We start from the raw sequence: 57402 nt of genomic DNA on the forward strand, positions 1-57402 counted from the left end.
TGTGTACGTAGCTTGTTGCAACCCGGCACGGGAGAGATGGCGGCGACAGCGGAGGAGGTAAAAATGCGACTTGTCGAGCAGGATCAACGGCGCGAGTTTCTCGCGATCTTGCAGCAAAATGGTTTGCCGGAAGACGATTTTGAAATCCGGGAAATCGACACGACGGATCCGAAAGGCGACGAAATTTACGGCATCCAGGGCGCTGTCTCTATCACGAGGCGTTCGACCGGCATTTCGAAGGAATACCCCATTGGATACGATACGGAATGGGTTTCGCTGTTCAAGAAGAATCTCGAGATGGGCGAATTCGGCTGATCAAAGCGCCTGACGGGTCGGCCGGAAGCGGATTTCGTTGATACCGGCTTCCGGCATCGAGCCCTACGCCGCCTCCTCCACTCGGGCTTCAGCCAGCAAACGCTTGAGCTCGGGCACACACGAGCCGCAGTTGCCGCCTGCCTTCAGGCACGCGGTGATCTCGCCGGTGGATTGCAGCCCCTGGGTGCGGATGGCGTCGCAAATGGTGTTGCGACCCACGCCAAAGCACGAGCACACGGTTGGCCCCACGTCCGCGCCCGCCGTGATCGGCTGGCCGAGGAGCACGGACGCGCGGTCGATGTCTTCGAGGCGATCCTGTCCAAACAGGCCAGCCAGCCAGTTGCGCGACGGCAGCTCCGGCCGCGGCGACAGGTAGATACACGCCTCGATCCGGTCGTCGACCACATGCACGGCGCGATAGACGCGCGCGGTGGCATCTTGGTATTCGAGCCAGTCGGCGTGCGGGTCGTCCACGCCGAGCAGCTTGCGCGCCCAGTCGTGCACCGCGCCAAGCTGCTGGCGCCCGGCCAGTTCGTAGCGCACGAACTGCTTGCCCTGGATGCGCGTCCACCATGTCGCCTCGTCGGTGTTGAGCGCGTGGCGCGACAGCACGAAGCCGTGCCAGGCCACGCCGAACGGTTCGACCATCACCGGCGTGTGCTTGAACTCCGGCTCGCCTGAGACCGGATCGACCACCGGGTTGACCACCGCGCCCACGCGCGCATCCGACGCAAACTGGCCGTTCCAGTGGATCGGCACGAACACGCTGCCGCGCGCAATGCCGCCGCTCATGCGCACGCGTGCCACCATGCTGCCCCAGCGCGACGACACGCGCGCCAAGCCGCCCTCGCGCACGCCGGCCAATAGCGCATCCTGCGGGTGCAGGTCGACGAAAGGTTCGGGCACATGGTCAGCCAGCTTCGGCGCACGGCCGGTGCGCGTCATGGTGTGCCACTGGTCGCGCACGCGGCCGGTGTTGAGAACGAGCGGGTACTCGCCATCCGTCGCATGCACAGGCGCGCGGGCTGGCGTCGGTATGAAGCGCGCGCGTTCGCCGGCGTGGGCGAAGCGGCCGTCGCCGAAGAGCCGCGCCTCGGGCGCGCCGCTCACCCTGATCGGCCATTGCACCGGCGCCATGCCGTCGTAGGCGTTTTGGTCCATACCGATCAGACCGCCCAGGTGGAACGCGCGGCGCACGCCCTGCGCGTCGTTGGCGAAGACGGAAAGCCGCGCGTGTTCGTCGAATATCTCACGCGGGCGCTTGAAGCCGAAGCCGTCGTAGCCCATGCGGCGGGCCACGTCGGCGATGATGTCCCAGTCGGCGCGCGCCTCGCCGGGTGCAGGCAGGAAGGCGCGCTGGCGCGAAATGCGGCGCTCGGAGTTGGTGACGGTGCCGTCCTTCTCGCCCCAGCCAAGCGCGGGCAGCACGACGTCGGCCAGCAGCGTGGTATCGGTCGCCTCGACGATGTCGGAGGCCACCACCAGCTCGCACTTGGCCAGCGCCCGGCGCACCTGGTCGGCATCGGGCAGGCTGACCACCGGGTTGGTGCCCATGATCCACACGGCCTTGACACGCCCGGCCTCGATGGCGTGGAACAGGTCCACTGCCTTCAGGCCCGCCTTCTCGGCCATGCGCGGGGCGTTCCAGAAGGTCTGCACCAGCTCACGGTGCTGCGGCTCGTGCAGTTCCAGGTGTGCGGCCAGCATATTGGCCAGGCCACCCACCTCGCGCCCGCCCATCGCATTGGGCTGGCCGGTGATGGAAAACGGCCCGGTGCCGGCGCGGCCGATGCGGCCCGTGAGCAGGTGGCAGTTGATGATGCTGTTGACCTTGTCGGTGCCTGCTGAAGACTGGTTGACGCCCTGCGAGAACGCGGTGATGGTGCGATCGGTATCGGCAAACCAGTGGTAGAACGTGAGCAGGTCATCCAACTTGACCTTGCAGGCGCGCGCCACGGCTTGCACGTCGTCGCCGTCTGCAACGGCGGCGCGCAGGACGTCGTCCAGGCCCTCGGTATGCAGGTCGACAAAGTCGCGGTCGACCACCCCGCGCCGCGCGAGGAACGACAGCAGCCCGTTGAACAGCCACACATCGGTACCGGGCTTGACGGACAGGTGCAGGTCGGCCAACTCGCAGGTGGCGGTGTGGCGCGGGTCGATCACCACCACCTTGACCTCTGGCCGGACTTCCTTCGCACGCATGATGCGCTGGAACAGGATCGGATGGCACCACGCGGTATTGGAACCCACCAGCACGATCAGGTCGGCCGCCTCCAGGTCCTCGTAGCAGACCGGCACCAGGTCTTCACCGAACGCGCGCTTGTGCCCCGCCACCGCCGACGACATGCACAGCCGTGAATTGGTGTCGATGTTGGCGCTGCCGATAAAACCCTTCATCAGTTTGTTGGCGACGTAGTAATCCTCGGTCAGCAATTGGCCCGACACGTAGAACGCCACGGCGTCCGGGCCGTGGGTGTCGATGACGCGGCGAAAGCCCTGCGCGACGGCATCGAGCGCCGCGTCCCACGACACGCGGCGCAGCGGTTCCGGGGCGGCGCCTACATCGCGCCTGCGCTCACGCGTGGCCGGGTACAGCAAGCGGCCATCCAGGTTGACGGTTTCGCCCAACGCCGAGCCCTTGACGCACAGCCGCCCCGCATTGGCCGGATGCGCCGGGTCGCCCGCGATGTCGGCACTGCCATCGGGGTGCGGGGTCGCCAGCACGCCGCAGCCGACGCCACAGTATGGACATGTGGTGCGCACGGCTTCGGTGAGCGGGTGGATGGGGATCGTCGTCATCATCATGGGTTTGGGCGTCGTGCGTGGTAGAGCGCGCTCAGGCGGCCTCGGCCTCGGCCTCGCACAGGGCGCGGCCGAACAGCAGGCGCTGGCGGATCGGAGTGATGGAGGTCTCGCGCTGAATCAGGTCGAAATACCACGGGCCGTCAGCCACATCGCCGTAAAGCACCGCGCCGACGACGCGGTCGTCCTTGAGCACCAGGCGCTTGTAGACGCCGCGGCGGGGGTCACGCAGCACAATGTCTTCGGTGCCCTCGCCGCCGATGAAATCTCCCGCCGAGTACAGATCCACGCCCGTCACCTTCAGCTTGGTCGCCGTGGCCTGCTGGACGTAGCGGCGATGGCCGGCGCCGGCCAGGTGTGCGGCACACACGCGGGCCTGGTCCCAGATGGGTGCGACCAGACCGAAGGTGGCGTTGCGGTGCTGCACACACTCACCGACGGCATAGACGCGCGGATCGTAGGTTTGCAGCGTGTCGTCGACGACGATGGCGCGCTCACAATGCAGGCCGGCCGAACGCGCCAGCTCGATGTTCGGGCGCACGCCAGCGGTCATGACGACCAGGTCCGCCGGAATCTCGGAACCATCCTTGAAGCGCACGGCGCTCACGCGATCGGTGCCAAGAAGCTCGGCGGTGTGCGCGCCGAGGAGGAACCGCAGCCCCTTCGCCTCCAGCGCCCGCTGCAGCAGCGCGGCGGCGGGCTTGTCGAGCTGGCGTTCCATCAGGCTGTCGGGCAGATGCACCACCGTCACGTCCATATTCTGGCGCATCAGACCGTTGGCAGCTTCCAGCCCCAGCAGGCCGCCGCCGATCACCACGGCGTGCCGGTGGTTGCGCGCGGCTTCCTGCATCGTCTCCACGTCCTGGATGTCACGGAAGGCGATCACGCCCGGCAGCATGTGCCCCGGCACCGGCAGGATGAACGGGCGCGAGCCGGTGGCGACCAACAGGCGGTCGTAGCTCACCTCCACGCCGTCGCGCGAGCGCACCGTACGGCGCGAGCGGTCAATCGCGACCACCGGGTCGCCCGCGTGTAGCGTGATGCCGTTCTCGTCGTACCACTCGCGCGTGTTGAGCATGATCTCGTCCACGCGCTTCTCTCCGGCCAGCACTGGCGAGAGCAGGATGCGGTTGTAGTTGCCGTGCGGCTCCTCTCCGAACACAGTGATGTCGTACAGGTCGGGCGCCAGTTTGAGCAACTCCTCGACCGTGCGCATGCCGGCCATGCCGTTGCCGATGACGACGAGCCTGGAGCGTGCGGCGGAGGTCATTGCAGTGCCACCCAGACCGTCCCGTCTTCGACCTTGGCCGCATAGGCCGGAACTGAATTGGCCGGCGCTTCCAGGCAGTCGCCCGTCTCCAGGTCGAAATGCTGCTTGTAGATCGGCGAGGCAACCACGATGCGATCCCCCAGGTTGCCGACCAGACCGCGCGAGAGCACAGCGGCACCGGAGTTGGGATCGTAGTTGCCGATGGCGTACACACGCTGCGGCGCGCGGCCGGACACGCGGAACACGGCCACCTGCGCATCGCCCACCAGCGCACACACGCCGGTGTTGGGCAAGATGTCGTCAAGGGAGCAAACGGGGGTCCAGCGGGATGCTTGCATGATGGCCTCCTTTCTCAAGCAGCTTCTGCGACAACGGGAATGCGCACCGGGCGCGTGTTGCGGCGTTCGTCCGGCGTGACCGGGCGAATCTGGCCGCGCTCTTCGGCAAACACGACATTGGCATCGGCCGCGTCGCTGTTGACGAAATGGCGAAAGCGCTTGCGCACCTCGGGGTCGGTCACGGCGGTCTTCCATTCGTCCTGGTAGGTGTCGACCAAGTGCTGGATCTCGGCTTCCAGCTCGGCGGCAATGCCCAGCTTGTCGCCCACGATCACGTCCTTCAGGTAGTCCAGGCCGCCTTCCAGGTTGTCGCGCCACGTGCTGGTGCGCTGCAGGCGGTCGGCGGTGCGAACGTAGAACATCAGGAAGCGATCCACCAGCTTGATGAGCGTGGCCTCGTCCAGGTCGGCGGCCAGCAGTTCGGCGTGACGGGGCTTCATGCCGCCATTGCCGCACACGTACAGGTTCCAGCCCTTCTCGGTGGCGATGATGCCGACGTCCTTGCCCTGTGCCTCGGCGCATTCGCGCGTGCAGCCGGACACGCCGAACTTCAGCTTGTGCGGCGAGCGCAGGCCCTTGTAACGGTTCTCCAGCTTGATGGCGAAGCCGACCGAATCGCCCACGCCGAAGCGGCACCACGTCGAGCCCACGCACGACTTCACCGTGCGCAGCGACTTGCCATAGGCATGGCCTGACTCGAAGCCGGCCGCGATCAGCGCTTCCCAGATCTGCGGCAGCTGCTCGAGCCGCGCACCGAACAAGTCCACGCGCTGGCCGCCCGTGATCTTGGTGTACAGGCCGTACTGCTTGGCCACCTGGCCGACAGCGATCAGGCCTTCCGGCGTTACCTCGCCGCCCGGCATGCGCGGCACGACCGAATACGTGCCGTCGCGCTGGATGTTGGCGAGGAAGTAATCGTTGGAATCCTGCAGGCCGGCGTGCTCCTTCTTGAGCACGAAGTCGTTCCAGCACGAAGCGAGGATGCTCGCCACGGCCGGCTTGCAAATGTCGCAGCCCATGCCGTGGCCGTGGGCTTCCAACAGCGCTTCAAAGGTCTGGAAGCGGCCCACGCGCACCAAGTGATACAACTCCTGGCGCGAATACGGAAAGTGCTCGCAGATGTGATTGTTGACGGCCAGGCCCTGCTTCTTCATCTCGGCCTTCATCACCTGCGTCATCAGCGGCACGCAGCCGCCGCAGGAGGTGCCGGCCCGGGTGGCATCCTTGAGCGCGCCTACGGTGGTGGCGCCGGCGCACACCGCCTGGCACAGCGCGCCCTTGGAGACGTCGTTGCACGAGCAGATCTGCGCCGCGTCGGGCAGCGCATCCACCCCCAGCGCCGGGCGCGCGTTGCCGTCGGCTTGCGGCAGGATCAGGAATTCGGGCGCCTCAGGCAGCTCAATGCGGTTGAGCATCATCTGCAGCAGCGTGCCATATTCCGACGCATCGCCCACCAGCACGCCGCCCAGCAGGTACTTGCCGTCTTCCGAGACCACCAGCTTCTTGTAGATCTGCTTGCGCTCGTCGGTGAACTGCACGCTGCGGCTACCGGGCGTGGCGGCTTGCGCGTCGCCCAGGCTGGCGACGTCCACGCCCATCAGCTTGAGCTTGGTGCTCATGTCGGCGCCGTTGAAGGCGGCATCTTCTTCCGCCGCCAGGATCTGCTTGGCAGTGATGCGCGCCATTTCATAACCGGGTGCGACCAGGCCGAAGACCTTGCCGCCCCACAGCGCGCACTCACCAATGGCGTAGACATTCGGGTCGGAGGTGCGGCACTCGGAGTCGATCACGATGCCGCCACGCTCGCCCACCGCCAGGCCGCATTGGCGCGCCAGCTCGTCGCGCGGGCGGATGCCGGCGGAAAAGACGATCATGTCGGCATCCAGGTGCGTACCATCGGCAAACTGCATGCGGTGGCTACCGGATTCGCCGTCAACGATCTCGACGGTATTCTTTTGCGTGTGCACGGTGACGCCCAGGTCTTCGATCTTGCGGCGCAGCATGCGGCCGCCGCCATCGTCGACCTGCATGGCCATCAGGCGGCCGGAAAACTCGACGACGTGGGTCTGCAGGTTCATGTCGCGCAGGGCTTTGGCGCATTCCAGGCCCAGCAGGCCGCCGCCGACGACCACGCCGGTCTTGGCGCGCTGGCCGCATTCGAGCATGGCTTCGAGGTCTTCGATGGTGCGGTAGACGAAGCAGTCCGCGCGGTCGTTGCCCGGGATCGCAGGCACGAACGGCGACGAGCCGGTGGCCACGACCAACTTGTCGTAGGGAAGCACCTCGCCGGTGGAGGCAGTCACCCGCTTGGCGGCCAGGTCGACGGAGACGGCGCGGGCGTTGAGTTTGAGCACCACATCGGTGCGCTCGAAGAAGCCCGGGGCGACCAGCGACAGGTCTTCCGCGGTCTTGCCGCTAAAGAATTCCGACAGGTGCACACGGTCGTAGGCGGGACGCGGCTCCTCGCACAGCACGGTCACTTGCAGGTGGTGGCCAGGGGCGCGCAGCAGGCTTTCCAGGAACTTGTGGCCCACCATGCCGTGGCCGATGACGACGATCTTCATGGTCATGGCAGCATACTCCTTAGACGTTGGCGGCGTTGGCCGCCAGGGTGTTGTCATACAGCGCTTGCTCGCGCGCCTTGTGTTCCGCCGAGAAGCGCACCGCGACCGCGCAGAGGGCCGACACCCCCACCAGCACGCCCAGCACCGACAGCGTCTGCTGCGCGTCGCCCAGCCCCTTCATCAGGAAGCCGGCGGCCACCGCGCCCACGTTGCCGCCCGCGCCAATGATGCCGGCCACGCCGCCCAGCGCGCGGCGGTCGATGAAGGGCACCAGGGCATAGGTGGAACCGCAGGCCATGTGGGTGAACAGGCCGAAGCCGAGCATCGCCAGCACGGCCTGCGTCACGCTTCCGGCGTGCGCGAAGGCCAGCAGTCCCAGGCCCTCGCCCAGCATCAGCACGCATAGCAACTGCGTGCGGGCATCCAGGCCGCGACGGCGCGCCACGCGGTCGGACACAATGCCGCCCAGCGCGCGGGCGAACAGCGCCAGCAGGCCAAAGCTCGCTGCGGCCATGCCTGCAGCCGACAGTGACAGGCCGAAGTGATCGACGTAATAAGTGGCCGCGATGTTGTGGATGAAGATCTCCACGCCAAAGCATGCGCCGTAGGTTACGAACAGCAGCCACACGCGGTAATTGGCGGCGGCGGCCGCAAAGCTGCCCCAGCCGCCCTTCTTCGCGCTTTCGACGGTCTTGCCGGCGGCGCGCAGCGCGTCGTAGTTGCCCTCCGGGCAGTCCTGCGCATAGCGCCAGTAGAGCGCCGCGACGACCAGCATGGCCACGCCCGGCACCACCAGGGCGACGCGCCAGCCCAGGCCCTGTGTCACGCCGAGCATGACGATGGCGCTCAGCAGGAGCGGCATGGTGGCCTGCGCCACGCCACCGCCTGCGTTGCCCCACCCCGCGGCCGCGGCGTTGGCGGTGCCTACCACGTTGGGCGCGAACATGACCGACGTGTGGTACTGCGTGATGACGAAGCTCGCGCCGATTGCGCCGATGGCCAGGCGAAAGAACAGGAAAGCCTCGTAGCTTTGCGCCAGCGCGACACCCAGCACCGGGATGGCGCCCAGCACCAGCAGGCTGGTATAGGCCTTGCGCGGGCCGAAACGGTCACAAAGCGGGCCGACGATCAGCCGCACCAGGATGGTCACCGCCACGGCGGCGATGTTGATGTTGGCGATCTGATCAGGCGTCAGGTGGAACTCGCCCTTGAGCACCGGCATCAGCGGCGCGCAGGCGAACCACGCATAAAAGCAAACGAAGAACGCCAGCCACGTGAGGTGGAAAGCGCGCATCTGCGGCGTGCGCAGACTGAACAGGTCGATTCGGGTGGCTTTGCCGCTCATGTCGAATCCGCTTCAAGAAAAAGAAAAAGCGCCCGAAAACCGGGCACTAGGCCGGGTTCTGGGACGCCGTTGTCCAAATGCCCCGAGCAACGGGGCCGTTATTACTATGAGTGCGAGGTCGTCGTTGGCCTGCGAGTAGGATTAAGCAACATGCGTGCCAGAAGCGTCCGGCCGTTGATCTGACTGGGTTGGCGGCTTTCCGAGCACAAAGGGTGAGGTACGGATGGACTGCACGTTGCACGCGTTAGGTGCGGACGTGTCCGATGATGGTGCGGCACAGCATCACGGCGGACTGCCTATGCGGTGACAAGTCGAAACGGTACTTTTCTCGGGTCGTCGAACTCGCGACGAGGCCGATGGCATGCGCCAAGCCTCAAGCCGGCTACACCCGCGTCTTGACCGGCAAGCGCGCGAGCGCGGCGCGCAGCGCCTCGTGCAGGCGGTCGTTCGCCGCGTCGTCGCCCGTCATCTCCGGCACAACGGTAACGACGCCATCGTTCGCGATATACACATGCGGCCGTGGTGCGTGGGCGCTGCCCATGCCCGTCAACACTTCGTCCAGCAACGCCGCGACAACGGCGACCGTGGCCATCGCGCGTAGCTCAGGTTTGTAGAGCTTGCCCACATTGGTGACCGGCATGCTCGGGATGATCGTCACCCGCTTCGGGCGCGCCGCCGCATCGGCGACGCGCGCCGACATGAAATCCAGAAGTTCCTGTTCGGTCGCGGACGCCCCGGGCACCAGCGTGGCGAAGACCACCGGCAACTCCCCCGCGTACGCATCGGGCGCACCCACCGCGGCACACATCTGCACTGCGGGATGCGCGCCGAGTGCATCCTCGATGAGCTTGGGATCGATGTTGTGCCCGCTCCGGATAATCAAGTCCTTCGAACGCCCGGTGAGATGGAGCCGCCCTTGGGCATCCATCCAGCCGAGATCGCCCGTGGCGAGCCAACCGTCGGCTGTGAACGCATTCGCGGTGTCCTGCGGTTCGACGAAGCCGGGGAATACGTTGGGCGACTTGAAGAGCACCATGCCCGGCTCGCCCGCCGGCATATCCTGATCGCTCGCACCGCCCTGCTCGTTCAGTGCCACGATGCGCACCTGGGCATAGGGCAACGGAAAGCCGACGCACCCCACGGGCGCCAGAACGCCGCAGGGCGTGATGCTGGAAATGCCGGCCATCTCCGTCATGCCGAAACTTTCGTGCACATGCAGGCCGAACAGACGTTCAAAACGTTCCGCCAGCTCGGCCGTCAGCGGCGCGGCGCCAGTGCGGCAGTACTTCACCGACGAGATGTCGGCATCGCCCACGGGCACGTTCGCCAGCGCGGCGAGCATGGTGGGCACGGCGGCAAGCGTGGTGGCGCGGTACTTCTCCACCAAACGCCAATAGTTTCGCAACACATCGCGATTGCGCATCAGCGCAGTCGTGGGGATCACGATTTCCGCGCCGGCCGACAATGCCGTCAGCGAGCCCGGCAAGACGCCCGCCACATGAAATAGCGGAAAACCGTTAATGGTTACGTCCGACGCAGCCGTGCCCTGCATGACGACGCTGGCCCATGCCGTAAACAACTGATTGCGATGACTATGCATGGCCAGCTTCGGGGCCCCCGTCGTGCCGCCCGTGTGGAAGTAGGCGGCGATATCCGTCGGCGCGATACGCCGGCCGCTCACCAGATGGCCGGCCGGCTGTCTTGCGCGCAGCAGGTTGAAGCTCTCGATCCCGTCCCCTGCCACAAGTCCGGCCGTCACATCCGGCGCTTCGTCGTGCGGCGCCACGCGCAAAATGGCGGTGAGCGTCGGCACCAGGGGCCGAAGCCGCAAGGCCTGGCTCCAGATGCCACTCTCATCGTCCGAGCCGTAGGCAATCAGGACCTTGGCGCGACTCGCGTTCATCATCGAAACGAGCTTCGCGTCCGCGAGCAACGGATTGAGCGGCTGCACGATGCCGGCGGCTTCACCGCCCCAAAGCGCCAGATGGTATTCGAGGCAGCCCGGCAAAAGCACCGCTACCGCGTCATCGGCCCCCACCCCCAACGCATGCAGCAGATTGGCGGTCTGGTGGATGCCTTCGAGCAATTGTGCGTATGACCAGCGGATCGGCGTGTCGGCGGGGTCGCCGGTGCGCAGGAAGGTGAGCGCCGTTTTGTCGCCAAAGGCGCGCGCGGCGTTGACGAAGATGTCATAAGTGCTGCGCGCTCGGAGCGTTGCCTCGAGCGGCGCAGCCTCCAGTTTGCGGACATCCGCGATACTACGAACAGGAAAGGGGGCGGAAAACGGTGCACCCTCCCCGCTGGCCGGGACTTTGGGCGGGGCGGTCAAGTTCTCCTCCTCACTTTTTCAACAAGGGGCAGGCGCTTTCCGACAAGGGCCTGAAGGCCTTGTCGCCGGGAATCACCGCCTTGACGGTGTAGTAATCCCACGGGTACTTGGACTCCGAAGGCTTCTTCACCTGCACGAGGTACATGTCGTGCACCATGCGGCCGTCTTCGCGGATCCTGCCGTTCTTGGCGAAAAAGTCGTTGATCGGCATTTCCTTCATTTTCTTCATCACTGCTGCTGTGTCGTCAGTCCCTGCGGCCTTGACCGCCTGCAGGTAGTGCATCGTCGACGAATAATTGCCAGCGTCGACCTGCGTCGGCATCCGTTTCGCCTTCTCCAGGAAGCGCTTCGACCACTTGCGCGTTTCGTCGTTCAAGTCCCAATAAAAAGCCGTGGAAAACTGAAGTCCCTGAGCGGTTTGCAGGCCCAGCGCGTGAATATCCGGCAGGAACACCAGCAAACCTGCGAGCTGCTGCCGGCCGGACCGGGTGATGCCGAATGCGTTGGCTGCCTTCACCGCGTTGACGAAGTCGCCCCCGGCGTTGGCCAGGCCGATCACCTTGGCCCCCGAGGTCTGGGCCTGCAGCAGGTAACTGGAAAAATCGGAGGTATTCAGGGGCGCCCGCGCAACGCCTAGCACCTTGCCGCCCTCGCTCTTGATCGCTTCGGACGTGTCCTTGACCAGTGCCTGCCCGAACGCATAGTCAGCCGCCACGAAAAACCAGCTGTCGCCCCCCTGCTGCTTCATGGCCTGGGCGGTCGCGCGGCCCAGCGCGTAGGTATCGTAGACGTAATGCACGCTGACGCTGGTGCACTTGGCGTTGGTGACGTCCGAACTGGCCGGTCCCGTGGCAATGACGATCTTGTTTTTCTGCTTGGCCAGGTCAATTACGGCAAACGCCACGCTCGACGAGGCGAGGTCCGTGACCATGTTGACGTGCTGAAGGTCGAACCATTCACGCGCCTTGTTGGCGGCGATGTCGGCCTTGTTCTGGTGGTCCGTATAGACGACTTCCACCTTGATGCCCGGATTGTCCTTGACGAAGTCCGCTGCCGCCATCCTCACGGCCTCGACCGCGCCCATGCCGCCGATGGACGAATAGAGACTGGACATGTCGACCAGCACCCCGATCTTGATGCCGCCGTTCGCGAGCTGGACCTGCTGGGCGGGTACCGGTCCCGCGACGAGCGCGAAAAGCGTGGTGCACATCGCCAGCGCAAGCGATTTGAGCTTCATCTGCCTTGTCTCCATTTTGGTGATGCTGGTATTTGAAGCGACTATGCGACGACACAAAAAATCTGACAATACCCTTAATATGAGAAAGTCTGTTCAATCTCATTCAACAAACCCTCATGGACCTGAATTTGATCGGCCTGTTCGTCGAGATCGTGGATGCGGGCAGCCTCAGCGCCGCGGCGCGCAAGCTCGGCATGACGCGCTCGAACATCAGTCATCGGCTCAAGCTGCTCGAGCGCGAGACTGACGCGCAACTGCTGCGCCGCTCAACGCGCAGCCTCGATCTGACACAAGCGGGTCACACGCTATACGATTACGGCAGGCGCATGCTCGACGACCTCGGCACGGCCAAGGCATCGATCGACAGCCTCGGCCAGACGCTGCGCGGCCACGTGCGCATCAGCGTGCCGACAGGCTTCGGCCGGATGTTCGTCGGCGCCATGCTGCTTGACTTCATGCGCAGCCATCCAGGCATCACACTGACTGTCACGTTCAACAACCGCATCCATGACCTGATCTCGGCACGGGTCGACGTTGCGCTCAAGATCACCGCCTCGCCGCCGCAGGAGTATGTCGCACGAAACGTCTGCCCGATCGAATGGCGACTATTTGCATCGCAAGACTACGTGGCGCGGCACGGTCCGATCGAAACACCGGCCGACCTCGAGCGGCAGATCCTCGTCGGCTCGCCCTATCCCGGCGCTCGTGTCACGTTCAAGCTGGCGTCGCGCCACGACGCGTCCGCCATCCACCTGGTCACGATGCAACCCGCCCTGCAATCCGAAGACTTCCCTTTTCTCGCCGATGCAGCTGCGCGCGGCATGGGCGTCGGCCTGCTTCCCGGCTATGTCGCACATGCCCCCACGCACGCGGCGCTGCAACCAATCCTGCCCGACTACCGCGTGGCGGGCCTTGGCGGCGCGCTTTACATTCTTACGCTGCCAAACCGCTATCCGTCACCGTCGACACAGGCCCTGATCGACTATCTGCGCGACGCGATCGGGAAACTCGCCGAGGCTTGGCGGTAACGGGCACGGCGCCCCGCGCGCGCATCTGATGCTAGCAATCCCGAACCAGCCGTCCTACACTTCGATAGTTGGTCTGATCCGAGTACATCCATGAGCCTCGACGAGCACGACCACTCCGAACTGTCGCCGATCCAACTGCGGGTGCGCGCGCTCGAGACAATTTTGACCGAGAAGGGCTACGTCGATCCTGCTGTGCTCGACCTTATCGTCGAGCGATACCAGACCAGGATCGGCCCTCACATCGGCGCTGGAGTGATCGCCAGGGCGTGGGTCGATCCTGTGTTCAAGACCGCGCTGCTGGCAGACGCGACAAAGGCGATCGCTGCGCTCGGCGTTGTCAGTCACGTGGGCGATCATCTGATCGCGGTGGAGAACACGCCCGGGCATCACAACATGGTCGTCTGCACGCTGTGCTCGTGCTACCCGTGGGACGTGCTCGGGCTGCCGCCGGTCTGGTACAAGTCGGCCGCTTATCGCTCGCGTGCCGTGTCGGATCCGCGCGGCGTGCTGGCCGACTTCGGTGTCGTCCTGCCAGAAGACACGCAGATCCGAGTCTGGGACTCGACCGCGGAGACCCGCTTCCTCGTGGTGCCACCCCGCCCCGCCGGCACCGAAGGCTGGCCCGAGGAGCGCCTGGCGCGGCTGGTCACCCGTGACTGCATGATCGGCACCGGCCTGCCCCGGCGCCCCGAGGCGGTATCGCCATGAACGGCGTTCACGACATGGGGGGCATGCACGGCTTCGGCACGGTCCAGCCCGAGGCTGACGAACCCCCGTTTCACGCACAGTGGGAGGCGCGCGTGCTGGCAATGCAGCGGGCCATGCGTTTCACGCACGCCTGGAACATCGACATGTCTCGCGACGCGCAGGAGCGGCTGCCTGCCGCAGTCTACCTGTCGGCGTCCTATTACGAAAGATGGGCATTGGGAATGGAGTGCAACGCCGTCGAGCAAGGGCTGGTCGGCGCTGATGAAATCGCCGCAGGGCAACCCCTGCATCCGGGCAAGCCCGTCGAACGGGTGATGACGACGAACGACATCGAACACGCATTCACCCGCGGTTCTGTCGCTCGCCCGCCCGAGCAGCCTGCCAGGTTCAAGCCGGGCGAGCGAGTGCGCACCAAGAACATGAACCCGCCCACGCACACGCGCTTGCCGCGGTACGCTCGCGGCCGTGAAGGAACGATCGAGGCGATCCGAGGTTGCCATGTGTTTCCGGACTCCGTCGTGACGGGCGCGGGAGAAGACCCGCAGTGGCTCTACACAGTCGTCTTCGAAGGCCACGAGCTCTGGGGAGCGGACACCGACGCCACGCTCACCGTCTCGATCGAGGCATTCGAGCCCTACCTCGAACCGGCGTGAAATGAAGGTCGATCCAGCCGCAGCGCGTGATGCCGCCGATGCCGTACCAGGCATTCCCCGTGACCAGGAAGGCCCGGTGTTCCGCGAGCCATGGGAGGCACAGGCTTTTGCTCTGGCGCTGGTCTTGCACCAGCAGGGCCTCTACACTTGGCGCGAATGGGCAGCAACGCTGGCAGAGGAGATCAGGCGCGCGCAGCTTGCGGGGGATCCGTATACGGGCGAGACCTACTACCTGCACTGGCTTGCCACGCTCGAGCGCCTGGTGGCAAGCAAAGGCGTCGCGAGCGCAGAGACGCAGACGCGCTACCGCGAAGCTTGGCACCACGCTGCGCATCGCACGCCTCACGGCACGCCTATCGAACTGTCGCATCGCGATTTCACAGGAAACGAGGATTCGTGAACCCCGGAGCGGTTCGTGTTGTCAAGGTGCTTTGTGCATCCTATGGTTGTTATTTGGGTCGTTCCACGGGTTGCTGCATGGCGGTGCGAACATGAACACCGCGACCGTCATGGACAAAAAGAACATGCCAAGCATTGCAGATGGGCCACGTCGGACCCTCCTGAAGGCCGGATCGGCAGCCGTCCTCCTTGCAGCAATCGGTGCGGAGGTTTGCCCGAGCAGTGCGACCGCAGCGGCAAAAATGACCGCGCATGAAAAGGATCTCTACGAGGCGGCGAAGAAGGAGGGTGGGACGCTCACCTGGTACACGACGCATTTTGACGATACGACTGCCCAAGCGCTTGGCCACGGCTTCGAAGCGAATTTCCCCGGTGTCAAGGTCAGTGTAGTGCGCACGACTGCGCAAGTCGCGTTTCAGCGCGTCACCCAGGAACTCAAGGCGGGCGCAGTCCAGGTCGACGTATTCAGCTCGACCGATGTCGGACACTACGTATTCCTGAAGGATAGGAATCTGCTCGAGCAGTTCATGCCAGAAAATTCCAACAAAGTGTCCGAACTCTATCAGCACTATGATCCGGATGGATATTACTTTGTCACCTCGGCCGGCCTGATCGGAATGGTCTACAACACGGCGAAGGTCAAGGAGGTGGATGCACCCAAGAACTGGACCGATCTCACCGACGTGAAATGGAAGGACAAGATCGCGCTTGGGCACCCCGGCTTCAGTGGCTTCGTCGGCGCGTGGGCCGTGTTGATGCGCAAGCTCTACGGCTGGCAGTTTTTCGAATCATTGGCGAAGAGTAATCCGCAGATTGGCCGCTCGATCAACGATCCCCTCACCATGCTCAACGCGGGCGAGCGGGTGGTCGCCGGCACTGCCTTGTTCGGAACCGCGGGCGAGAGCGCACAGAGGGGCAATCCCCTGGCGATGATTTACCCGACCGACGGTACCGTGCTGGTGCTGTCGCCCTCCGGCATCATGAAGGGGGCCAAGCACCCGAACGCGGCGCGGTTGTTCGTGGAATATTTGTTGAGTGTCGATGCGTCCAAAGTCCTGGCCGACCATTTCGGCGAGCCCATCCGGCCTGAAGTATCACCCTCGAGTGGCGTGAAATCAGCCAAGGAACTTAAGACGATCCGGCCGAGCGTCAATGAAATCGTCAAGGGCATCCCGGAAGTGATCAAACAATGGCGCGAGACCTTCGGGGTGTGAAATACTCTCCGGGCCACGCGATCGTGAGCCGGCTGCAGCGGCTTGAGCCAACCATGTTTCTGTGGCTCGCCATGATCGCCGTGCTCATCTTCCTGGTGGCAAGCCCGATGGTCCGGCTGGTTGTGTCGAGCTTCCAGGAGGCCGACACCGGTCGGCTCACACTCGCCAATTACGTGGATGCCTATGGCAGCCTGCGCCATCTTCAGGCGTTATTCAATTCGTTCGAGCTCGGCATTGGCGTCGCGCTGCTCTCCGGCGTGTTCGGCGTTCCCATCGCCTGGGCAATATCGCGCACAGACATGCCGGCGAAATCGTTGGTGCGCCTGATGGTGTTCGGCGCGTTCATCACGCCACCGTATCTTGGCGCGATCAGCTCGATCCTGCTGGCCGGCCCTAATTCCGGCTGGCTCAACAAAGCCTGGATGGCGCTTTCGGGCGCAGACCATGGCATTGTCAACGTCTATTCCATGACGGGACTTATCGTCGTGGTCGCCGCCGCCTCGTTTCCCTATGTTTTCGTGTTCACCAACTCGGCCCTCGATCTGGTGTCTTCCGAGATGGAGGACGCGGCCAACATTCTTGGCGCCGGGACCCTGCGAACCACCTTTGGCGTGACGCTGCCGCTCGTGCTGCCGGCGATCGTCGGCAGTCTCATTGTCAGTTTTCTGGAAGCGATTGCGCTGTTCGGTGCCCCGGCAATGATCGGGCTACCGGCTCGCTTTCAAGTGGTTTCGACCCAGCTCTGGCAATTCTTCGAATATCCGGTGCGCGTCGAGGAGGCAGCTGCCTATTCGATCCCACTACTTCTGATCACCATCCTGATGTTTTGGCTGAAGCGATCGCTGGTCGGCCGGAAGGGCTATACCGCCGTTACCGGCACGGGCGGAGAACGCCGCCAAATCCACCTGGGCGCCTGGGCGCCTGGCGCTGGCTGATGCTTGGCTACGCGCTGTTCGTCTGTGCACTGTCGGTGCTGCTGCCGACGCTCGTACTGATGCAGGCTGCCTTCGCAAAAGCCTGGGGCCGGGGTTTCTCGTTCGATAACCTCACACTGCATAATTTTCAGTACGTGCTGTTCGAACAGACCCAGGCGCAGCAGGCGATTCTCAACACGTTTCTGTACGCCGGTGCCAGCGCCGTCGCAGCGATCGGGCTCTCGCTCGCGATTGCTTATGTGGTGAGCCGCAAGCTGGTACCCGGGACGAATGTGCTCGCCTTCTTGTGTATGGCGCCGTTCGTTATTCCGGGCATCGTGCTGGCAATCGGTTTCTATGCGGCCTATGCGCCGCCGCCCCTGGCGCTCTACGGCAGCGGGCTGATGATGATTCTCGCCTTCACCACCAGATTTCTACCGATCGCCTATATGTCTTGCGCCACCGGAATGCAAAGCATTAGTCCGGAAATGGAGGAGGCCGTTCGGATTCTCGGCGGCGGTCGCCTGTTGGCGATCCGAAAGATACTGGCCCCGCTGATGAAGAAGAACCTCGCTGGCGTCTGGATCCTGGTGTTTATTCCGGCGGCGCGGGAACTTTCGTCGGCGATCTTCCTGGTCGGGCCCAATACGCGGGTAATCTCGGTGATGTTGTTCGACCTGTCGGAAGAAGGGAATTTCGAGGTCCTTGCGGCGCTTGGCGCCATCCTGCTGGTCGTCAGCGTCATTATTGCCGGCGTCGGGTCCCGCATCATCGGCCGCGATTTCATGGTGCGGAGAAACGCGTGAACAAGCTCGAACTGCGCGGTGTCGAGAAGCGTTTCGGCGACTCCATCGCCGTCGGTGGCGTGGATCTCGCGTTCGAGGAAGGAGAGTTCGTGTCGTTGCTGGGCCCCTCGGGCTGCGGCAAGACGACGACGCTACGGATGATCGCCGGATTCATCGATCCAACCGCCGGGACCATCGAAATGGACGGCAAGGTGCTGTCCACGCCCTCGGGCTCGGTGCCGCCGGAGCGGCGGCACATGTCGATGATCTTCCAGAGCTACGCGGTGTGGCCGAACATGACGGTGGAGCAGAATGTCGCGTTTGGGCTGAAGCTGCGCCGGCTTCCGGCCGACGAGTTGCGCAAGCGCGTCGCCGAGATGCTCGATGTGGTTCAGATGCGGCATTTGGCGCAGCGCTACCCGGCGGAATTGAGCGGCGGGCAGCAGCAGCGAGTCGCACTGGCGCGCGCCATTGTCATCAAACCGGCGGTGCTGTTGCTCGACGAGCCGCTTTCCAATCTCGACGCCAGCCTGCGCGAGGAAATGCGCTTCGAAATCCGCCGGCTGCACGGAGAGTTCCAGATCACAACCATCTATGTCACGCACGATCAGTCCGAGGCGATGGTGACGTCGGACCGGATAGCGGTAATGAACCAGGGGCACATCGAGCAGGTCGATGATCCTCACACGCTCTACACCAAGCCGAGGACGCGGTTCGTCGCCGGCTTCATCGGTCGCACCAATTTCATTGACGGCACGTGCAACGGAACCGAGATCGTGTTCGATCATTTCAGCATACCGAAGAGCGCGCTGGAAAACGGGGGCGCACTCAATGGAAAAATCACCTTTTCGGTCCGGCCGCAGAGCATGCGGCTTTCCCGCTCGCCGTCAGAGCGCACCGGCGGAGCGCCGCAGGTGGAAGTCAAGGTGATCGAGCGGGCCTATCTCGGCGAATATTGGGACTACATCGTGATACCGACCCATGGCTCGGCCAAGCTGCGCGTTACCGCGCCACCACTCGAGGTTTACGGGGTCGGCGAATCCGTCTCACTCGAATTTGACCCCGGCCACATGGCGCCAGTCATATGACCTGCCGCATGTTCGGCATTCGACTTCTGGCCAACCACGAACCGCGGCTGAGCGCCGGTGCCAACTGGCCGTTGTCGAATTCAACTTGACAGTCCGTCAACGGCCGGTGGGATTGTCAAATTGAAGCGGCGCTCCGACAATCGGTTCTCATAAGGTCCGGAAGGCCCCAATATATTCCGTCGGGGCCGGACTCACGGAGACGCACGCAATGCCCCAAGAAACCGATGCCGTGGCCGCGGCGGCCAACCCCGAAGTCGAAGCGATCATCGATGCCGAGCGCGAGCGCGCCGGCATCAGCCGCGAAGCGCAGGACCGCTTCTCAGCCGAAAGTCAGCGCAAGACCGAAGCGGCGCAACTCGCCGGGCGCTTCGCTGACGAAATCGTTTCGGTCACCACCACGATGGCCGTGACCGACAAGGAAACCGGCGTTGTCAGCCAGCACGAGGCCACCGTCGACGCTGACACCTGCAATCGGCTCGGCACGACATACGAAGCGCTCGCGAAACTTGCCCCCGTCAAGGGACCGGAAAAATTCGTCACGATGTGCATCGCCGGCGGCATGGGTGCCGCAGGGCTCTTCGAAATCTATTGAGAAGCCACGCCATGGATCTGAACTTTACCCTTGAAGAAGAGGCCTTCCGCGCCGACGTTCAACGCTTCCTGCAGGAGAAACTCCCGCAGCGGCTCTCGGACACGGTGCACAATGGCCAGCAGCTCACACGTGCCGACATGGTGGAATGGCACGCGATCCTGAACCAACAGGGCTGGCTCGCCAATCATTGGCCTGAGCAATACGGCGGCCCGGGCTGGAATGCTGTGCAGAAGTTCATCTTCGAGAACGAATGCGCGCTGGCGGGCGCGCCGCGCATCGTACCGTTTGGCGTGAACATGCTGGGGCCGGTGCTCATCAAATACGGCAGCGAAGCGCAAAAGCGCTATTGGTTGCCGCGTATTCTCGACGGTTCGGACTGGTGGTGCCAGGGCTATTCTGAACCCGGCGCGGGGTCCGATCTCGCGGCCGTCAAGACCACGGCGGTGCGCGGCACCGACGCCGACGGTGCACACTACGTCGTCAACGGCCAGAAGACGTGGACGACGCTTGGGCAGTACGCCAACATGATCTTCTGTCTCGTACGCACGGCAACCGACGTGCGCAAGCAGGAAGGCATCAGTTTTCTGCTGGCGGACATGAACACGCCGGGGGTGGAAGTCCGCCCGATCATCACGCTCGACGGCGAACACGAGATCAACGAAGTGTTCTTCACCGACGTGCGCGTGCCGGCGGAAAACCTTGTGGGCGAAGAGAACAAGGGCTGGACCTACGCAAAATATCTGCTCACGTACGAGCGCACGAATATTGCGGGCGTCGGCTTCTCGGTCGCGGCGATGGAGCGGCTGCGCAAGGTCGCAGCGAAGGTCACGCGCCGCGGCCGGCCGCTTGCCGACGACCCCCTGTTCGCGGCTCGCCTGGCGCGCGTGGAGATCGACCTCGAGAACATGAAGACGACCAACCTGCGCGTGATCGCAGCGGTGGCCGGCGGCGGCGTGCCGGGTGCGGAAAGCTCGATGCTCAAGATTCGCGGCACCGAGATCCGCCAGGAAATCTCATCGCTGATGCGCCGGGCAATGGGGCCGTATGCGCAACCATTCATCGAAGAAGCGCTTCACGGCGGTTACGACGGACAACCGATCGGCCCCGAAGAAGCCGCCACGGCCGCCGCGCAATACTTCAACAACCGTAAGCTGTCGATCTTCGGCGGCTCCAACGAAATCCAGAAAAACATCATCTCGAAGATGATCCTGGGACTGTAAGGGGACGCTTTCCATGAATTTCCAGCATACCGAAGACCGCCGCATGCTGGCGGATACGCTGAACCGGTTCGTCAGCGAGCAGTACAGCTTCGAGACGCGCGACAAAATCGCGCGCACTTCGACGGGTTTCAGCCGCGAAATGTGGGGCCGCTTTGCGGAACTGGGCATCATCGGTGCGCTTCTCAGCGAAGCCGATGGCGGCTTTGGCGGCGAAGGCTTTGATATCGCCGTCGTGTTCGAGAGTCTCGGACGCGGCCTCGTGGTCGAGCCGTTCCTCGGCGCATTGGTCGTCGGGCAAGCGATCACCAAGGCAGGCACCGATAGGCAAAAGACGTTGTTGTCCAAGTTGATAGAAGGCGGTGCGTTTGCGGCACTTGCGCACGACGAACCCGGCTCGCATTACGAACTGTCGAAGGTATCGGCGCGTGCCCTGCCCCACGCCGACGGCTGGGTGCTCAAGGGTGCCAAGGCCGTCGTGCAGCAGGGCGAAGAAGCCGACGTCTTCCTTGTCTCGGCGCGCACGAGCGGCGATGACGACGCCCAGGACGGCATCTCGCTATTTCTCGTGCCGCGCGATGCCACTGGCCTTGCTGTGCGCGGTTATCGCAAGATCGACGGTGGACGGGCCGCCGAAGTCGTCTTCGACGAGGTGCACCTCGGCGACGACGCATTGCTCGGCGGGAAAGATGCGGGATACGCGACACTCGAACATAGCATCGGCTTCGGCGTGCTGGCGTTGTGCGCCGAGGCGCTCGGTGCGATGGACGTCGCCAAGGAACACACGCTCGAGTATCTGCGCACGCGCAAGCAGTTTGGCGTCGCGATCGGCAGCTTCCAGGCGCTGCAGCACCGCATGGCCGACGTGTTACTGGAAATCGAGCAGGCGCGCTCGGCGGTCATCAATGCTGCCGCCGCGCTCGGCGCGGACCGCATCGCGCGTGAGCGAGCCCTGTCGGCAGCGAAGTACAGCATCGGCCGAATTGGTACGCGCGTCGCCGAGGAGTGCATCCAGTTGCACGGCGGCATCGGCATGACGTGGGAGTTGCCGCTTGCACATTACGCGAAACGGCTGGTCATGATCGACCATCAACTGGGCGACGAAGACCACCATCTCGAACGCTATATCTCGCTTGGCCGGAGTTGACGTCATGTCGAACCGGACTACCTCGCTGCCGCTCGACGGCGTTCGCGTGCTCGATCTCTCGCGCGTACTTGCCGGACCGTGGTGCGGCATGGTGCTGGGTGACCTCGGGGCTGAAGTCATCAAGGTCGAGCACCCGAAGCGCGGCGATGATACCCGCGATTGGGGCTTGCGCGTCGGCGCCACCGAGACGGCGTATTTCAACAGCGTCAACCGCAACAAACGCTCGGTAAGCCTCGATTTGCAAACCGCTGAAGGCCAGCAGATCGCACGCGTGCTGGCACAGAAGAGCGACGTCGTGATCCAGAATTTCAAGTTCGGCGGCGCGCAGAAGCTGGGCCTCGGATACGAGCAGTTGACACAGGACCACGCGGCGCTGATCTACTGCTCGATTTCCGGATATGACAGTACTGGACCGGAAGCCGCGCGGCCTGGCTACGATCTGGTCGTCCAGGGGGAGGCGGGACTGATGGCCCTTAACGGCGAAGCCGATCAGCCGCCCTTGAAGTTCGGCGTGGCTGCTGTCGACCTCTTCACCGGGATGTACTCGGCCCAGGCCGTGCTCGCAGCACTTTTCGAGCGCCAGAAGACCGGCAAGGGCCGCCACATCGAAATGGCGCTATTCGATTGCGGCCTGATGATCACCGCGTACTACGGGCTGGAAGCGCTGATCATGGGCGAGGACCCGCCGCGCTATGGCAACGCACATCCTTCGATCGTGCCCTACGGCGTATTCGACGCGGCCGACGGGCCGCTCGTCATCACGGTCGGCAATAACCGTCAGTTCGAGCGCTTCTGTCACGAAGTGATCGAACGTCCGGATCTTGCCGACGACGAGCGGTTCAAGACGAATCTCGGCCGCGCAGCGAACCGCGAGGTTCTCGTGCCGGAACTCAACCGCGAGATCGGCATGAGAAAGCGTCAGGTATTGCTGGAGCAGCTGGCCCAGGCCGGCATTCCCTGTGGCGAAGTCCTCGGTCTTCACGAGGCGCTCACCTCGAAGCGGGCCACGGACGCCGGGCTCGTAACCACGCAGCCGCATCCGGTGGCCGGCAGCACGCATGTTCTTGCGCCGCCGTATCGCATCGACGGCGAACGTTTGCCGGTACGAAGCGCGCCGCCGCAACTCGGGGAAGGCACGAAGGACGTGCTTCAGTCGCTGCTCGGCCTGTCGAACGAACGGCTCTCCCAATTGAAGGCTAACGGCGTGGTTTGACCACTGTTCCAGTGTCTGTCCGGCGCGCCTGAACCCCCACCCCCTGAAAAACCCTGAGTTGAATAGGCGTCAACTTGTATTATAAGATGATGACACGATGATGTCATAAGACGTATGGAGACAAGCAATGAGTCAACACAAGACCCTGGGTGTTGTCGGCCTGGGTTCGATGGGCTTCGGCGCGGCAATTAGCGCCGTGCGCCGCGACGTGGAAACATGGGGGTTCGATCTCAACCCGCTCGCCTGCGAACGCTTTGCCGCCGAAGGCGGGCGGGTCGCGCAAAGCCTTTCCGAGCTGGCACACCATAGCGACGTTGTCTTGCTGCTCGTGGTCAACGCATCCCAGACCGAGCGCGTGCTGTTCGACCCTGACGGCATTGCCGCACATTTGAAACCGGGTTCGGTCGTCGTCACCGCTGCCACCGTAGACCCCGCCCTGCCCCCCCAATGGGAGGCACGGCTTGCCGAGCGGCAAATCCATCTCATCGACGGCCCCGTGTCCGGCGGCGCCGCCAAGGCCGCCGACGGGGCGATGACGGTGATGGCGTCAGGCCGCCCCGAGGCCTTCGCTGCTGCCGAGCCGCTGCTGGCCGCCTACGCCGGCAAGGTCTACCGTCTTGGCGACAGGGCCGGCATCGGCTCGACGGTGAAGATGGTCAATCAGCATCTGGCGGGCGTGCATATCGCGGCAGCATGCGAGGCCATGGCATTGGGCATCCGCGCCGGCGCCGCCCCCGACCAACTGTATGAGGTCATTTGCAACTCGGCCGGCATGAGCTGGATGTTTCAGAACCGCGTGCCCCACATCCTCGAGGGCGATTACACCGCGCTGTCGGCCGTCAACATCTTCGTGAAGGATCTTGGCATCGTGCTCGACGCGGCGCGCCAGCTCGCCTTTCCGTTGCCGCTCGCATCGGCGGCGCACCAGCTCTACCTCGGCACTGCGGCGGCCGGATATGGCTTTGAGGACGACAGCGCGGTGATCAAGTTGTATGCCGCCCTGACCGGGATCGCGCTGCCTCAGGCACGGGAGGCAGCGTGAGACTCGGCGTTATCGCGGACGATTTCACCGGCGCTACCGATGTCGCCAGCATGTTGGTTCGCGCCGGCATGCGCGCGGTGCAGGTCATCGGCGTCCCCGACGGCCCTGTTCCCGACGCAGACGCGGTGGTCGTGGCGCTCAAATCGCGCACAGTGCCGGCAAGCGAAGCCGTGCGAGATTCGCTCGCCGCACTCGCATGGCTACGCGCAGGCGGCGCACGCCAGTGCTATTTCAAATACTGCTCGACCTTCGATTCGACGGCGGCCGGTAACATCGGCCCCGTGGCTGAAGCGCTGATGCAGGCGCTCGATACCGACTTCACCATCGCCTGCCCTGCCTTTCCCGAGAACGGGCGTACGGTTTTTCGCGGCCACCTGTTCGTTGGCGACCAACTGCTGTCCGATTCCGGCATGCGCCACCATCCACTCACGCCAATGACCGACAGCAACCTGCCGAACGTATTGCAGACGCAGATGCAAAGCCGCGTCGGGCTGGTGCGGTACGACACCGTCGCGCGCGGTGAAGCGGCCCTGCGCCAGCGTTTCGATGCGCTGCGCGCCGAGGGTGTGCGCTGCGCCGTGGTCGATGCGATCTCCAACGAGGACCTGCACGCCATTGCCGCCGCATGTGCCGACATGCCCTTGCTGACCGCAGGCTCGGGTGTGGCGCTCGGACTGCCTGACGTCTACGCGGCCCGAGGCTGGCTGAGCCCCGACGCTCGCGCCGCCGATCTCGGGCGCGTCGGAGGACGGGGTGCGGTGCTGTCCGGCTCTTGCTCGCAAGCGACCAACGCGCAAGTCCGGCATTGGATCGACACCGGCCGCCCCGCCCTGCGCATCGATCCTCGCGACCTCGCCGCAGGGCGCGCGACAGCCCGACAGGCACTGGGCTGGGCGCTGGCGCAACCCGAGCCGGTCCTTGTCTATGCCACATCGAGTCCGGATGACGTCCGCGCGGTGCAGGCCGAACTTGGCGTGGAACGCGCCGGGCACCTGGTCGAGCAATGCCTCGCGGACATTGCGCGAGGTCTCGTGGCCGAGGATGTGCGTCGTCTTGTGATCGCGGGCGGCGAAACGTCCGGCGCAGTGGTCCGGGCGCTCGGCGTTACGCAATTGCGTATCGGCGCCGCGATCGATCCGGGCGTGCCATGGACGCGCGTCGAGGGCCGGCCGCTGCTGCTTGCGCTCAAATCGGGCAACTTCGGCGCCGTCGATTTCTTCACCAAGGCATTACAACAGGTGGAATAAGCCATGAACCATGATCAAGCGTCGTTGCGCAGTGAAATTTGCCGTGTCGGCCGCTCGTTGTTCGAGCGCGGTTACGTGCACGCCACCGCCGGGAACATCAGTGTGCAACTTGACGCCGCACAAGGCGGCGGCTTCCTGATCACGCCCACCGACGCCTGCCTGGGATTCCTGGCGCCCGAACGCATCGCCTGGGTCGACGCCGACGGCCACCAGCGAAGCGGCGATCGCGCAAGCAAGACGCTCGCGTTACACCGGCGAATCTACGAGGCCGAGCCCGAAGCGCGTTGCGTGATTCATACCCACTCCACGCACCTGGTCGCGCTCACGTTGCAAGGGGTGGCAACGCCCGACGCCATTCTGCCGCCGATCACGCCCTACTTCGTGATGAAGGTCGGCCGCGTGCCTTTGATTCCTTATCACCGCCCCGGTGATCCGCAAGCGGCTGAAGCGGTGGCCGAGGCCATCGACGCGGCGCGTCGGCGTGGCGTCCCGATCCGCGCCGTGATGCTCGACCGGCTCGGCCCCAATGTGTGGCACGACACCCCCGGCAGCGCCATGGCAACACTGGAGGAGCTCGAGGAAACGGCTCGCCTCTGGATGACCGTCAATCCGCGTCCGGCGCCGCTGGACGATGCGCGGATAGAAGAACTGCGGCGCGTCTTCGGCGCGCACTGGTAAACACCGGGACGAGCGCATGCCGCCGCCTCGAATCAACGCAAGGCAGCACCCACAACAAGAACATATCCATCAACCTGGAGGAGATTTATCCATGAGCACCAGCCTTGCCGCCCCGCAAGCGGGCGCAACTGCATCGAGCCGCGAGGATGCCGTATTTCGCAAAGTGTCGTGGCGCATCGTGCCGCTGATCGTCCTGTGTTACGTCGTGTCGTATCTGGACCGCGTAAACGTCGGCTTTGCGAAGCTGCAAATGTCGCAACAGCTCGGGTTCAGCGAAACCATATTCGGCTTGGGCGCCGGCATCTTCTTCTTCGGCTACTTTCTGTTCGAGGTGCCGAGCAATCTTGCACTGAATCGCTTCGGCGCCAAGGTGTGGATCGCGCGGATCATGATCACCTGGGGTCTGATCTCGGCCTGCTTCGTTTTCGTTTCGACGCCCACCTCTTTCTACGTGATGCGCTTCCTCCTCGGCCTCGCCGAAGCGGGCTTCTACCCCGGCATCATCATGTATCTGACGCATTGGTATCCATCGCACCGCCGCGCCAAGATCGTGGCCATGTTCATGTCGGCGATCCCCGTGTCGGGCATATTCGGCAATCCGTTGTCCGGCCTGATCATGGACGCCTTCGGTGGCGCGGGCGGATGGGCCGGCTGGCAGTGGATGTTCCTGTTCGAGGCGCTTCCGGCGGTTGTGGTGGGTCTTGTGGTGTTCTGGTATCTCGACAACTCGGTTGCCGATGCAAAATGGCTCGACGACGACGAGAAGCGGATTGTCGCGAACGCCATAGCGGAAGACCGCAAGCACAAGAATGAAGGCGCCCCCGCCATGAGCGCTTTCAGCGACAAGCGCGTGTGGTTCATGAGCCTGATCTATTTTTGTTTCGTCATGGGCCAGTACGGCCTGACGTTCTGGATGCCGACCTTCATCAAGTCGACGGGCATCAAGGGGAATTTGATGATCGGCGTGCTCAGCGCGATTCCGTTCCTCGCCGCCGTGGTCGCAATGAACCTGTTCGGACGCAGCGCCGACGCGCGCCGCGAGCGCCGCTGGCACCTTGTGATTCCCGCCTTGATGGGTACGGTCGGCTTCGCCGTCGCTGCGGCGTATTCGCAAAGCACGGCGGTGTCGCTGGTGTCTCTTTCACTCGCCGCCGCAGGCGTGTTGACCTGCGCCCCGCTATTCTGGTCGCTTCCGACTGCATTCCTCGGCGGGGCCGCTGCCGCAGCGGGTATCGCCGTGATCAATTCCGTGGGCAACCTCGCCGGCTTCGTCAGTCCATTCGTGATCGGCGCGCTCAAGGACGCCACGGGCAGCGCGGCCGCCGGCATGTATGTGCTTGCCGCCAGCCTCGTCGTCGGCGTGATCTGCGTGCTGAAAACGCCCGCGGCGCTGGTTAACCGCTAGACCTGGAGCCAAGTACGACATGCCAAGATTTGCCGCCAACCTGACCATGATGTACTCGGAACACGCGTTTCTCGACCGCTTTGCGGCCGCGGCACGCGACGGCTTCCGAGCGGTCGAATACCTTTTTCCGTACGAGTATCCGGCCGCCGAAATTGCCCGCCGCCTGCGCGAAAGCGGGCTGACCCAGGCGCTGTTCAATCTGCCGCCCGGCGACTGGGCGGCCGGCGAGCGCGGTATTGCCGCGTTGCCGGGGCGCGAAACGGAATTTGAAGATTCGCTCGCGCTGGCCCTGCACTACGCGACGGCGACAGACTGCCACCGCCTGCACGCCATGGCGGGCCTTGTGCCGGTCGACGCCGACCGCACGGCCGCGCATGAGACCTACGTGTCGAATCTTCGGTTCGCGGCGCGGCGGTGTGCGCAGCGCGCCATTACGCTGCTGATCGAGCCGATCAACACGCGCGACATGCCCGGTTATTTTCTGAATACGCAGCAGCAAGCGCACGACATCGTTCTCGCGGTCGGAGAACCCAATCTGAAGGTGCAGATGGACGCGTATCACTGCCAGATCATGGAAGGCGACATCACAATGCGCCTGCGCAAGCACTTCGCGGGCGTCGGTCACGTGCAGATCGCCGGTGTGCCGGATCGCCATGAGCCGGATGACAACGAGCTCAACTATGCCTTTTTGTTCGCCCAGCTCGATGCACTCGGCTACGATGGCTACGTCGGCTGCGAATACCGGCCCCGTGCCGGCACATCGGATGGCTTGGCCTGGTTTCAGCCCTGGAAGGAGGCACAACGATGAAACTGCTGATTACCGGTGGCGCCGGCTTTCTCGGCGCACGGCTCGCGCGCCGGCTGTTGGCGAGCGGCGTGCTTGATGGCCGCGCGATTGATCGCCTGGTGCTGGCCGATCTGGCGGCGCCCGCCGACGATCTGCGTTCCGACCCGCGTGTCGAGGTCCGTGTCGGTACTGTGCTCGCGTTGGCGAAGGCGCTTGGGGAGGAACGCTTCGACGGCGTGTTCCACCTTGCCTCGGCCGTGTCATCCGAATGCGAGGCGAATTTCGAACTCGGCATGCAGTCGAACCTGGACAGCACGCGCGCGCTCCTCGACGCCTTGCGCGCTGCCGGCAACGTGCCCAAACTGGTATTTTCGAGTTCGGTCGCCGTGTTCGGCAGCGACCCGGCACTGCCCCTGCCGGCTGTCGTGCGCGACGACACGCTGCCGACCCCGCAATCATCGTACGGCGTGCAGAAGTTCATCTGTGAACAACTGGTGGCCGACTATACGCGCAAGGGGTTCATCGACGGCCGCACTGCGCGACTGATGACCGTGTCGGTACGCCCGGGCCGGCCCAACGGTGCGGCGTCGAGTTTCCTCTCAGGCATCATCCGGGAGCCGTTGGCGGGGCTCGAAGCGGTTTGCCCGGTATCACCCGAGACCGAAGTGGCGCTCGCATCACCGGCCAACACCGTTGCAGGACTCATTGCCGTGTTCGAGGCCGGACGCGATGCGTTCGGCGGGCGCACCGCGCTCAGCCTGCCGGCACTGACTGTGCGTGTACAGGACATGCTCGATGCCTTGGAAAAGGTGGGAGGCAGCGCGGCGCGCGCGCGTGTGCGCTTCGTCCCCGACCCGGCCATTGCCCGCATCGTCGGCGGCTGGCCGGCGCGTTTCGAATCGCGGCGCACAGCCGCCCTGGGGCTGACGGCCGACGCCAATTTCGAAAGCATTGTCGAACAATATCTGCGCGAATCCCGCTGACCTCGGCGCATCGCCACGGCGGGCGCTCGCGCGCCATGGCGATGGTATCAAAGCGTGCGCAGTGTTTGCGCCAGCCGGGCCCCTTCCATATCCCAAAACGCCTGGTCGGCGGCCCGAATACGCCGTATCGCGTTGTCCATGTGATTGGCGGCCGCCTTGCGCGCGCCCGTGGGATCGCCTTTTTCGATGGCCTTGACGATCGCGTCGTGCTCACGCAGGACTTCCTGGAAGAAATCCTCGCGACGCGCCTCGTTTGCGCGCGTGACCTGAACCGCGCTGCGCAGGTATTGGGACAGGTAGTCAAGGGTCGCGATCAGGAACGGATTGCCGGTTGCCGCCGCAATACTTCGATGGAAATTCACATCCTCCTCCACGCCGTCCAATCCTTTTCGCGCCGCGTCGGCTAGCGCGGTCACCGCATTGCGAATCGTCCGCAGGTCCTCGTCGCTGCGGTTGGCCGCAGCCTGCCGTGCCGCCTCCGCTTCGAGCACACGGCGGACCTCGGCCATCTGTACGACGGCTTTGCGCGAAGCGACGTGACCGGCGTCAAACGCCAGCGGCCTGATGCCGGGCTCTTGGACCACCACCCCGAAACCCTGCCTCGAGACAACGAGTCCCAACGATTTCAATTGAGAGACGGCCTCACGGATCACCGTGCGACTCACCTTGAACTGCTCGACCAACTGGGCTTCGGACGGCAATTTTTCACCGGCGGGGAACGCGCCGTCACGGATGTGCTGCGCCAGCGTATCGGCCACCTGCTCGGATAATCGCGCGCCGGCATGCACCGGTTTCAATTCGACTGCCATAGAAATCTTGTCCGCTTGTATGAGGAGATGACAAGACGATAGCACTGTCCTGGATTGCCGTGGCGGCAGTGTATGCGGTTATCCGCTTTTGTCGGACTTGCCGGCTGCCGCGGCGAAACGGGCCAGGAACCGGTCAATCATGAACGGCTCGGCCTGTCGGTCCTCGGCATTCTCCTTGCGCCGAATCGCATTGCGCACCAACAGCGAACCGAGATAGCGCACCGGCTCCGGCGGGAAATATCCGCGCGGGCCCGTCGCGAGCCCGGAACGCGTCCATGCATTGTCCTCGCCCAACGCCAGCGATGACAGGAGTTGGCCGCCCATGTAGCTGGGCGCGACGCCGTTGCCCGAATAACCGAAACCATACGAGATCGCCCGGTTGCCATTCAGGTAGCCAAAGAACGGGAAGCCGGTGACGGACCGATCCGACGGCCCATTCCAGCTGGCGATGACCGGCACGTCGCCCAGAGACGGAAAAAACGCCCGCAGGCTTTGCGTCAGCATGGCCTCGTAGGGCGAGCGCTGATTGAACACCGGTGCGATGCGGCCGCGATAGGAGAAGGTATTGCCGCCCTTGCCCAGCATCAGGCGCCCATCACAGGTCGTTCGGTAGTAATACACGAACGTGCGCGAGTCCAGCACGGAGGTCCCGTGATTCATTCCGATGGCCGCCAGGCGCTCAGGACAACGATCGGTCATGATCATGTCGCTCGACACGATCGCCACCGAGCGCTCGAACTGCGAGAACAGGCTCGGCATCCATGCATTGAGCGCCAGCACGACATGGCCGGCTTCAACCCGGCCTGCCGGCGTGACCACGGCCGGTCGGGCCGCATCGATCAACGACAGCATCGGCGTACGCTCATGGATCTCGATGCCCTCACGTAGCGCAACGCGGCGCAGTCCGCGTACGAGCTTGCCCGGATGCACGGTGCCCGCCATGGGCGAGAAAAAGCCCGAAAGGTTTCGTGCGGACCCGGACCGGGCGGCGACCTCGGCTACGCAAAGCCGCGTCCAGGTATTGAGGTTCCGGCGCTGCAGCGCTTGAATCACCGGTTCCAGCTGGCCTTCCTGCGCCGGGTTGGTGGCCGTATAAAGCGTACCGTCAAGCCGGAGGTCGGCATCGATACTGTGCTGGCGGCAAAAATCGGCAATGCTTTGGACCGCCGCCTCTGACGCGCGAACCAGACGTACCGCTTCGGTCTCGCCAAACAACCGCGCCAACGTGAAGAATTTGGTGGACCAGGTCAACATGCACCCGCCGTTGCGGCCGCTCGCGCCCGCCCCGCAGAGATCGGCTTCAAGTACGGTGATCTTCAGTGACGGTCGCTTGCGCTTGAGTTGCAGGGCCGTCCACAACCCGGTGAAACCGCCTCCTACAATGCAAATGTCGGCCTGCTTGACGCCGCACAATGCGGGGGCGAGGTCCGTGTCACCGATGAGGGCTTGTTCCAGCCAGAAGGGACGCATGGTTGCTCCGGGAGTTGACAGAAAAGGTCACACCCAGAATACAACAATTTGCATCACAATGCCAATAAATGCCTCATCAAGGTCGCAAGCCAATGGGGCGCGACTTTCAGCAGTCCCGCAGCGCCGACCAGGCAAATCGTCGTTTTCCGTGTCTCGCTCTGCCCATCACCAAACTGCCCGCCCAACTAAATATGTGCGACGTCATCCTTGAATCCGTGCTGACCGCCCAATGCGCTCAATCGGGAGACTGTGCGAGGCACAAGTACGTGACAGATGCGTCCCCACCCCACGCCCTTGACCTACACTAATACCTGAGCCGCCTCACTCCCAGTGAACCCGACGCTGCCCGGCGATCCCGGCAGCGAGCGCTCCGCCCGACTCATCGACGTTGCCGGCGGAGGTTTTGGCAAGAAGGAGCTGGTCATGGTCACCACTGTTGCAAGTTATGCAACCGAATACACGCAGGTGCTCGACCCCCAGGGCGAGCCGGTCGCGCCTTTGCCGGAATTCGCGCAGGCGCCCGAGACGCTCAAAGCTTTGTACCGCGCCATGGTGCTCACGCGTCAGTTCGACGCCAAGGCCATTGCCCTGCAGCGTACCGGCAAAATCGGCACCTTCGCCTCGTCACTCGGTCAGGAGGCGGTCGGCGTCGGCGTCGCCAGCGCCATGCGCCCCGAAGACGTTCTGTTGCCCTCTTACCGCGAACACGGTGCGCAGTTCGTGCGCGGCGTCACGATGACCGAGAGCCTCCTGTATTGGGGCGGCGACGAACGCGGCAGCAATTTTGCGGCGGCGCGTCACGATTTCCCCAACTGCGTGCCGATCGGCACCCAGGTCTGCCATGCGACGGGCGCGGCCCGCGCCTTTCAACTTCGCGGCGAGGCACGCGTGGCCGTGTGCATCATGGGCGACGGCGCCACCTCGAAAGGCGATTTCTATGAAGGCATCAACATGGCGGGTGTCTGGCAAGTGCCATTGGTCGTCGTCGTCAACAACAACCAGTGGGCGATCTCGCTGCCCCGCCATCGCCAGACTGCCGCACAGACCCTCGCGCAGAAGGCCCTCTCGGCAGGCATCCCGGGCCTGCAAGTCGACGGCAACGACGTGATCGCCGTACGCCAGGCGGCCGACGAAGCGCTCGACAAGGCGCGCAACGGCCACGGCCCGGCGCTGATTGAAGCCATCACCTACCGGCTCGGCGACCACACCACCGCCGACGATGCCTCGCGCTATCGCGACAACGACGCCGTCAAGGCGCAATGGGTCCTGGAGCCCGTCGTGCGCCTGCGCAATTATCTCGTCAAGCGAGGGCTGTGGGACGCCGCCCAGGAAGAAGCATGGCTCAAGCATTGCACGCAGGCCGTCGCGCAAGCCGTCGACGACTACCTCGCCGCGCCGGCGCCGGAGACTGCCGCGATGTTCGAGCATCTCTACGCCGCGCTGCCCGACACGTTGCGCGCGCAACTGGCAAGCGCACAGCATTTCGCCCCTCGCTCGTGAGTTCATCATGGCCGAAATCAACCTTGTGGAAGCGGTCAACCAGGCGCTTGCCCATGCACTGGAGCACGATCCCGATGTGGTCCTGCTCGGTGAAGACATCGGTGTCGACGGCGGCGTGTTTCGCGCCACCGTAGGCCTGCAGGCTCGCTTCGGCGACCAGCGCGTCATGGATTCCCCGCTGGCGGAAACCGGCATTGCGGGTGTTGCCGTCGGCATGGCGGCGATGGGGCTCAAACCCGTCGCCGAAATCCAGTTCGCGGGCTTCGTCTATCCGACGATCGACCACATCCTCAATCATGCAGCGCGATTGCGGCACCGTACCCGCGGCCGAATGTCCTGCCCCATGGTGTTGCGCACGCCCTGCGGTGCAGGCATCCACGCGCCGGAGCATCACTCGGAAAGCCCGGAAGCACTGTTCGCGCACATCCCGGGGTTGCGGGTGGTTGTGCCGTCTACGCCTGCGCGCGCCTACGGCCTGCTGCTGGCTGCAATTCGTGACCCCGACCCGGTGATCTTTCTCGAGCCGACGCGCCTGTACCGGCTGTTCCGCCAGGAAGTCGCCGACGACGGCGAGGCCCTGCCGCTCGACGTGTGTTTTACACAGCGCAGCGGCAACGACGTGACACTGGTGAGCTGGGGTGCCATGTTGCAGGAATCGCTGGCGGCGGCCGACGCGCTGGCCGCCGAAGGCATTGAGGCTGAAGTGATCGACGTCGCCACGCTCAAGCCGCTCGACATGCAGACGATTCTCGACTCGGTCGCCAGGACGGGCCGTTGTGTGATCGTCCACGAAGCGCCGCGCACGGCCGGGTTCGGCGCGGAGATCGCAGCCAACCTCGCCGAAGCCGGACTGTACTCATTGCAGGCGCCCGTGCAGCGGGTAACGGGATATGACGTGGTGGTGCCGCTGTCGCGCCTCGAGCATGAGTACATGCCGAGCGTCGAACGCATCGTTGCTGCCGTACGCAAAACGCTGGAATCCGTGTGAACCCGCCTGGGTCGACCCGAGCCGAAGGAGCCGCGATGAAAATCTTCAAGCTGCCCGACCTGGGCGAAGGACTGCAGGAAGCCGAAATCGTCACATGGCATGTCAAGGAAGACGACACCGTCGTGGTCGACCAGCCACTGCTTTCCGTCGAGACCGCCAAGGCCATTGTCGAAATTCCGTCGCCGTACGCGGGCCGCATTGCCAAGCGGTATGGCAAGGTCGGGGAGCTCGTGCACCTGGGCGCGCCGCTGGTCGGATTCGAAGGCGCAGGCGAGGATGCCGACGCGGGCACGCTGGTCGGTGCGATGAAAGTCGGCACGCAGGTCGTGGCCGAGACGCCGGCGTCCCTTGGGCATGGCGGCGCGGGGGTCAAGGCGGTGCCGGCCGTCCGTGCGCTTGCGCGCCAGCTCGATGTCGACCTGTCGATGGTCACGCCTTCGGGGCCCGACGGCGTGATCACGGCCGCCGACGTTCGGCGTGTCGCCAAGACCTTGGCCGACGTCGGCCCGGCCGAGACGCTGCGCGGTGTGCGGCGAGCGATGGCCCAGAACATGGCGCGGGCGCAGAGCGAGGTGGCCGCGGCCACCGTCATCGACGACGCCGATATCCACGCGTGGCCGCCCGGCACCGATATCACGATCCGGCTCGTGCGCGCCCTGGTGGCGGGATGCCGCGCGGAACCGGCGCTCAACGCCTGGTACGAAGGCCACACGGGGCGGCGCCATGTGCTCGACCACATCGACGTGGGCATCGCCGTCGACCTGCCCGAGGGGTTGTTCGTGCCCGTGCTGCGCAACGTCGGCAATCGCGACGCGGCCGACTTGCGGCGCGGCCTCGATTTGATGCGGGCCGACATCCGGGCCCGCAAGATCGCGCCGGAGGAACTGCGCGGCAACACCATCACGCTATCGAATTTCGGCATGATCGCCGGCAAGTACGCCGCCCCGATCGTGGTGCCGCCCACGGTGGCGATCCTTGGCGCTGGCAGGATCCACGAACAGGTCGTGGCCGTGGACGGGGCCCCTGCCGTACACCGCGTGCTGCCGTTGTCGCTGACCTTCGACCACCGGGTGGTCACGGGCGGCGAAGCGGCGCGATTTCTCGCGGCCGTGATCGCCGACCTGGTGCTGCCAACCTGAGCGCCGTTACGGGCGGGTGTCCGCATCCGGCTTGGACCGGTGCCGCGTTGCGTGGGCTTCGTGGCGCCTGTCGTTCCGGGACAGTATCGGCGTTTGCCGGCGGCGGCGCCCCGTGACGATGTGCCAGAACAGCAGCGGTGGCGTGCCGAATCCGGCGATCCAATGCCCCCATTCCGTTACGCTGCGAACGGCATCGCCGCCGAAGTAGTACAAGCCGTATCCGGTCACCGCAAGCATACCGAAGACCAAGGCCGTGACCCCTCCGGCCAGGCGGTTCCGGCGGTTATGCCAACCGTGCAGCATGTGACCATGGAGCATCGTCCCCGCAAAATAGAGGATTCCCATGGCGGCGGCCCCATGGAGTTTCATCGCCCACGGCTCAAGCGGGCTGGGCATCGCGTCGTCCACACGCGTCATATGCACGTAAAGCCAAAGCGTGCCGGTCGCGAATAACGCGGCGATGATCAAATACAAGGCGTAACGCCTGACAGCACCGAGTCGCAATGACGGCCTGAGGTGCCTGGATGAATGGGGAGGAGATTGCATAACGCGTCAAGGGCCGGCGAAGCGGTAGAAGACCACGCGCGCGCGGTGGCGGTCAAGCAGCGGGTGGCTTGTCGCCCGCACAGCAAGCACAAATTTCGTCAGTGCGTCGGCCATCATGCAACTTGGCGCGATGATACTCGCGCCCTCCCCCAGCGGCAACGGCAAGCGCGTTACCCCGTCAATCAGTGCCGATACGGCGCTCGTGCCCTTCGCATTGAGGCCGCTCGTCGCGGAACTGGCCAGGGCCGCGTTGAGGAGCGAGGTTGCCGATCCGATGCGTCCCGGGTCAGCCGGGTCTCGCAAATGAATCGTTGCCGGTGTCTCACCGTGGTGGCGCAGATCGCCGCCCGCGTTGACCAGCGCATCGGCCACGCCGTATTGGGCGAGAACCGCCGTCGCCCGATCGACGGCGTAGCCCTTGGCGATGCCGCCCAGATCGATCAGGCAGTCCATGCTTTTGACCACCAGATCGCCTTCCAATGACCACGGGTCTGCCGGGGTGTCGCCGGAAAGCGGAACGACATTTTGCGCGGCGGCGGGCAGCAAGCCCGATTGCACCAATTCGCGCGCCACGGTGCAGTCGAAAACGCCCTGCGATTCGACGGATAAACACCGTGCCGCGCGCAACACTTCCGCCGTGCGCGAATCGACCCGGGTCGGGGCACCCACCGCCGCACGATTGATGCGACTGACATCGCTTTCGCTATCATGAAAACTCATGAGCCGATGTACGGTCGCCAATTCCGCGAAGGCGCTCGCGAGTGCCCTTTGGGCATGCTGCGCATCTTCAGCCCTCACGGCGATATCGACGAGCGTGCCCAGCAGCGGCTTGGCGCGGCGGACGATCGACATGCCGGCGACTTCCTGCACCGTCGGCGCCTCAGTGTTTGACAAGCACAAGCTGAACGAAACTCGCAATACGCCTTATCCCGTCAGTCAGGTGAGTACACGAGAGCGTCGCACCGCTGATGTTGTCGATATCGTTGCCGATACGTAAAGGCGCGCTGGCTGTCTTGCCAAAAAACTGCCTGCGCCATGCCTTCGTGCGCACCTCGCCACCATGTTCTTCGCGATACGAGAGAATTTCGACATCCTTGATCGCACCGTCGGTCCCGAATGCGACCGCATAGTTGATCAACTGGAATTTGCCGATGACCGCGTCGGTCACCACGTAACCCAATACGGTCTCGCCCTGCATTGCCGCGAATACTTTCCATGAGACGCTATTGATCACGCCGCCGGCATGCGCGGCGATTTCTTTCATCTTGTCAGGCGTCAACACGACGGGCTGCGGGACGAATGCTGTGGCCTCCGGAAACATCAGCTTTTGCGCATCTGGCGCCGACATGTAGTCGGTCGCAAAAACGGCTGTCGGAACGAGCGCTGCCGCCGATGCGGCACCAGCCACGATCGCCACCGAAACAGGGAGCGGGTAATAGCGCATGGAATTCCTTAGAATTGCAAGCCCAGGCCGAGATCGATCCGCGAAAAATCACGATTGACCTTGAAGCGCTGGTAGTCGATCTTGAAAACCACCTTCGGGTTCAAATAGAAGTTGGCGCCGATCGTGACAACCGTGTCGCGCGGGCTCGGGAACCCGTCCGGCGTCGTGGAGGCACCCGCCGCAATGCCTTCGTAGCTGGCCGCCATGTTGTACCGCTCGTAACGCAGGAATGGTGCGACGCGATATTCGCCGCTTTGCCACAGGTTATACGCCGCCTGCGCATACCAGCCATAGAATGACGCCGGCAGCGGGTTGGTCGCCCCAGGGTTCAACGCGTTGGCTTCCGCCGTGTGCGTGAACGAACCGTGCGCGTACAGCGCCGAAAAATCCCACTTGCCCGGCTGGTAACGCACGTGCGTTTCCCACAGATTGACGCGTTCATTATTCGGGACGTCGGGGATGCTGCGGACAACGCCACCCGTGAAATACGACCCGCCGACCGTCAACCCGGGCAGTCCGCGATAGTTCAGCGCCACGAACTGCGACAACTTCTGCGCATTCGCGCCAGCCAATTCCTGGTGGGTCGCCTGCATTGGCGCCACGCTATTGTTGATGAGTTCCAGTGCCGACTGATATTGCGGCGACGTGGGAGAGAAATTCCATTTCGACAGATCGAGTCCGGTGGTCAGGCCGACATTCCAACCCAGGCCGAAATCGGTATCACCGTAGAGTTGCACCCCACCTTCGCGCCAAGTGCTCGGAATAATCAACGTCTCGACGAAATTTCGCTGCACGCCGTAGAAGTTGGTCGGCTCATGATTTTCGTTCAGCAACCCCGCCGGGATCAGGAACAAGCCCGCTTTCGCGCTGATCTTGTCATTGAATTTGTGGTCGACATAGAACTGCTCGACCTCGAACTCGCCCACGTCGCTAGCCGACGTGATGGCATGTTCGATTTCGAATTCAGAGTTGAAGCGCGTCTTGTCGTCGAATTGGTAGCCGATGCCGAAAACGGCACGTGCAAGATCCGCGCGGGTCAAGTCCGAGCGGCGCGTCGGGCGCGCGTAATAGATTTCGCCATAACCCCACAGCGACACGTTCTCCCACGGGCTGATCTTCGCTTGCGCCTGTTGCGCGGCTTGCGTTGCCGCCGCGACTTCGGTTTGCAGCTGTTGCTGTGTCACGACGGTTTGCTGCGTCTGTTGCGCCGTTTGCTGCTGTTGCGTGGCGAGCGTTGCATTCTGCTGCTTCATGTCCTGAAGCTGCTGCCTCAGTTCAGCGAGCTGTTGCGACAAGTCGTCGACTTTCGCTTCCAGCTTCTTGACTGTGGCTGGCGAGGATTTTCCCGATGCGGCGCTGGCCGCGAGCGAAGCGCCCGCGTTGCCGAGCGCCGCGAGAACCAGCAGCGCGCGAGCCGCCAGATTGAACGACGTGTACTTCATTTGTCCCCTGCTCATGATCACTCGTCTCACGACGAAAATAGAATGGATGTCGAAAATGCCACCCATTCCTGACGGCAGGAGATGTTACTGAGAATTATTTTTATTATCAATATTTTTTTAACTCAGGGGAACTTTTTGAAGGATCTTACTCGACGACCTCGAGAACGCCTTCCATACCGCGCTCCCGGTGGCTCTTGAAGAAAAGCAGCCGGTTGGGGCAGTAGAACGGGTACTTGCCGGCAGCCTTCGGCGTGAATGCGAACGTGGTGGGCTCCTGGCCCAGGGATTCGTCGATCGACACGTCCGAGCCCGGAATCTTGAGCACGAAGCGATGGGGGATGATGCCTCGCTCCACGCTCACCGTCAGGGCAACGGGGGTGTTGACCTTGACGACGACGTGTTCGGGGCGAAAGTAATAGTCGCCGCCGACGATCGTGATGTGTTGCACGCCGTCGGCGGCGACGGCGGCGACACTTGGCGCCGCGTCAGGCGCAGCGCCACCCGGCCCTGCCCCCTTCGCGACCGCGGCAACGGACGCCAAACACACTGCGGTCACGCAAATCCATCTGACGTTCATGATGCCCCCTGAAATCACGGTTTGGGAACGGCGCTTGCCAGCCCGCCTGCCTGCCATAGCCGACTTCAACAGCGGCCGGTTCGGGCAAATGGCCGACTGACTCCCGCCTGTCCGGGCGTGTTGGCAATGAAGGCAAGCATCCAGTGTATCCCTCAGCCGCCTATTTCCAGTCACTCGGTTGTAGAATGATGCAGGCATTGCGGATGGAAGTGTGAGTCCCCGTCGCGGGGACCCCATCAACACCTGAAGTCAGATTCGGTCAAGAAAGATGGCAAAAACCGAAAGACACTGGATCTCCCGCCTGGGCAGCGGCATGTGGCAGCGGCTGTCGGCGTCATCGTTGGTGGTCGCCGCGTGCGGCGCGATGATTGCGGTCGTCATGGTCGGCCTGTGCGCAGTGGTGTTGTATCAGGGCCGGCAAGACGCGCAGGACCACACGCGCGACACATTACGCGATATCGCGCTGATCGCTCAACGGGACATCGAGCGCAATTTCGAACTGTATGCGCTGTCGCTACAGGCTGTCGTCGATGGCGTCAAACAACCCGAGGTGATGGCGCTCCCCCCCCGCCTTCGCCGCGAAGTGCTGTTCGACCGCGCCACGACCGCGAAATATCTGGGCTCGTTGCTCGTGCTGGATGCCCAGGGCAACATCGTCATGGACTCGGCAAGCGACACACCCCGGCAAGGCAATTTCGCCGACCGCCCCTACTTCACCGTGCAGCGCGACCACCCGGATACCGGTTTATACATGAGCGATCCTTTCCAGTCGCGGTTGAGGGATGGGGCGATGAGCATTGCACTCACGCGACGCCTTTCCCATTCGGACGGATCGTTCGCCGGCGTGGTGCTGCTGGCCGTGAATCTCGAGTACTTTCGCGACTTGTTCGCCGGCTTGGCCCTCGGGCCCCATGGATCTCTGTCGTTGATCGGCCGGAATGGCGTCATGATCATGCGGCAGCCGTACGACCCCAAGATCGTCGGCCGCAATATCCGAGGCGCGAGGACATTCGAGCGTTTTATTTCGGAACCGGAGGGAAGCTTCAGCGAAACGGCCTCGATCGACGGCGTTCGCCGGCTCTACTGGTTTCAGAACTTTCCAAACGCGCCGCTGATCATCATGACGGCGGCGGCCGAGCAGGATTTCTATGCAAACTGGCGCCGGCGCGCAGTGACCATCGGCTCGCTCATGGTGGCTTTCGGGGTGGCCTTCATCGCCCTTTCCATGTTGCTGAGCGTGCAGCTGCGCCGTCGAATGCGGGCGGAATCGGAACTACAACTGCTGGCGCGGACCGACGGCCTGACCGGGCTGAATAACCGGCGCAGTCTCGGCGAGATCCTGGACCAGGAGTGGCGTCGCGCCAAGCGTACGAGGAGCGTGATGTCATTGCTGTTCGTCGATATCGACCGGTTCAAGGCCTACAACGACACCTATGGGCATCAGGCCGGCGACGATGCCCTGGCAGCCGTGGCACGGTGCATCACCGGAAACATTCGTCGTCCGGTCGATACCGCGGCGCGCTACGGTGGCGAGGAGTTTGTGGTCGTCCTGCCCAATACCACCCCGGACGGCGCGACCGAGATCGCCGAGCGGATCCGCACCGCCATCTGCGAGTGCGCCATCGAGCATGCGGGCAGTGAATACGGACGCGTCACCGCCAGTATCGGCGTCGTGAGCCGGGAACCCTGCGCCAATGACGATCTGACTGCCGTGATCAAGGCCGCCGACGAAGCGCTCTATAAGGCGAAAATGACCGGACGCAATAAAGTGTCCCATTTCGGGGTGTCGTGAGACCGCCGGTATGAGGGTAAGCACGGCCGAAATAGTATTTGCGGCAGGCGCAAAAATGTCATTGACTGAAGAAGATGGCAGTACCCGAAACCGCTCACATACAGCGAGAGTTACCACCTTGGACGGTTCCTGTAGTCGATCTTTGATCAATCGCATTGCCTGAACGGCAAGCCGGCCCGCTCGTTTTCCTCAGCCGCCGTCTTGCCCCCAAGGCAGACGGTGCGCGTCGCAAGTTATCCCGCACCGAATGGAAGCGCAATCGCGCGCACGTCGTCTGGCGCCGCACGGTTGCGCACAGGTTGGCGTACGTGCGCCGGTTCGCGCAAAGGAGGTGTCATGTCTGGCAGTGACCCCGTTCCCTTATGCCCGGTTTTGCTTTCATGCATTCCCGGGGTGCCGGCCATGCTTCCAACGTGACGTAAGGACACGGGCGTTGGATCTTCCGGCATCCCACAAGCCACGAAGATCCGACAATGACAACTTCGACAGAAATCTTTCAGCCCCGTGAAGCGGTCCTTGACGACGCGCATGTGGGCGACATCCATGGCGCCTTTGGCACCATCGCACGCCACGACGTCGGCCCGCGTAACGGCTGGCTCGCGCGCTTGCGTACGCTGCTTGCCATCCTCGGCCCCGGGCTGATCGTGATGGTCGGCGACAACGACGCGGGGGCTTTCGCCACATACACCCAGGCAGGCCAGAACTACGGCACCACGCTCTTGTGGACGTTGCTGTTGCTGGTGCCTGTCCTCTATGTCAACCAGGAAATGGTGCTCCGGCTCGGCGCGGTCACCGGCGTTGGCCACGCGCGTCTGATTTTCGAGCGCTTCGGCAGGTTCTGGGGCGCTTTCAGCGTGATCGACCTGTTTGTCCTCAATGCGCTGACCATCGTGACCGAGTTCGTCGGCATCACCTTCGCCGTCGGGTTCCTCGGCGTCTCGCCCCTGTGGGGTGTCGCCATTGCCGCGTTGCTGACCATGGCGGCGGTCAGCACGGGGAGCTTCCGGCGGTTCGAGCGTTTTGCGATGGTGCTGGTATTCGCCAGCCTGCTCCTGGTGCCAGTGTTGGTGGCCGTGCATCCGCCCATGAGCCAGGTGGCGCACGATTTCTTCATCCCCGGGTGGCCGTCCGGCGGCAAGCTCAGCGAGGTGATGCTGCTGGTGATCGGCATCGTCGGGACAACGGTTGCGCCCTGGCAGTTGTTCTTCCAGCAAAGCTATGTGGTGGACAAGCGCATCACGCCCCGCTTCATCCGCTATGAAAAGGCCGACCTGTGGATCGGCATCGGGCTCGTGATGATCGGGGCCGTGGCGATGATGGCGTTCGCCGCCGCGCTATTCCATGGCAAACCTGAATTCGGGAACTTCACCGATGCGGCAGGCGTGCTGGCCGGCCTTGAAAAACACGTTGGCCGGGCGTCGTCCGTGATCTTTGCCATCGCGATGATCGATGCGTGCATCATCGGCGCGGCGTCGGTATCGCTGTCGACCGCTTACGCCATCGGCGACGTTTTCGCCATCCGTCACTCGCTGCACCGGGGTGTGGGCGATGCCAAGGGCTTCTACCTCGTGTACTTCGGTCTCGTGTCCGGTTCGGCTGCGCTGGTCCTGGCGCCGGGCGCGCCGCTGGGCCTGCTGACCGAGGCCGTGCAATCCCTCGCCGGCGTCCTGCTGCCGAGCGCCACCGTGTTCCTGTTGTTGCTGTGCAACGACCGGACGGTGCTGGGTCCATGGGTCAACTCGACGCGCCTGAACCTGTTTACCGGTGCAGTGATCTGGGTACTCGTGATGCTTTCCATCATCTTGACCGCGTCAGTCATCTACCCCGATATCGCCGGCAAAACGATTCTCGGCATTCTCGGCGGCGGAACGGTACTCGCTGCCTGCGCGGCCGCGCTGACCGCAGTGCTGCGAAAGCGCAGCGATGCTGGCGCCCGCGCCTACCGTCCACAGTACAGCCGTGCCTTGCGCGCCCAATGGCGCATGCCGCCGCTCGATCGGCTGCCGCCGCCGCGTCTGACGTTGACGACGCGCATCTGGATGGGCGTATTGCGGGCCTATTTGCTCATCGCGGCCGGACTCGTCGTCGTGAAGATCGGGCAGATGATTTTTGCCCACTGAACGCGCGCGACGCAGGCGCCTCCGCGTCCCGGCCATGACACCGCATATTCATATTGCGTGCGGCGTCATGGCAACGGAACCGTCGCACAATTCGCTTGACCGTAGCGTCGCGGCGCGAGTAACATTCGCGCCAGTCAAAATTGAATTGGGGAGTTCCCAAATTGGATTGCAGTAGTTGCCCGTTACCGTTTCCCCGGTAAATCCGGCCTGACGTCCGCCCCATTCTGTGGCCACCGTCTCGCCGGAGTGCGAGAGGGTGCGCCGTCAAGTTGTTCGCGCATCACCTTTCCCTAGTTTGACCCGTCTGCCCGGCAGGCGCACGCGTGTGCGCATGCCAGGCGTCATACGCATGCGGCGCATCATTGGCCGCACGCCGGTTGCCGCGCGCCGGTTTTTCGCGGGCGCGCCGGGCAGGCTTTGTCTGCCCGCATCTTGCCACCCACGGGCTATGCCGCATTTGCGCCGGCATGGACTGATTGAACGGAGACGATCGTGACTGACAGTGACAGTTGTTGTTTATGCCCCGACCTGATCAATTCGCCTTTACCTCCCGTCAGGCGTCGCCGCCCCGAATTTATTGTCGTCCCGCCGCTACGCGCCTAGGACGAACGATCGGCGGTGCCCGCGGGAACCCTCGCTGGAGTACTGCCATGAAATATTATCTGCTGCTTTCCGACCTTCCCCAGTCGGTCCATCAAGACCTCTTCCCGGTCAACGCCTATGAATCGGTGCGTCCGCGCGGCTGGACCGAGCGCATTTACGGCTTGATCCGGACGCTGCGGCGTTTCGCCTGACGCTTGTGCCGAGGCGCACGTTACCGCTTGCTTCATAGCGCATTTCTCGACTGAATCCGTCGCGCGTTCCGTTACGCGCGCCGTCACCGATGACCCGCTGACCGAACCCCATTCGGCCAACCCTCGTACGCCCCGGGGACGTGCGGCCTGAGCGCGGCATTCCGCGCCGGCAGCAGGACAACGGGTTATCGGGGACGGTGGATTCATACGCGCAACATGTGCTGCAACCACACTGATAAGTATTCCAATCCAGAGTTGTCACCATGTCCGTATTCCGCTTACCACGCCGCAACAAACGTCTGGCCGTTGCCAGCGTCACGCTCGCCGTCGCGCTGGCCTGCGCCGTGCCGGCGCTTCGCCTCGTTTCCACGGCGAGCCACGCTTCCGCGCAGCGCGATGACGACAAGCCCGTCATCCTGATCCGGGACGGCGACAAGATCGTCGTGCCGCCACAATCGGCGTTGCGCGAGCGCCTGGCCGTACAAGCCGTCGGCACGCGCGACCTGCCCCACAGCCTGCCCCTGCCCGCCGCCGTCGAAGCCGATCCGGCGCGCACGTTCAACATCCTGCCACCGGTGACCGGCCGCGTGGTCGAATTGAAGGTGCGTCTCGGCGACCGGGTCGTCAAGGGACAGCCCCTCGCCGTGATCGACTCGGGCGATCTGGCCCAGGCGTTCTCCGACGACGACAAGGCCCGCGACGTGCTGCACCGTGCCGACAACACCCTCAAGCGCGTGCGCGCGCTGCGCGAAGCCGGCGCCGGGGCATTGAAGGACCTCGAGCAGGCCGAGAGCGACTTTGCCCAGGCCCAGGCGGAATACGCCCGCACCGAAACGCGGCTGCGCGGCATCGGCGCCGACATGCAGACGCACGGCCGCCGGCTGGTCCTGACCGCGCCGAACACCGGCAGCGTAACGGCGCTCTCGACCGCGCAAGGCGCCTACGTGAACGACCTGACCGCATCGCTGATGACCGTCGCCAACCTTGACGCCGTATGGGTGACGGCCAATGTGCCCGAGAGCAATCTCGCCCAGATTGCGAAAGACCAGCCCGTGGACGTCACCTTTCAGGCCTTCCACGGCCAGACATTCCACGGCACCGTGTCGTTCGTCAGCGACGTGCTCGATCCCGACACACGGCGCGCGAAGGTGCGGATCAGCTTCGCAAATGCCGACGGCAAGTTGAAGCCGAACATGTTTGCCACCGCGACGTTCTCGGTGCCGCAACAACGCTCGGTGTTCGTGCCGAATTCGGCGCTGCTGATGAACAACGACAGCACCGTGGTCTGGGTCGAGACTGCACCGTGGATCTTCGTCAAACGTGCAGTGCAGCCGGGCTTCGGCGAAGACGACGGCGCCCGCATCACCGCCGGTCTGGCCGCAGGCGATCGTATCGTCGTCAAGGGCGGGGTGCTTCTCAATGATTAATCGTCTCATCACCCTTTGCCTGCAAAAGCGCGTGGTCGTCTGGATCGTCGCGCTGCTGGTGACCGCGTTCGGCTACTACACGTGGACCCAGATGGCAGTAGAGGCCTACCCCGACATTGGCGACGTGACCGCGCAGGTTTCCACGCAGGCGCCCGGCCTCGCGGCCGAGGAAATCGAGCAGCAAATCACCGTGCCGCTCGAACGCGCGCTGGCCGGTACGCCCGGTGTGGCGTCGATTCGCTCGTCGTCCACCTTCGGCCTGTCGCTGATCACGCTCGTGTTCCGCGACGGCGTCGAGGATTACTGGGCGCGTCAGCGCATCATGGAGCGTGTCGGCCAGGTCACCACGTTGCCGTCGGGCATCACGCCGGGCCTCGATCCCGTCACCGGGCCGGCCGGCGAGATCTATCGCTACACGCTCGAATCGGACACTAAGAACCTGATGGAGCTGTCGGAGCTGCAACGATGGGTCGTGATCCCCGCGCTGCAGCAAGTGGCCGGCGTGGTCAACGTCGACAATTTCGGCGGTTTCACCATGCAGTACCAGCTCGAACTGGACCCGCCCCAGTTGCAGCGCTATGGCGTGGGGTTGAACGACGTTACCACGGCGATCAACAACAACAGCGCGAACGCCGGCGGCAGCCGCATCTCGCGCGGTGAGCAGGGCTACGTGATTCGCGGCATCGGCATGGTCCACACGCTCGGCGACCTCGGCAACATCGTGGTGACGCAGCGTAACGGCGTGCCGGTGCTGGTGCGCGATCTCGGACGTCTGACGTACAGCCATCAGGAACGCGAAGGTATTCTCGGCAAGGACCGCAATCCCGACACGATCGAAGGCATCGTCCAGATGCTCAAGTATCAGAATCCGTCGGAAACCCTCAAGGGCGTTCACGCCAAGGTCGAGGAACTGCGCAAACAACTCGCGCCCCAGGGCGTACGCATCGTGCCGTACATCGATCGCGACGATCTGGTGCAAAGCACGGTACATCAGGTTTCGCATACGGTGATCGAAGGCGTGGGCCTGGTCTGCCTCGTGCTGATCCTGTTTCTCGGAAGCCCGCGCAGCGCACTGATCGCGGCGGCGACGATCCCGCTGGCACTGGTGGCCGTGTTCATCATGATGCATTTCACGCACATGCCTGCGAACCTGTTTTCGCTCGGGGCGATTGACTTCGGCATCATCGTCGACGGCGCCATCGTCGTGACGGAAACGATCCTGCGCCGACGCGAGGTCGATCCGACCGCCACCCTGACCGAATCCGACGTGCTCGGCGCGACCACCCAGGTGGCGCGGCCGATCCTGTTCGCCACATTGATCATCATTACCGCGTACCTGCCGCTGTTCGCTTTCGAGCGGGCCGAGGCCAAGCTGTTCTCGCCGATGGCGTACACCGTCGCCTATGCGCTGCTTGGTGCGCTGCTGTGCACGTTTACGCTGGTGCCGGGGCTCGCCTACGTCGCCCTCAGGAAGCCGCGCAAGATCTTCCACAACAAGCCGCTGGAGCGTCTGCAGGCAGGCTTCAGGCGCTCGCTCGAACGCCTGCTCGCCGCGCCGAAGGTATCGTACGCGGTCGGCGTTGCCGCGCTGGCGGCAGTCGTCGCGCTCGGGTTCTCGACCGGCCGGGAATTCCTGCCAGACCTCGACGAAGGCTCGCTGTGGCTGCAGGTGCAACTGCCGTCCGGGCTGTCTCTCGACAAGGCGAGCGAGATGGCCGGCGAAGTCCGCAGCGCAGTACTAGCGTTTCCGGAAGTCTCGTATGCCGTCACTCAGCTTGGCCGCAGTGACAGCCAGGCCGATCCGTGGACACCGTCGCACATCGAGGCACCGGTCGGCCTGAAACCGTACAACACCTGGCCGAAGGGCGAAAGCAAGGCGGATTTCGTGCGCAAGCTCAATGCGCGGCTGCAACAGATTCCCGGCATCTCGGTAGGCATCAGCCAGCCGATCATCGACGGCATCAACGACGCCGTGGGCGGCGCGCACAGTCCGCTTGTGATTCGCGTGGTCGGCAACGATTTCAATGAACTGCGCCGCATCGGCAGCGATATCGTGAAGACACTCAATACCGTGCCCGGCACTGCCGACGCATCGATATTCCAGGAGCCGCCGATTCCGCAGATCGTGGTCGATATCGACCGGGCGGCCGCCGCGCGCTATGGCATCAATGTGTCGGACATCACCAACCTGATCCAGACCGGGATTGGCGGCGCATCGGTCAGCCAGGTTTACGTGGCGGACCGGACGTACAGCGTGACGGTGCGTTTCCCGCCGCGCACGCGTAACAGCCCGGAGGCGCTCGGCAGCCTGTTCATCACCGCCTCGGGCGGCGCGCAGATTCCAGTGTCGTCGCTGGCGAAGATCCGCTACAGGAGTGGCGAGGCGACCATCTCGCATGAGATGGGCAAGCGCGTGTTGATCGTGCGGATCGACTACCGTGATCGCGATCTGTCGGCCTACCTGGCCGAGGCGCAAGCCAAGATCGACAAATCGGTCAAGTACGACCACGGCAAGTATGCGTTGTCATGGGGCGGGCAGTTCGAGAACCAGCAACGGGCGCAAACACGCCTGACGCTGATCATGGGGCTGGTACTCGCGTTGATGCTGGTGTTCCTGTTCGCCGAGTTCGGCCGGCTGCGGCAGGCCGTGCTGATTCTTGGCGTGGTGCCGCTGGCCACGCTGGGCGGGCTGTTTGCGCTGCGCGTGACGGGCGAAACACTCAACGTCGCCAGCGCCGTCGGCTTCATTGCGCTGTTCGGCGTGGCGGTGCAGAACGGCATCATCATGGTCGCCAACATTAACCGTGTGCGCGAGCAAGGCGTGCCGCTGCGCGAGGCGGTGATATCGGGCGCCGAAGAGCGCTTCCGTCCGGTATTGATGACGGCCACGGTCGCGACCGTCGGCATGCTGCCCGCCGCCATGGCCAGCGGCGTGGGCACTGACGTGCAACGCGCCCTGGCCACGGTGGTGGTGGGCGGCCTGGTCGTCGCAACGCTGCTCACCCTGTTCATCCTGCCGACCTATTACTACACGCTCGAGCGTTACGTCGAACGCCGTCAGGCTCGCCAGGGCCAAAACCTGCAACCGCTGGAGGCATGATCATGAATCGAGCCTCCATCGCCTGCGTCACAAGAAAATCCGGTGCGACCATGCTGCAGTTCAATGCTTCGCTAGCCGCGCGCTTGCGTCCGCTCGCCGCCGCCGCGGCAGCCACCTGTTTCGTCACGGGCTGCGCGGTCGGCCCGAACTTCGCCACACCCACCGCGCCGGCGGCCGCCGGCTATACCACTGAGCCGTTGCCCGCCAAAACGGTGTCAGCCGAGGTCACGGGCGGCGCGGCGCAACAATTTGTGCGCGACATGGATATTCCCGGCCAGTGGTGGACGCTGTTCCGCTCCGAAGCGCTCAATGCGCTGGTCGAGGAAGCGTTCACGCAGAATCCGGATGTCGACGCCGCGCGCGCCGCGCTGCGCGCGGCCCATGAAGCCGTGCGTGTCCAGCAGGGTGCGTATTTTCCGAGCATCGAGGCGTCGTACAGTCCGAGCCGGCAGCAAATTGCGTCGCCGCTGGCCAGCCCGGCGGCGTCCGGCGACGATCTGTTCAACCTCCATACTGCGCAGGTTACCGTGTCCTATACGCTTGACCTGTTCGGCGGTAACCGCCGGCAGGTCGAGTCGCTGGTCGCGCAAGCGGATGCGCAGCGCTTCCAGTTGGAGGCGACTTACCTGACGCTCAGCACCAATGTCGTGGCCGCCGCCATCCAGGAAGCCGCCTTGCGAGGACAACTGGCGGCAACGGAGGAGATCATCGGCATCCAGCAGAAGACGCTGGGCCTGCTGCACAAGCAATATGAACTGGGTCAGGTGGCCATGGCCGATGTCGCCGCTCAGGAAGCTGCGCTGGCGCAAGCGCGAGCCACGTTGCCGCCACTGCAAAAGCAGCTCGCGCAACAACGGGATCTGCTGGCTCGCCTGACGGGGCGATTCCCAAGCGAAAAACTGTTGGCGGAATTCGATCTGGCGTCGCTCCAGTTGCCCGAAGCGTTGCCGGTCAGTCTGCCCTCGAAACTTGTCGAGCAACGGCCGGACGTTCGTGCAGCCCAGGCACAATGGCACGCGGCCAGCGCGGCGGTCGGCGTAGCGGTGGCCGCGCGTCTTCCCAACATCACGCTGAGCGCCAGCTACGGCTCAAGTGCCGAGATCGCCCGCGAGCTCTTCAGCACGAGCACGGCGTTCTGGAGCCTGGCCGCCAATATCACGCAGCCGATCTTTGCCGGCGGCGCCTTGCTGCACCGGCAGCGTGGCGCGGAAGCGGCGTACGACCAGGCGGCAGCGCAATATCGCGGCACGGTACTGAGCGCGTTCCAGAATGTCGCCGACACGTTGCACGCGCTGAAGTCCGACGCGGATTCGCTGAGCGCGGCGCTTGCCGCCGAACGCGCTGCAGAAAAAAGCCTGAAAATTGCACAGCGGCAACTGGAACTGGGCGATATCAGCTATTTGACGCAGCTCAACGCGCAGCAAGCGTACCAGCAGGCGCGGATCGGCCTGGTACAGGCACAGGCAAATCGGTATGCCGATACCACTGCGTTGTTTCAGGCGATGGGCGGCGGGTGGTGGCATCGCGGCCACGCGGACCCGAACGCCGCTCGGAAGCCGGCAACCAGCTGACCCCCGCAGCTTGGACGCTGTCACTCCACCAGGCTAGCCGCCCACTCTCATGCCGGTGGGATCAGGCACCGGCGCGCAATTTCCGCGCCCTTCGGCCCCTTCCCTATGGACAAGTCGGCTAACACCGGTTACATGTCATATGATGACAACGACGCCGCTGCGGTGCGGCGGCGTCGACTTTCGGAATATCGTGGTGTTAGCTTTCTGGATTACGTTGACCAATTTTGGCGGTGCGGCTGTCACGGTACCGGCGGCTGCCGCCGTCACAGTATGGCTGGCGATCGGACGGGTATGGCGAATGGCGCTGATCTGGGCGCTGCTGTTCGTTGGCGGAGCGTTGCTGGTGGTGACCACCAAGGTGCTGTTCCTTGGCTGGGGCATCGGCATTCGCGCCCTTGACTTTACCGGCATCAGCGGCCACGCCATGCAGGCCGCGGCGCTGTTTCCCACCATGGCTTATCTGGTGCTGCAGGACCGCTCGCAGCGTATCCGTCTTGGCGGCGTGGCGCTGGCCCTGTTGTTCAGCGCCGGCGTTGCGGCGTCGCGCGTTGCCCTGGCGGCGCATTCGGTTTCCGAGGCGGTCGCCGGTTGCGTGGTCGGCTTCGCCGTTAGCGCGGCCTTTATCTATCTGACGCGCAAGCTCGACACGCCGAAGCTCCGCATGCTGCCGGTAGCGTTAAGTCTGTTTGCGCTGGTCGCATTCCTGCATGGCGAAAGCGTGCCGACGCAGCGCTGGATCACCGACGTGGCACTGCACTTGTCCGGCCGCGAGCAGTCATTCCGGCGGGCGCAATGGAAAATGGACGGGGCACAGCGGTTGGACAAGCACGTGGTTCTGAAAACGATGCAGATACTCCCGGATAAAAAAACCCCGGCGCCTCGATAGCTTGAATCTCCTGTTCTTCCTGCCGCTTGAACGCGTAGGCCTCGGCCGGGTCAACGTCGTCGACCATCGCGTGCGCAGTCATTTGAAATTTCAGTTCCGCGCGCATCCTCAATGTCATGTGCCGCATGTCTTGTTCAGCGCATTCGAGGGTATACAATCCATGGCGGAGAAGCCCGGTTTTAGCCAACGCCGGCGCAGTCACCGATAACGCGAGCCATGTTCCGAGCGTTGTGACCGCGCCGGCGCCATTGAAGCGACTGACGTCTGGAGAAGAGCATGAGCAAGCGATTGAGTGAAGACGGCATGGATCTGCTGTTCCGCGAGGCGCGGACCCACAACGAATGGCTGCCCAAGCCGGTCAGCGATGATACGCTGCGCGAACTATATGCGTTGATGAAATGGGGCCCGACCAGCGCCAACTGTTCACCGGCCCGCATCCTGTTTCTGCGTACCCCTGAGGCAAAGCAACGCCTTTTGCCCGCCTTGGCGCCGGGCAACGTCGACAAGACAATGAGCGCGCCAGTGACCGCGATCATCGGCTACGATGGCAAGTTCTACGACAAACTCCCGATGCTGTTTCCGCATGCGGACGCGCGCTCATGGTTCGCGAACACGCCCGAATTGGCCGAAGTGACAGCGCGGCGCAACAGCTCGCTGCAAGGCGCCTATTTCATGATTGCGGCGCGCGCCCTCGGACTCGACTGCGGGCCCATGTCCGGTTTCGATCAAGCGAAAGTGGACCACGAGTTCTTCCCGGCCGACGCCCAAACCGGCAAGTTTGATCAGGAATACTTCCCTGACAGCCATATCAAGTCCAACTTCCTGTGCAATCTGGGTTATGGCGACCCGGCCAAGTTGTTCCCGCGCAGCCCGCGTCTGGAGTTCGATGAGGCGTGCAAGCTGCTTTGAACAGCGAGTGACGCCCGCATCGAAATCATCAAAGCCCGATATTGGCGTGAACAGGCCCTGGCCCTTCGGGGCTATCGGGCTATCGGGCTATTGGGCTATTGGGCTGCTGTGAGCTTGGGCCCTGCCCTCACTGCCGGCGAAGGTTCAGGCTGGGTTCTGCGTAGATCGGACACCTGTTCGATACCGCGTCTTGAGACTTCTTCGAGAAATGTCAGGCGTGCCCGGTAGTAATCCGCATGCATCTGCGCGTCCATGACACGCTGCTCGGCCTGAAACAAGGCCATGCGCAACTCGTTCATCGCCCTTTCGGCTTGCTTTTCCGGCGTGGGTGCGTGATGTGCCGCCCAATTGGTGATCCATCTCAGCATGATGAAGCCCTCCTGTGGTCAGGTGCTCGTCAGCAGGCGCGGGAAAATCGTCATTCACACTGCGGGCATGCAACGACAGATTCCGGTCGCCAGCACGATCAAGGCTACCAGTTGTCGCGCCGCAAGTGTGTGGGGGTAAACCGCCTTGTCGCGAAAATGTTGCATGTAAAATGTCGTGCACCAAGATGAAATGACGATGATTGCAGATGGTGAAATAGCTGCGGAATTTGGACGGGGTTTACCTAGGCTTGACCTATTGTCGAAATCTCGTTGTCCGGGGCAACGGTTTGCAATGGCGCGCCGTTACCCACCGCCCTTGTGCCGACGCGTGCAAACGCGGCCTGTCAGTAAAGTGTGCGGAACCCGATCCGCGCACTTTATGGCGTCCATACCGTCTCAGGAGCCCCAAATGACGAACCCGAAGGTTGAAGGGCTGACTCCGCAGAACTGCCAACTGATCTTTATCGATCACCAGCCACAATGGGTCGTCCGGATGACGCATGTGCTGCCGGGTGGAGCGAATCACCGCAACCGACGCGGCCATTCAAGCCTAGCGAGGGTACAAAACTGATGTTGACGACTGGATTGATGAGTTGGCTGTTCAACAACGAAGTGTTGATGCAGCATCTGCAGGCCGACTGGCTCGCCGGCCTCGCGCTGATCACGCTTGTGATTTTCGTGGAGACTGGCGTAGTCGTGATGCCTTTCCTGCCGGGCGACTCCATCGTGTTCGCACTCGGCGCGTTTCTCGGCATCAGCCATCTTTCCGTCGGGTTGCCGTTCGTGGCGCTGGCGGCGGCCGCGATCGCCGGCGATGCGCTCAATTTTACGGTGGGCCGGACGGTGCTCGGCAAGGTGATCCTTCGCCGGCAATGGATCTCGGCCAAGCATTTGGCCCAGACCGACGCCTTCTTCCAGCGCTATGGCGGCGTCGCCATCTTCCTAGGCCGGTTCGTGCCGATCGTGCGCACTGTGGTGCCGTTTGTCGCCGGGATGACCGATACTACCTGGCGCCGCTTTCTGTTGTTCAACGTCAGCGGCGGCATCACCTGGATAGCGGTCTTTCTCCTGGCGGGATTCTGGTTGGGCCACATCGAATGGATTCGCACCCATTTGATGTGGCTTTCGCTCGCCATCGTGGTGATATCGGTCCTGCCGATCGCCGTGCATGCCTTGCGGCGGGGCGTAAGCGTCAAGTCGTGACGCGGCGGCATTTTCGAACGCGGGCTACTCCACCGCTTTGTGCACTGCCCGCTTGGTGGCGTGATAGCCCTCGCGCGACTTGTCTGCGATGTTATGCGCCACGTCCTTGATGGCATGCCCCGTGGCGTGAGCGGCGTCCCGCGCGGCCCCGCCGGTTTTCTTCGCGGCGTGAACCGTTGCGTCCTTGACCTCGTGCGCCGCGTGCTTCACCCCTGCCTCGGCCAGCGGCGTCAACATAAGGCAAACGAATGCGGCCAACAGGCCATGTTGAATTTTCACGATACCACTCCGAATAAATACCCTGCCGGGCCGCCACTCATACGCAGCACGCCCCGAAACGCATTCATGATAGCCGCGCCGGAACGCCCGGCCCAGCCACATTTACGACTGTTTCAATTTGCAACATCTGGACGCCGCCGCAGGTACCGGATTGCATTAAAATTGGCCGCTCGCGAAACGGAAGGCAGCGGGCGCGCCGCCGTTCGATACGGGCAGGTCATCATGGACGATATGTGACAGGTATCGAAACCATCAACTGATAAAATTACAAAATTTCGCCGCACCGACGGGGCGGCAGCATCGTGAATTCGTGGAGTAAGTATCATGTCAGAAGCGGCGAACCGCAAACTCGAGCTGGAAGTGGCGGGCCTGATCGTCGAAGCCCTGAATCTGGAGGTTGCGCCTGAGGAAATCGCCCCGGATGAACCGTTGTATGGCGGCGGTCTGGAGCTGGATTCCATCGACATTCTCGAGATCGCGCTGGTCGTGTCCAAGCGCTATGGATTCCAGCTTCGTTCCGACAGCGACGACAACACGCGCATTTTCGCTTCGTTGGCGAGCCTTTGCGCCCACATTGCGGCCCATCGCACTTGCTGATGAAGTTCAGGGCGTTCCTTCTCGCGTCGCTGCTGGCGGCCTACCTGCTGCTCTCGCATTGGGTGCTGGCCAGCGCGCAGCAACACGTCCGGCTCGGCATTGCGCTGGCACTGGCGCCGCCGGTCGCCGCCGCGGCGATGTTTTTCGCGGCATCGGGGCGCCGCGTGCTGTTGTTGCCACTGCTGGCAGGCGTCGCCCTGTTACAGTGGTACCGGCATGACTGGTTCGCCGCGCATTTTTCCTGGCTGTACTTCCTGCAGGATGCCGGCACGCAACTGTGCCTCGCGGTCATGTTCGGCCGTACCCTGTTCGCGGGACAACAGCCGCTTTGCAGCCGGATCGCGGCGGTGATTCATGGCCGGCTCGACCCGGCGCTGGCACGTTACACGCATCAGGTGACGGTCGCCTGGACGCTGTTTTTTGTCGCGATGACGAGCGTTTCCACCGTGTTGTTCCTGTTCGCGCCGTTGGCCATGTGGTCTACGTTCAGCAATCTGCTGATGCTGCCGCTGACAGGACTGATGTTCGCAATGGAATATGCGCTGCGGCTGTACCGCCTGCCCCAATGGCGCGCCGAAATGCGGTTCGTCGACACGTTTCGCGCGTATGCTGCAGTGAATACCGGCACCCCGCGCGACTCGCAAGGGGGACATTGAGATGCACACACCCGACAGCCATGCGCTAATCGTCCATCGTGGGCCCGGCGTGCCGTTTGCACGGTTTCAAGGCACGACGCGCTCGGCGGGGACATTTCTTGCGGACGTGGAACGCGTCGCGGCCCGCCTGCCCGCAGCAGGCGAAGTCTTCAATGCGTGCCAGAACCGCTATTGGTTCGCGGTGGTATTTGCCGCCTGCGCCTTGCGCGCACGCATGTGCGTGCTGCCGGCCGCAAGCACTGCGGAGAATATCGCCCATCTGCGTCATGACTATCCGCACCTGCACTTCGTCAGCGAGCGGGACGGCGACAGTTTCGGCCTGCCCGCCGTACGGCTTGGCATCGAGGATCTGGCGCCCGAAGGCGCTGCGTGCTGGCCGCCGTCGCAGTTGCCCTCGGCACAGAAAGTGGTCCGTCTGTTCACCTCGGGCTCGACCGGGCGTCAGCAAGGCCATGACAAGCATTGGGGCGAGCTGGCGCAAGCGACGCTCGCCGGACTGGCCGGCCTGGGTCTGGATGAAACACCGGGATTCGCCGCGCTCGGCACGGTACCGCCCCAGCACATGTACGGCCTGGAGTCGACTGTGCTGCGACCCATGCTCGGCGGCGGAGTGCTGACGGACGCGTGCCCCTTCTACCCGGCTGACGTCGCGGCAGCGTTGGCAAGCCTGCCGGCGCCGCGCGTGCTGGTTTCCACGCCGTTTCACCTGCGCACCCTGCTCGACAGCGATGTCGCATTGCCCGAACTGGCGCTGGTGACCAGTGCCACTGCGCCGCTTTCGCCGGCATTGGCTGCGCGGCTGGAGGCCTATTGCAAGGCGCCGCTGCTGGAGATCTACGGCTCGACCGAAACCGGACAACTCGCGACACGGCGCAGCGCAAGCGCCGAACAGTGGACATGTCTGGCAGGTATCTCGCTGCAAGCGGGCGGCACCGAGCGCGCCATGGCCGCCGGCGGTCACTTGCGGCATGCGCAGTTGCTGGGTGACCGCGTGGCGTTGATCGACGCGCGACACTTCCGCCTGCTGGGGCGGACCGCCGACCTGGTCAACGTGGCGGGCAAACGCAGTTCACTGGACTATCTGACCCAGCAACTGCTGGCGATCCCCGGCGTCGAGGACGGCGTGTTTTTCCTGCCCGAGGAAAACGACGTCGACGCCGTGGTCCGTGTCGCCGCGCTGGTGGTGGCGCCGGGTCTGACCCGGGCGAAGCTGCTCGCACAGCTGCGCTGCCGTATCGATCCGGTGTTCTTGCCGCGCCCGTTGAAGTTCGTCACGGCCCTGCCGCGCAACGTCATCAGCAAATTGCCGCTGGACCGGCTGCGCGCCGCGCTGGTGGAGGAAGCCGTCAATGACTGAGCGCCTGACGCTGGCGCTGCGGGTTCCGGACGATCATCCGGCGTTTCCCGGACATTTTCCGGCGCAGCCGATCCTGCCGGGCGCGGCCTTGCTCGACCTGATCGTCGAGGCCCTGCGCGAATCGCTGGGGCGCGCCCCCGGCGCCCTCGCGCTGGCGTCGGCCAAGTTTCTTGCGCCGGTCGGTCCGGGCAGCCAGCTATCGGTGACGGCAGTGCAAACCGCCAGCGGGCGCTGGCGTTGCAGCGCACATGATGCCTGCGGCGCGAAGGTGGCGCAGTGCGAATTCGACTGGGGAGGCGCTGCGTGAGCAAGGCGCGCGCTGAGTGGACGCGCCTTCCGGAACGCAGCTCGCTTGTGTGGCTCAGTGTGATGCGATGGCTCGCGCTGCGCCTGGGACGCCGTGTCGCGCGATGCCTGCTGCATCCCATCGCCCTGTATTTCCTGTTCACCGGCGGCCCGGCCTGCGCAGCCTCCCGGGCCTATTTGACACGCGTGTTCGGCCGTCCACCAAGGCTTTCGGAACGATTGCGCCACCTGCACTGCTTCGCCGCGACGGTACTCGACCGGGTCTACCTGTTGAACGATCGCGACACCCTGTTCGATATCGAGATCGAGGGGCGCGAGGTGATCGATCGGGTGATGGCGCGCGGCGAAGGCGTATTCCTGCTGGGCGCCCACCTGGGCAGTTTCGAGGTGTTGCGCACCGCCGGGCGCTGGTACAGCGGCCTGCGCGTGGCCATGGTGATGTATCCGGACAACGCACGGAAGATCAACGCCGTGCTGGCGGCCATCAACCCCGGACTGGTCAGCGAGATTGTGCCGATCGGGCAAATCGACTCGATGTTCACCGTAAAGTCGCGCCTGGATGAAGGCTGCCTCGTCGGCATGATGGGCGATCGCGGCGTGGGCGGTGAAGCGAAGGCTGTGTGTCCATTTCTCGGGGAGCCGGCAAGTTTTCCGCTGGGACCGCTGCGCCTGGCGGCGCTGATGCGTCGTCCGGTGTTGTTCATGACAGGGATCTATCTCGGCGGCAACCGGTACCGCCTGCACTTTTCCGAACTCGCGGATTTCTCCGCGCTCGCGGGCGCGGGCCGCAACACCGCGCTGCAAGCCGGGCTGGCAGCGTAC

At 63.9% G+C, this 57402-nt stretch carries 51 protein-coding genes and 2 pseudogenes (1 of these 53 running past the window's edge); 37 read left to right on the forward strand and 16 right to left on the reverse strand.

Features of this window, described 5'->3' with window-relative positions; genetic code table 11:
• Nucleotides 1-63 precede the first annotated feature (63 nt).
• Nucleotides 64-315 (forward strand): transcriptional regulator, encoded by a 252-nt coding sequence (locus PTE30175_RS02620; RefSeq protein WP_150695497.1) that lies wholly within the window; start codon nucleotides 64-66, stop codon nucleotides 313-315.
• A 63-nt stretch (nucleotides 316-378) separates the two neighbouring features.
• On the opposite strand, the gene PTE30175_RS02625 is transcribed toward PTE30175_RS02620, so the two are convergent.
• From PTE30175_RS02625 to PTE30175_RS02655, 7 genes are all read right to left on the reverse strand, one after another.
• Entirely contained in the window at nucleotides 379-3120 is a 2742-nt protein-coding gene (locus PTE30175_RS02625; protein ID WP_150695498.1) for a nitrate reductase, read from the reverse strand.
• 31 nt (nucleotides 3121-3151) lie between these two features.
• Entirely contained in the window at nucleotides 3152-4387 is a 1236-nt protein-coding gene (locus tag PTE30175_RS02630; protein ID WP_150695499.1) for an NAD(P)/FAD-dependent oxidoreductase, read from the reverse strand.
• Complete coding sequence (gene nirD / locus PTE30175_RS02635; protein WP_150695500.1) at nucleotides 4384-4725, reverse strand: nitrite reductase small subunit NirD; 342 nt, start codon at nucleotides 4723-4725, stop codon at nucleotides 4384-4386. The genes PTE30175_RS02630 and nirD overlap by 4 nt, the downstream gene beginning before the upstream one ends.
• Nucleotides 4726-4739: 14 nt before the next feature.
• Complete coding sequence (gene nirB / locus PTE30175_RS02640) at nucleotides 4740-7295, reverse strand: nitrite reductase large subunit NirB (protein ID WP_150695501.1); 2556 nt, start codon at nucleotides 7293-7295, stop codon at nucleotides 4740-4742.
• A 13-nt stretch (nucleotides 7296-7308) separates the two neighbouring features.
• Nucleotides 7309-8634: an MFS transporter gene (locus tag PTE30175_RS02645; protein ID WP_150695502.1), complete on the reverse strand. Its 1326-nt coding sequence runs from the start codon at nucleotides 8632-8634 to the stop codon at nucleotides 7309-7311.
• Nucleotides 8635-9016: 382 nt separating this feature from the next.
• The gene (locus tag PTE30175_RS02650; RefSeq protein WP_150695503.1) at nucleotides 9017-10963 is read right to left on the reverse strand and encodes an acyl-CoA synthetase; all 1947 of its coding nucleotides are present in this window, start codon (nucleotides 10961-10963) and stop codon (nucleotides 9017-9019) included.
• Between the two features lie 10 nt (nucleotides 10964-10973).
• Nucleotides 10974-12200: an ABC transporter substrate-binding protein gene (locus PTE30175_RS02655; RefSeq protein ID WP_150695504.1), complete on the reverse strand. Its 1227-nt coding sequence runs from the start codon at nucleotides 12198-12200 to the stop codon at nucleotides 10974-10976.
• A 116-nt stretch (nucleotides 12201-12316) separates the two neighbouring features.
• Here PTE30175_RS02655 and PTE30175_RS02660 point away from each other — a divergent pair, with 116 nt between their 5' ends.
• The 18 genes and pseudogenes from PTE30175_RS02660 to denD all read left to right on the forward strand — a co-directional run bounded on the left by PTE30175_RS02660 (nucleotide 12317) and on the right by denD (nucleotide 29300).
• Nucleotides 12317-13228 carry a LysR family transcriptional regulator gene (locus tag PTE30175_RS02660; RefSeq protein ID WP_150695505.1) on the forward strand — a complete coding sequence of 304 codons (912 nt, stop codon included), beginning with the start codon at nucleotides 12317-12319 and terminating at the stop codon, nucleotides 13226-13228.
• 90 nt (nucleotides 13229-13318) lie between these two features.
• On the forward strand, nucleotides 13319-13936 hold the full coding sequence (gene nthA / locus PTE30175_RS02665) for a nitrile hydratase subunit alpha (RefSeq protein WP_150695506.1): 618 nt from the start codon (nucleotides 13319-13321) through the stop codon (nucleotides 13934-13936).
• Nucleotides 13933-14589, forward strand: coding sequence for a nitrile hydratase subunit beta (gene nthB, locus PTE30175_RS02670; protein WP_150695507.1), 657 nt, complete (start codon nucleotides 13933-13935; stop codon nucleotides 14587-14589). Before nthA ends, nthB begins: the two co-directional genes overlap by 4 nt.
• A gap of 1 nt (nucleotide 14590) precedes the next feature.
• The gene (locus PTE30175_RS02675; protein ID WP_150695508.1) at nucleotides 14591-14989 is read left to right on the forward strand and encodes a nitrile hydratase accessory protein; all 399 of its coding nucleotides are present in this window, start codon (nucleotides 14591-14593) and stop codon (nucleotides 14987-14989) included.
• Nucleotides 14990-15080: 91 nt separating this feature from the next.
• Nucleotides 15081-16202 carry an ABC transporter substrate-binding protein gene (locus tag PTE30175_RS02680; protein ID WP_150695509.1) on the forward strand — a complete coding sequence of 374 codons (1122 nt, stop codon included), beginning with the start codon at nucleotides 15081-15083 and terminating at the stop codon, nucleotides 16200-16202.
• A gap of 53 nt (nucleotides 16203-16255) precedes the next feature.
• Nucleotides 16256-17137 (forward strand): ABC transporter permease, encoded by an 882-nt coding sequence (locus PTE30175_RS28470; protein WP_224788566.1) that lies wholly within the window; start codon nucleotides 16256-16258, stop codon nucleotides 17135-17137.
• Nucleotides 17137-17922 carry an ABC transporter permease gene (locus tag PTE30175_RS28475; RefSeq protein WP_224788567.1) on the forward strand — a complete coding sequence of 262 codons (786 nt, stop codon included), beginning with the start codon at nucleotides 17137-17139 and terminating at the stop codon, nucleotides 17920-17922. The genes PTE30175_RS28470 and PTE30175_RS28475 overlap by 1 nt, the downstream gene beginning before the upstream one ends.
• The gene (locus PTE30175_RS02690; RefSeq protein WP_150695510.1) at nucleotides 17919-18989 is read left to right on the forward strand and encodes an ABC transporter ATP-binding protein; all 1071 of its coding nucleotides are present in this window, start codon (nucleotides 17919-17921) and stop codon (nucleotides 18987-18989) included. Before PTE30175_RS28475 ends, PTE30175_RS02690 begins: the two co-directional genes overlap by 4 nt.
• Before the next feature lie 283 nt (nucleotides 18990-19272).
• A pseudogene (locus PTE30175_RS02695) lies at nucleotides 19273-19530 on the forward strand (thiolase family protein); the annotation flags it as partial.
• A gap of 62 nt (nucleotides 19531-19592) precedes the next feature.
• A complete protein-coding gene (locus PTE30175_RS02700; RefSeq protein ID WP_150695511.1) occupies nucleotides 19593-20801 on the forward strand; it encodes an acyl-CoA dehydrogenase family protein in 1209 nt (402 codons plus the stop codon).
• Nucleotides 20802-20814: 13 nt separating this feature from the next.
• The gene (locus tag PTE30175_RS02705; RefSeq protein ID WP_150695512.1) at nucleotides 20815-21945 is read left to right on the forward strand and encodes an acyl-CoA dehydrogenase family protein; all 1131 of its coding nucleotides are present in this window, start codon (nucleotides 20815-20817) and stop codon (nucleotides 21943-21945) included.
• Between the two features lie 4 nt (nucleotides 21946-21949).
• Nucleotides 21950-23158 carry a CaiB/BaiF CoA transferase family protein gene (locus tag PTE30175_RS02710; RefSeq protein WP_150695513.1) on the forward strand — a complete coding sequence of 403 codons (1209 nt, stop codon included), beginning with the start codon at nucleotides 21950-21952 and terminating at the stop codon, nucleotides 23156-23158.
• A gap of 127 nt (nucleotides 23159-23285) precedes the next feature.
• A complete protein-coding gene (ltnD, locus tag PTE30175_RS02715) occupies nucleotides 23286-24200 on the forward strand; it encodes an L-threonate dehydrogenase (protein WP_150695514.1) in 915 nt (304 codons plus the stop codon).
• 50 nt (nucleotides 24201-24250) lie between these two features.
• Nucleotides 24251-25447: a 3-oxo-tetronate kinase gene (gene otnK / locus PTE30175_RS02720; RefSeq protein WP_420819600.1), complete on the forward strand. Its 1197-nt coding sequence runs from the start codon at nucleotides 24251-24253 to the stop codon at nucleotides 25445-25447.
• Between the two features lie 3 nt (nucleotides 25448-25450).
• Complete coding sequence (locus PTE30175_RS02725; protein WP_150695516.1) at nucleotides 25451-26125, forward strand: class II aldolase/adducin family protein; 675 nt, start codon at nucleotides 25451-25453, stop codon at nucleotides 26123-26125.
• Between the two features lie 91 nt (nucleotides 26126-26216).
• Nucleotides 26217-27530 (forward strand): MFS transporter, encoded by a 1314-nt coding sequence (locus PTE30175_RS02730; RefSeq protein ID WP_150695517.1) that lies wholly within the window; start codon nucleotides 26217-26219, stop codon nucleotides 27528-27530.
• A gap of 19 nt (nucleotides 27531-27549) precedes the next feature.
• Nucleotides 27550-28338: a 2-oxo-tetronate isomerase gene (gene otnI / locus PTE30175_RS02735; protein WP_150695518.1), complete on the forward strand. Its 789-nt coding sequence runs from the start codon at nucleotides 27550-27552 to the stop codon at nucleotides 28336-28338.
• Complete coding sequence (gene denD, locus PTE30175_RS02740; protein ID WP_150695519.1) at nucleotides 28335-29300, forward strand: D-erythronate dehydrogenase; 966 nt, start codon at nucleotides 28335-28337, stop codon at nucleotides 29298-29300. Before otnI ends, denD begins: the two co-directional genes overlap by 4 nt.
• Nucleotides 29301-29347: 47 nt before the next feature.
• On the opposite strand, the gene PTE30175_RS02745 is transcribed toward denD, so the two are convergent.
• Both PTE30175_RS02745 and PTE30175_RS02750 read right to left on the reverse strand, forming a co-directional pair.
• On the reverse strand, nucleotides 29348-30109 hold the full coding sequence (locus PTE30175_RS02745; RefSeq protein ID WP_150695520.1) for a FadR/GntR family transcriptional regulator: 762 nt from the start codon (nucleotides 30107-30109) through the stop codon (nucleotides 29348-29350).
• Nucleotides 30110-30187: 78 nt separating this feature from the next.
• On the reverse strand, nucleotides 30188-31579 hold the full coding sequence (locus PTE30175_RS02750) for an FAD-dependent oxidoreductase (protein WP_150695521.1): 1392 nt from the start codon (nucleotides 31577-31579) through the stop codon (nucleotides 30188-30190).
• Between the two features lie 423 nt (nucleotides 31580-32002).
• On the opposite strand from PTE30175_RS02750, the gene pdhA reads away from it, so the two are divergent.
• Genes pdhA through PTE30175_RS02765 form a run of 3 tightly spaced genes read left to right on the forward strand, consistent with a single transcriptional unit; the run spans nucleotide 32003 to nucleotide 35206 of the window.
• Complete coding sequence (gene pdhA, locus PTE30175_RS02755) at nucleotides 32003-33079, forward strand: pyruvate dehydrogenase (acetyl-transferring) E1 component subunit alpha (RefSeq protein ID WP_150695731.1); 1077 nt, start codon at nucleotides 32003-32005, stop codon at nucleotides 33077-33079.
• A 7-nt stretch (nucleotides 33080-33086) separates the two neighbouring features.
• Nucleotides 33087-34067 carry an alpha-ketoacid dehydrogenase subunit beta gene (locus tag PTE30175_RS02760; RefSeq protein WP_150695522.1) on the forward strand — a complete coding sequence of 327 codons (981 nt, stop codon included), beginning with the start codon at nucleotides 33087-33089 and terminating at the stop codon, nucleotides 34065-34067.
• Nucleotides 34068-34102: 35 nt separating this feature from the next.
• Complete coding sequence (locus PTE30175_RS02765) at nucleotides 34103-35206, forward strand: dihydrolipoamide acetyltransferase family protein (protein ID WP_150695523.1); 1104 nt, start codon at nucleotides 34103-34105, stop codon at nucleotides 35204-35206.
• A 6-nt stretch (nucleotides 35207-35212) separates the two neighbouring features.
• On the opposite strand, the gene PTE30175_RS02770 is transcribed toward PTE30175_RS02765, so the two are convergent.
• From PTE30175_RS02770 to PTE30175_RS02790, 5 genes are all read right to left on the reverse strand, one after another.
• Entirely contained in the window at nucleotides 35213-35680 is a 468-nt protein-coding gene (locus PTE30175_RS02770; RefSeq protein ID WP_150695524.1) for a hypothetical protein, read from the reverse strand.
• A 78-nt stretch (nucleotides 35681-35758) separates the two neighbouring features.
• Nucleotides 35759-36646 carry an FAD:protein FMN transferase gene (locus PTE30175_RS02775; protein ID WP_224788568.1) on the reverse strand — a complete coding sequence of 296 codons (888 nt, stop codon included), beginning with the start codon at nucleotides 36644-36646 and terminating at the stop codon, nucleotides 35759-35761.
• Entirely contained in the window at nucleotides 36633-37196 is a 564-nt protein-coding gene (locus PTE30175_RS02780; RefSeq protein WP_150695525.1) for an FMN-binding protein, read from the reverse strand. Before PTE30175_RS02780 ends, PTE30175_RS02775 begins: the two co-directional genes overlap by 14 nt.
• Nucleotides 37197-37204: 8 nt before the next feature.
• The gene (locus PTE30175_RS02785; protein ID WP_224788569.1) at nucleotides 37205-38653 is read right to left on the reverse strand and encodes a porin; all 1449 of its coding nucleotides are present in this window, start codon (nucleotides 38651-38653) and stop codon (nucleotides 37205-37207) included.
• A gap of 130 nt (nucleotides 38654-38783) precedes the next feature.
• Complete coding sequence (locus PTE30175_RS02790; RefSeq protein ID WP_150695526.1) at nucleotides 38784-39215, reverse strand: cupredoxin domain-containing protein; 432 nt, start codon at nucleotides 39213-39215, stop codon at nucleotides 38784-38786.
• Between the two features lie 313 nt (nucleotides 39216-39528).
• On the opposite strand from PTE30175_RS02790, the gene PTE30175_RS02795 reads away from it, so the two are divergent.
• The 8 genes from PTE30175_RS02795 to PTE30175_RS02825 all read left to right on the forward strand — a co-directional run bounded on the left by PTE30175_RS02795 (nucleotide 39529) and on the right by PTE30175_RS02825 (nucleotide 51814).
• Complete coding sequence (locus PTE30175_RS02795; RefSeq protein ID WP_150695734.1) at nucleotides 39529-41007, forward strand: sensor domain-containing diguanylate cyclase; 1479 nt, start codon at nucleotides 39529-39531, stop codon at nucleotides 41005-41007.
• Nucleotides 41008-41480: 473 nt separating this feature from the next.
• Nucleotides 41481-43127: an Nramp family divalent metal transporter gene (locus PTE30175_RS02800; RefSeq protein ID WP_150695527.1), complete on the forward strand. Its 1647-nt coding sequence runs from the start codon at nucleotides 41481-41483 to the stop codon at nucleotides 43125-43127.
• Between the two features lie 650 nt (nucleotides 43128-43777).
• Entirely contained in the window at nucleotides 43778-43921 is a 144-nt protein-coding gene (locus tag PTE30175_RS28135) for a hypothetical protein (protein ID WP_191628796.1), read from the forward strand.
• 263 nt (nucleotides 43922-44184) lie between these two features.
• A complete protein-coding gene (locus tag PTE30175_RS02805; protein WP_150695528.1) occupies nucleotides 44185-45348 on the forward strand; it encodes an efflux RND transporter periplasmic adaptor subunit in 1164 nt (387 codons plus the stop codon).
• Nucleotides 45341-48448 carry an efflux RND transporter permease subunit gene (locus PTE30175_RS02810; RefSeq protein WP_150695529.1) on the forward strand — a complete coding sequence of 1036 codons (3108 nt, stop codon included), beginning with the start codon at nucleotides 45341-45343 and terminating at the stop codon, nucleotides 48446-48448. Before PTE30175_RS02805 ends, PTE30175_RS02810 begins: the two co-directional genes overlap by 8 nt.
• A gap of 2 nt (nucleotides 48449-48450) precedes the next feature.
• Entirely contained in the window at nucleotides 48451-50019 is a 1569-nt protein-coding gene (locus PTE30175_RS02815) for an efflux transporter outer membrane subunit (protein ID WP_224788570.1), read from the forward strand.
• Nucleotides 50020-50158: 139 nt separating this feature from the next.
• Nucleotides 50159-50905, forward strand: a complete 747-nt coding sequence (locus tag PTE30175_RS02820) for a phosphatase PAP2 family protein (protein ID WP_191628798.1) — start codon at nucleotides 50159-50161, stop codon at nucleotides 50903-50905.
• Between the two features lie 276 nt (nucleotides 50906-51181).
• Nucleotides 51182-51814, forward strand: a complete 633-nt coding sequence (locus tag PTE30175_RS02825) for a malonic semialdehyde reductase (RefSeq protein WP_150695531.1) — start codon at nucleotides 51182-51184, stop codon at nucleotides 51812-51814.
• 95 nt (nucleotides 51815-51909) lie between these two features.
• Here the strand turns inward: PTE30175_RS02825 and PTE30175_RS02830 are convergent, their stop codons facing one another.
• Entirely contained in the window at nucleotides 51910-52182 is a 273-nt protein-coding gene (locus PTE30175_RS02830; protein WP_150695532.1) for a hypothetical protein, read from the reverse strand.
• A gap of 409 nt (nucleotides 52183-52591) precedes the next feature.
• Here PTE30175_RS02830 and PTE30175_RS02835 point away from each other — a divergent pair.
• Both PTE30175_RS02835 and PTE30175_RS02840 read left to right on the forward strand, forming a co-directional pair.
• Nucleotides 52592-52663: pseudogene (locus tag PTE30175_RS02835) on the forward strand (hydrolase); the annotation flags it as partial.
• An 89-nt stretch (nucleotides 52664-52752) separates the two neighbouring features.
• Complete coding sequence (locus PTE30175_RS02840; protein ID WP_150695533.1) at nucleotides 52753-53385, forward strand: VTT domain-containing protein; 633 nt, start codon at nucleotides 52753-52755, stop codon at nucleotides 53383-53385.
• Between the two features lie 24 nt (nucleotides 53386-53409).
• Here the strand turns inward: PTE30175_RS02840 and PTE30175_RS02845 are convergent, their stop codons facing one another.
• Entirely contained in the window at nucleotides 53410-53664 is a 255-nt protein-coding gene (locus PTE30175_RS02845; protein WP_224788571.1) for a hypothetical protein, read from the reverse strand.
• A gap of 324 nt (nucleotides 53665-53988) precedes the next feature.
• Here PTE30175_RS02845 and PTE30175_RS02850 point away from each other — a divergent pair, with 324 nt between their 5' ends.
• The 5 genes in view from PTE30175_RS02850 to PTE30175_RS02870 are tightly spaced (at most 1 nt apart) and all read left to right on the forward strand, a layout consistent with a single transcriptional unit that may run on beyond the window.
• Nucleotides 53989-54261 (forward strand): phosphopantetheine-binding protein, encoded by a 273-nt coding sequence (locus PTE30175_RS02850; RefSeq protein ID WP_150695534.1) that lies wholly within the window; start codon nucleotides 53989-53991, stop codon nucleotides 54259-54261.
• Complete coding sequence (locus PTE30175_RS02855) at nucleotides 54261-54917, forward strand: COG4648 family protein (RefSeq protein WP_150695535.1); 657 nt, start codon at nucleotides 54261-54263, stop codon at nucleotides 54915-54917. The genes PTE30175_RS02850 and PTE30175_RS02855 overlap by 1 nt, the downstream gene beginning before the upstream one ends.
• A 1-nt stretch (nucleotide 54918) precedes the next feature.
• Nucleotides 54919-56274, forward strand: a complete 1356-nt coding sequence (locus tag PTE30175_RS02860; RefSeq protein ID WP_150695536.1) for an AMP-binding protein — start codon at nucleotides 54919-54921, stop codon at nucleotides 56272-56274.
• A complete protein-coding gene (locus PTE30175_RS02865; protein ID WP_150695537.1) occupies nucleotides 56267-56581 on the forward strand; it encodes an ApeI family dehydratase in 315 nt (104 codons plus the stop codon). The genes PTE30175_RS02860 and PTE30175_RS02865 overlap by 8 nt, the downstream gene beginning before the upstream one ends.
• A protein-coding gene (locus PTE30175_RS02870; protein WP_224788572.1) for an LpxL/LpxP family acyltransferase crosses the window boundary here: on the forward strand, nucleotides 56578-57402 show its 5' portion. 84 nt of this gene lie beyond the right edge of the window; 825 of the gene's 909 nt are visible here — the first part of the coding sequence; it begins with the start codon at nucleotides 56578-56580; its stop codon lies off the right edge, out of view. The genes PTE30175_RS02865 and PTE30175_RS02870 overlap by 4 nt, the downstream gene beginning before the upstream one ends.

This window comes from Pandoraea terrae, assembly GCF_902459695.1.
In the GTDB taxonomy this organism is placed as follows: Bacteria; Pseudomonadota; Gammaproteobacteria; order Burkholderiales; family Burkholderiaceae; genus Pandoraea; species Pandoraea terrae.

Coding starts and splice junctions, on each gene's coding strand:
- PTE30175_RS02620 (WP_150695497.1), top strand. CDS start 64: ATGCGACTTGTCGAGCAGGATCAACGGCGCGAGTTTCTCGCGATCTTG.
- PTE30175_RS02625 (WP_150695498.1), bottom strand. CDS start 3,120: ATGATGATGACGACGATCCCCATCCACCCGCTCACCGAAGCCGTGCGC.
- PTE30175_RS02630 (WP_150695499.1), bottom strand. CDS start 4,387: ATGACCTCCGCCGCACGCTCCAGGCTCGTCGTCATCGGCAACGGCATG.
- nirD (WP_150695500.1), bottom strand. CDS start 4,725: ATGCAAGCATCCCGCTGGACCCCCGTTTGCTCCCTTGACGACATCTTG.
- nirB (WP_150695501.1), bottom strand. CDS start 7,295: ATGACCATGAAGATCGTCGTCATCGGCCACGGCATGGTGGGCCACAAG.
- PTE30175_RS02645 (WP_150695502.1), bottom strand. CDS start 8,634: ATGAGCGGCAAAGCCACCCGAATCGACCTGTTCAGTCTGCGCACGCCG.
- PTE30175_RS02655 (WP_150695504.1), bottom strand. CDS start 12,200: ATGAAGCTCAAATCGCTTGCGCTGGCGATGTGCACCACGCTTTTCGCG.
- PTE30175_RS02660 (WP_150695505.1), top strand. CDS start 12,317: ATGGACCTGAATTTGATCGGCCTGTTCGTCGAGATCGTGGATGCGGGC.
- nthA (WP_150695506.1), top strand. CDS start 13,319: ATGAGCCTCGACGAGCACGACCACTCCGAACTGTCGCCGATCCAACTG.
- nthB (WP_150695507.1), top strand. CDS start 13,933: ATGAACGGCGTTCACGACATGGGGGGCATGCACGGCTTCGGCACGGTC.
- PTE30175_RS02675 (WP_150695508.1), top strand. CDS start 14,591: ATGAAGGTCGATCCAGCCGCAGCGCGTGATGCCGCCGATGCCGTACCA.
- PTE30175_RS02680 (WP_150695509.1), top strand. CDS start 15,081: ATGAACACCGCGACCGTCATGGACAAAAAGAACATGCCAAGCATTGCA.
- PTE30175_RS28470 (WP_224788566.1), top strand. CDS start 16,256: ATGTTTCTGTGGCTCGCCATGATCGCCGTGCTCATCTTCCTGGTGGCA.
- PTE30175_RS28475 (WP_224788567.1), top strand. CDS start 17,137: ATGCTTGGCTACGCGCTGTTCGTCTGTGCACTGTCGGTGCTGCTGCCG.
- PTE30175_RS02700 (WP_150695511.1), top strand. CDS start 19,593: ATGGATCTGAACTTTACCCTTGAAGAAGAGGCCTTCCGCGCCGACGTT.
- PTE30175_RS02705 (WP_150695512.1), top strand. CDS start 20,815: ATGAATTTCCAGCATACCGAAGACCGCCGCATGCTGGCGGATACGCTG.
- PTE30175_RS02710 (WP_150695513.1), top strand. CDS start 21,950: ATGTCGAACCGGACTACCTCGCTGCCGCTCGACGGCGTTCGCGTGCTC.
- ltnD (WP_150695514.1), top strand. CDS start 23,286: ATGAGTCAACACAAGACCCTGGGTGTTGTCGGCCTGGGTTCGATGGGC.
- otnK (WP_420819600.1), top strand. CDS start 24,251: ATGTTGGTTCGCGCCGGCATGCGCGCGGTGCAGGTCATCGGCGTCCCC.
- PTE30175_RS02725 (WP_150695516.1), top strand. CDS start 25,451: ATGAACCATGATCAAGCGTCGTTGCGCAGTGAAATTTGCCGTGTCGGC.
- PTE30175_RS02730 (WP_150695517.1), top strand. CDS start 26,217: ATGAGCACCAGCCTTGCCGCCCCGCAAGCGGGCGCAACTGCATCGAGC.
- otnI (WP_150695518.1), top strand. CDS start 27,550: ATGCCAAGATTTGCCGCCAACCTGACCATGATGTACTCGGAACACGCG.
- denD (WP_150695519.1), top strand. CDS start 28,335: ATGAAACTGCTGATTACCGGTGGCGCCGGCTTTCTCGGCGCACGGCTC.
- PTE30175_RS02745 (WP_150695520.1), bottom strand. CDS start 30,109: ATGGCAGTCGAATTGAAACCGGTGCATGCCGGCGCGCGATTATCCGAG.
- PTE30175_RS02750 (WP_150695521.1), bottom strand. CDS start 31,579: ATGCGTCCCTTCTGGCTGGAACAAGCCCTCATCGGTGACACGGACCTC.
- pdhA (WP_150695731.1), top strand. CDS start 32,003: ATGGTCACCACTGTTGCAAGTTATGCAACCGAATACACGCAGGTGCTC.
- PTE30175_RS02760 (WP_150695522.1), top strand. CDS start 33,087: ATGGCCGAAATCAACCTTGTGGAAGCGGTCAACCAGGCGCTTGCCCAT.
- PTE30175_RS02765 (WP_150695523.1), top strand. CDS start 34,103: ATGAAAATCTTCAAGCTGCCCGACCTGGGCGAAGGACTGCAGGAAGCC.
- PTE30175_RS02780 (WP_150695525.1), bottom strand. CDS start 37,196: ATGCGCTATTACCCGCTCCCTGTTTCGGTGGCGATCGTGGCTGGTGCC.
- PTE30175_RS02785 (WP_224788569.1), bottom strand. CDS start 38,653: ATGAGCAGGGGACAAATGAAGTACACGTCGTTCAATCTGGCGGCTCGC.
- PTE30175_RS02790 (WP_150695526.1), bottom strand. CDS start 39,215: ATGAACGTCAGATGGATTTGCGTGACCGCAGTGTGTTTGGCGTCCGTT.
- PTE30175_RS02795 (WP_150695734.1), top strand. CDS start 39,529: ATGTGGCAGCGGCTGTCGGCGTCATCGTTGGTGGTCGCCGCGTGCGGC.
- PTE30175_RS02800 (WP_150695527.1), top strand. CDS start 41,481: ATGACAACTTCGACAGAAATCTTTCAGCCCCGTGAAGCGGTCCTTGAC.
- PTE30175_RS28135 (WP_191628796.1), top strand. CDS start 43,778: ATGAAATATTATCTGCTGCTTTCCGACCTTCCCCAGTCGGTCCATCAA.
- PTE30175_RS02805 (WP_150695528.1), top strand. CDS start 44,185: ATGTCCGTATTCCGCTTACCACGCCGCAACAAACGTCTGGCCGTTGCC.
- PTE30175_RS02810 (WP_150695529.1), top strand. CDS start 45,341: ATGATTAATCGTCTCATCACCCTTTGCCTGCAAAAGCGCGTGGTCGTC.
- PTE30175_RS02815 (WP_224788570.1), top strand. CDS start 48,451: ATGAATCGAGCCTCCATCGCCTGCGTCACAAGAAAATCCGGTGCGACC.
- PTE30175_RS02820 (WP_191628798.1), top strand. CDS start 50,159: ATGATGACAACGACGCCGCTGCGGTGCGGCGGCGTCGACTTTCGGAAT.
- PTE30175_RS02825 (WP_150695531.1), top strand. CDS start 51,182: ATGAGCAAGCGATTGAGTGAAGACGGCATGGATCTGCTGTTCCGCGAG.
- PTE30175_RS02830 (WP_150695532.1), bottom strand. CDS start 52,182: ATGCTGAGATGGATCACCAATTGGGCGGCACATCACGCACCCACGCCG.
- PTE30175_RS02840 (WP_150695533.1), top strand. CDS start 52,753: ATGTTGACGACTGGATTGATGAGTTGGCTGTTCAACAACGAAGTGTTG.
- PTE30175_RS02850 (WP_150695534.1), top strand. CDS start 53,989: ATGTCAGAAGCGGCGAACCGCAAACTCGAGCTGGAAGTGGCGGGCCTG.
- PTE30175_RS02855 (WP_150695535.1), top strand. CDS start 54,261: ATGAAGTTCAGGGCGTTCCTTCTCGCGTCGCTGCTGGCGGCCTACCTG.
- PTE30175_RS02860 (WP_150695536.1), top strand. CDS start 54,919: ATGCACACACCCGACAGCCATGCGCTAATCGTCCATCGTGGGCCCGGC.
- PTE30175_RS02865 (WP_150695537.1), top strand. CDS start 56,267: ATGACTGAGCGCCTGACGCTGGCGCTGCGGGTTCCGGACGATCATCCG.